The organism is Paenibacillus glycinis, assembly GCF_009909185.1.
In the GTDB taxonomy this organism is placed as follows: domain Bacteria; phylum Bacillota; class Bacilli; order Paenibacillales; family Paenibacillaceae; genus Paenibacillus_Z; species Paenibacillus_Z glycinis.
On record NZ_JAAAMV010000023.1, the window covers coordinates 1 to 57,671 of the forward strand.

The 57,671-nt window shown below is 55.4% G+C and carries 44 protein-coding genes and 1 rRNA gene (1 of these 45 running past the window's edge); 2 read left to right on the forward strand and 43 right to left on the reverse strand.

Annotated features, from left to right (window positions below):
- The 8 genes from GT019_RS22530 to GT019_RS22565 all read right to left on the reverse strand — a co-directional run.
- Positions 1 to 72: ribosomal RNA gene (locus GT019_RS22530) — 16S ribosomal RNA — on the reverse strand; the annotation flags it as partial.
- A gap of 362 nt (positions 73 to 434) precedes the next feature.
- Positions 435 to 2,480 (reverse strand): NAD-dependent DNA ligase LigA, encoded by a 2,046-nt coding sequence (gene ligA, locus GT019_RS22535; protein ID WP_235949021.1) that lies wholly within the window; start codon positions 2,478 to 2,480, stop codon positions 435 to 437.
- A gap of 47 nt (positions 2,481 to 2,527) precedes the next feature.
- Positions 2,528 to 4,894 (reverse strand): DNA helicase PcrA, encoded by a 2,367-nt coding sequence (pcrA, locus tag GT019_RS22540; RefSeq protein WP_161745671.1) that lies wholly within the window; start codon positions 4,892 to 4,894, stop codon positions 2,528 to 2,530.
- A 312-nt stretch (positions 4,895 to 5,206) separates the two neighbouring features.
- Positions 5,207 to 5,920 carry a heptaprenylglyceryl phosphate synthase gene (gene pcrB, locus GT019_RS22545; RefSeq protein ID WP_161745673.1) on the reverse strand — a complete coding sequence of 238 codons (714 nt, stop codon included), beginning with the start codon at positions 5,918 to 5,920 and terminating at the stop codon, positions 5,207 to 5,209.
- A gap of 33 nt (positions 5,921 to 5,953) precedes the next feature.
- Positions 5,954 to 6,322 (reverse strand): STAS domain-containing protein, encoded by a 369-nt coding sequence (locus tag GT019_RS22550; protein WP_328804024.1) that lies wholly within the window; start codon positions 6,320 to 6,322, stop codon positions 5,954 to 5,956.
- 16 nt (positions 6,323 to 6,338) lie between these two features.
- Entirely contained in the window at positions 6,339 to 8,498 is a 2,160-nt protein-coding gene (locus tag GT019_RS32055; protein ID WP_161745675.1) for an ATP-binding SpoIIE family protein phosphatase, read from the reverse strand.
- The gene (locus tag GT019_RS22560; RefSeq protein ID WP_161745677.1) at positions 8,495 to 10,252 is read right to left on the reverse strand and encodes an AfsR/SARP family transcriptional regulator; all 1,758 of its coding nucleotides are present in this window, start codon (positions 10,250 to 10,252) and stop codon (positions 8,495 to 8,497) included. Before GT019_RS22560 ends, GT019_RS32055 begins: the two co-directional genes overlap by 4 nt.
- A 213-nt stretch (positions 10,253 to 10,465) precedes the next feature.
- Entirely contained in the window at positions 10,466 to 12,985 is a 2,520-nt protein-coding gene (locus GT019_RS22565; protein ID WP_161745679.1) for a U32 family peptidase, read from the reverse strand.
- Positions 12,986 to 13,285: 300 nt separating this feature from the next.
- Between GT019_RS22565 and GT019_RS22570 the strand changes: the two genes are divergently transcribed.
- Entirely contained in the window at positions 13,286 to 14,254 is a 969-nt protein-coding gene (locus GT019_RS22570) for a sugar phosphate isomerase/epimerase family protein (protein WP_161745680.1), read from the forward strand.
- A gap of 184 nt (positions 14,255 to 14,438) precedes the next feature.
- Here GT019_RS22570 and GT019_RS22575 read toward each other — a convergent pair whose 3' ends face one another.
- From GT019_RS22575 to ftsE, 8 genes are all read right to left on the reverse strand, one after another.
- Complete coding sequence (locus GT019_RS22575; RefSeq protein ID WP_161745682.1) at positions 14,439 to 14,651, reverse strand: hypothetical protein; 213 nt, start codon at positions 14,649 to 14,651, stop codon at positions 14,439 to 14,441.
- Between the two features lie 378 nt (positions 14,652 to 15,029).
- Positions 15,030 to 17,915, reverse strand: coding sequence for an excinuclease ABC subunit UvrA (gene uvrA, locus GT019_RS22580; RefSeq protein WP_161745684.1), 2,886 nt, complete (start codon positions 17,913 to 17,915; stop codon positions 15,030 to 15,032).
- Between the two features lie 21 nt (positions 17,916 to 17,936).
- A complete protein-coding gene (gene uvrB / locus GT019_RS22585) occupies positions 17,937 to 19,940 on the reverse strand; it encodes an excinuclease ABC subunit UvrB (protein WP_161745686.1) in 2,004 nt (667 codons plus the stop codon).
- Positions 19,941 to 20,262: 322 nt separating this feature from the next.
- Positions 20,263 to 21,555: a PDZ domain-containing protein gene (locus GT019_RS22590; protein WP_161745688.1), complete on the reverse strand. Its 1,293-nt coding sequence runs from the start codon at positions 21,553 to 21,555 to the stop codon at positions 20,263 to 20,265.
- 129 nt (positions 21,556 to 21,684) lie between these two features.
- Positions 21,685 to 23,154, reverse strand: coding sequence for a S41 family peptidase (locus GT019_RS22595; RefSeq protein ID WP_161745690.1), 1,470 nt, complete (start codon positions 23,152 to 23,154; stop codon positions 21,685 to 21,687).
- 143 nt (positions 23,155 to 23,297) lie between these two features.
- Positions 23,298 to 24,473: a murein hydrolase activator EnvC family protein gene (locus GT019_RS22600; RefSeq protein ID WP_161745692.1), complete on the reverse strand. Its 1,176-nt coding sequence runs from the start codon at positions 24,471 to 24,473 to the stop codon at positions 23,298 to 23,300.
- A gap of 12 nt (positions 24,474 to 24,485) precedes the next feature.
- Positions 24,486 to 25,403 (reverse strand): permease-like cell division protein FtsX, encoded by a 918-nt coding sequence (gene ftsX / locus GT019_RS22605; RefSeq protein ID WP_161745694.1) that lies wholly within the window; start codon positions 25,401 to 25,403, stop codon positions 24,486 to 24,488.
- Positions 25,393 to 26,079 (reverse strand): cell division ATP-binding protein FtsE, encoded by a 687-nt coding sequence (ftsE, locus tag GT019_RS22610; RefSeq protein ID WP_161745696.1) that lies wholly within the window; start codon positions 26,077 to 26,079, stop codon positions 25,393 to 25,395. Before ftsE ends, ftsX begins: the two co-directional genes overlap by 11 nt.
- 235 nt (positions 26,080 to 26,314) lie before the next feature.
- Here ftsE and GT019_RS22615 point away from each other — a divergent pair, with 235 nt between their 5' ends.
- Positions 26,315 to 27,799, forward strand: a complete 1,485-nt coding sequence (locus GT019_RS22615; RefSeq protein ID WP_161745698.1) for a VanW family protein — start codon at positions 26,315 to 26,317, stop codon at positions 27,797 to 27,799.
- A gap of 243 nt (positions 27,800 to 28,042) precedes the next feature.
- Here GT019_RS22615 and argH read toward each other — a convergent pair whose 3' ends face one another.
- From argH to GT019_RS22750, 27 genes are all read right to left on the reverse strand, one after another.
- On the reverse strand, positions 28,043 to 29,458 hold the full coding sequence (gene argH, locus GT019_RS22620; RefSeq protein WP_161745700.1) for an argininosuccinate lyase: 1,416 nt from the start codon (positions 29,456 to 29,458) through the stop codon (positions 28,043 to 28,045).
- A gap of 118 nt (positions 29,459 to 29,576) precedes the next feature.
- Positions 29,577 to 30,815: an argininosuccinate synthase gene (locus GT019_RS22625; RefSeq protein WP_161745702.1), complete on the reverse strand. Its 1,239-nt coding sequence runs from the start codon at positions 30,813 to 30,815 to the stop codon at positions 29,577 to 29,579.
- Positions 30,816 to 31,145: 330 nt separating this feature from the next.
- Positions 31,146 to 32,105: an ornithine carbamoyltransferase gene (gene argF, locus GT019_RS22630; protein ID WP_161745704.1), complete on the reverse strand. Its 960-nt coding sequence runs from the start codon at positions 32,103 to 32,105 to the stop codon at positions 31,146 to 31,148.
- 17 nt (positions 32,106 to 32,122) lie between these two features.
- Positions 32,123 to 33,337 (reverse strand): acetylornithine transaminase, encoded by a 1,215-nt coding sequence (locus GT019_RS22635; RefSeq protein WP_161745705.1) that lies wholly within the window; start codon positions 33,335 to 33,337, stop codon positions 32,123 to 32,125.
- Between the two features lie 33 nt (positions 33,338 to 33,370).
- Complete coding sequence (gene argB / locus GT019_RS22640; protein ID WP_161745706.1) at positions 33,371 to 34,159, reverse strand: acetylglutamate kinase; 789 nt, start codon at positions 34,157 to 34,159, stop codon at positions 33,371 to 33,373.
- A gap of 128 nt (positions 34,160 to 34,287) precedes the next feature.
- A complete protein-coding gene (argJ, locus tag GT019_RS22645; RefSeq protein ID WP_161745707.1) occupies positions 34,288 to 35,529 on the reverse strand; it encodes a bifunctional ornithine acetyltransferase/N-acetylglutamate synthase in 1,242 nt (413 codons plus the stop codon).
- Between the two features lie 40 nt (positions 35,530 to 35,569).
- Positions 35,570 to 36,619, reverse strand: coding sequence for an N-acetyl-gamma-glutamyl-phosphate reductase (gene argC / locus GT019_RS22650; RefSeq protein ID WP_161745708.1), 1,050 nt, complete (start codon positions 36,617 to 36,619; stop codon positions 35,570 to 35,572).
- Between the two features lie 131 nt (positions 36,620 to 36,750).
- Entirely contained in the window at positions 36,751 to 37,590 is an 840-nt protein-coding gene (locus tag GT019_RS22655; RefSeq protein WP_235949081.1) for a YitT family protein, read from the reverse strand.
- A gap of 219 nt (positions 37,591 to 37,809) precedes the next feature.
- Positions 37,810 to 38,923 (reverse strand): peptide chain release factor 2 gene (prfB, locus tag GT019_RS22660; protein WP_161745710.1). Its coding sequence is split into 2 segments (ribosomal slippage): positions 37,810 to 38,850 and positions 38,852 to 38,923, totalling 1,113 coding nucleotides; the frame shifts between segments, so codons are not numbered across the junction.
- A gap of 58 nt (positions 38,924 to 38,981) precedes the next feature.
- Entirely contained in the window at positions 38,982 to 41,489 is a 2,508-nt protein-coding gene (gene secA, locus GT019_RS22665; protein WP_161745711.1) for a preprotein translocase subunit SecA, read from the reverse strand.
- A 150-nt stretch (positions 41,490 to 41,639) separates the two neighbouring features.
- Positions 41,640 to 42,185, reverse strand: a complete 546-nt coding sequence (hpf, locus tag GT019_RS22670) for a ribosome hibernation-promoting factor, HPF/YfiA family (protein WP_161745712.1) — start codon at positions 42,183 to 42,185, stop codon at positions 41,640 to 41,642.
- A gap of 463 nt (positions 42,186 to 42,648) precedes the next feature.
- The gene (locus tag GT019_RS22675) at positions 42,649 to 42,846 is read right to left on the reverse strand and encodes a cold-shock protein (protein WP_161745713.1); all 198 of its coding nucleotides are present in this window, start codon (positions 42,844 to 42,846) and stop codon (positions 42,649 to 42,651) included.
- A 167-nt stretch (positions 42,847 to 43,013) separates the two neighbouring features.
- Positions 43,014 to 44,030: a dTDP-glucose 4,6-dehydratase gene (gene rfbB / locus GT019_RS22680; RefSeq protein ID WP_161745714.1), complete on the reverse strand. Its 1,017-nt coding sequence runs from the start codon at positions 44,028 to 44,030 to the stop codon at positions 43,014 to 43,016.
- An 8-nt stretch (positions 44,031 to 44,038) separates the two neighbouring features.
- Positions 44,039 to 44,596: a dTDP-4-dehydrorhamnose 3,5-epimerase gene (gene rfbC / locus GT019_RS22685; protein WP_161745715.1), complete on the reverse strand. Its 558-nt coding sequence runs from the start codon at positions 44,594 to 44,596 to the stop codon at positions 44,039 to 44,041.
- A gap of 25 nt (positions 44,597 to 44,621) precedes the next feature.
- Complete coding sequence (locus tag GT019_RS22690) at positions 44,622 to 45,365, reverse strand: sugar phosphate nucleotidyltransferase (protein WP_161745716.1); 744 nt, start codon at positions 45,363 to 45,365, stop codon at positions 44,622 to 44,624.
- Positions 45,366 to 45,375: 10 nt separating this feature from the next.
- Positions 45,376 to 45,735, reverse strand: a complete 360-nt coding sequence (locus GT019_RS32710; RefSeq protein WP_161745859.1) for a DUF1919 domain-containing protein — start codon at positions 45,733 to 45,735, stop codon at positions 45,376 to 45,378.
- Positions 45,736 to 45,862: 127 nt separating this feature from the next.
- Positions 45,863 to 46,798, reverse strand: a complete 936-nt coding sequence (locus GT019_RS22700) for a methionyl-tRNA formyltransferase (RefSeq protein ID WP_161745717.1) — start codon at positions 46,796 to 46,798, stop codon at positions 45,863 to 45,865.
- A 52-nt stretch (positions 46,799 to 46,850) separates the two neighbouring features.
- The gene (gene rffA / locus GT019_RS22705) at positions 46,851 to 47,981 is read right to left on the reverse strand and encodes a dTDP-4-amino-4,6-dideoxygalactose transaminase (protein WP_161745718.1); all 1,131 of its coding nucleotides are present in this window, start codon (positions 47,979 to 47,981) and stop codon (positions 46,851 to 46,853) included.
- Positions 47,982 to 48,261: 280 nt separating this feature from the next.
- Positions 48,262 to 50,166: a glycosyltransferase family protein gene (locus tag GT019_RS22710; protein WP_161745719.1), complete on the reverse strand. Its 1,905-nt coding sequence runs from the start codon at positions 50,164 to 50,166 to the stop codon at positions 48,262 to 48,264.
- Between the two features lie 12 nt (positions 50,167 to 50,178).
- A complete protein-coding gene (wecB, locus tag GT019_RS22715) occupies positions 50,179 to 51,303 on the reverse strand; it encodes a non-hydrolyzing UDP-N-acetylglucosamine 2-epimerase (RefSeq protein ID WP_161745720.1) in 1,125 nt (374 codons plus the stop codon).
- 21 nt (positions 51,304 to 51,324) lie between these two features.
- Positions 51,325 to 52,161 (reverse strand): sugar nucleotide-binding protein, encoded by an 837-nt coding sequence (locus GT019_RS22720; protein WP_161745721.1) that lies wholly within the window; start codon positions 52,159 to 52,161, stop codon positions 51,325 to 51,327.
- The gene (locus GT019_RS22725; protein WP_201755536.1) at positions 52,158 to 52,595 is read right to left on the reverse strand and encodes a dTDP-4-dehydrorhamnose 3,5-epimerase family protein; all 438 of its coding nucleotides are present in this window, start codon (positions 52,593 to 52,595) and stop codon (positions 52,158 to 52,160) included. Before GT019_RS22725 ends, GT019_RS22720 begins: the two co-directional genes overlap by 4 nt.
- Complete coding sequence (locus GT019_RS22730; protein WP_161745723.1) at positions 52,588 to 53,544, reverse strand: NAD-dependent epimerase/dehydratase family protein; 957 nt, start codon at positions 53,542 to 53,544, stop codon at positions 52,588 to 52,590. Before GT019_RS22730 ends, GT019_RS22725 begins: the two co-directional genes overlap by 8 nt.
- A gap of 243 nt (positions 53,545 to 53,787) precedes the next feature.
- Positions 53,788 to 54,999 (reverse strand): class I SAM-dependent methyltransferase, encoded by a 1,212-nt coding sequence (locus GT019_RS31625; RefSeq protein ID WP_201755537.1) that lies wholly within the window; start codon positions 54,997 to 54,999, stop codon positions 53,788 to 53,790.
- Between the two features lie 68 nt (positions 55,000 to 55,067).
- Positions 55,068 to 56,324 (reverse strand): glycosyltransferase, encoded by a 1,257-nt coding sequence (locus GT019_RS22740; RefSeq protein ID WP_161745724.1) that lies wholly within the window; start codon positions 56,322 to 56,324, stop codon positions 55,068 to 55,070.
- Positions 56,321 to 57,547: a glycosyltransferase family 2 protein gene (locus GT019_RS22745; RefSeq protein ID WP_161745725.1), complete on the reverse strand. Its 1,227-nt coding sequence runs from the start codon at positions 57,545 to 57,547 to the stop codon at positions 56,321 to 56,323. Before GT019_RS22745 ends, GT019_RS22740 begins: the two co-directional genes overlap by 4 nt.
- Positions 57,548 to 57,587: 40 nt before the next feature.
- Positions 57,588 to 57,671, reverse strand: the final stretch of a protein-coding gene (locus GT019_RS22750) for a rhamnan synthesis F family protein (RefSeq protein WP_161745726.1). Its footprint extends 2,007 nt past the window's final position; the window shows 84 of its 2,091 coding nt (coding positions 2,008-2,091); the start codon falls outside the window, past its right edge; its stop codon occupies positions 57,588 to 57,590.

Genomic DNA, 57,671 nt, shown 5'->3' on the forward strand with positions numbered 1-57,671 from the left:
ACTCCGCTCGACTTGCATGTATTAGGCACGCCGCCAGCGTTCGTCCTGAGCCAGGATCAAACTCTCCATAAAAGTGGTCCGAAAACCAATGTATAGAATAAGCTTGTTAGCTCATTACTTGCTAGCTTGTACAAATTGGCCGAAGCCAACCGTATAAAGCAATTGTTGAATCTGACGTGATCCATATGTTCAGTTTTCAAAGAACTTGTTTTACTCGCAATCACTTTCGTGGTCACAAGAAAGTATATTATCAGCAATTTCTTCGTTCGTCAACATCTTTTTTACTTTCTTGTCGAAAGTTGCTAATCGATGTTGTCGTTCGCCTCAAAAGCGACAAGAAGTAATTTACCACAATCGAAAACCAATTACAACTTGTAAAATATGACAAGACCGCGACTGCACCTTTCATGGTTCAATCGCGGTCTCTTCAACCTTTATTCGCCCAGCAATCTCAGGAATTCCTGCTCGTCTTCAATGACCGCGACACCGAGGTCCCGCGCTTTGGTCAGCTTGCTGCCGGCGCTTTCCCCAGCAATCACGTAATCGGTCTTCTTCGACACGCTGCCGCTGATCTTGGCGCCGAGCGCCTCCAGTTTCTTGGCCGCTTCATCGCGCGTCATTAAAGACAAGGTCCCTGTCAGCACGACGGTTTTGCCGCTGAACACGCTGTCGGTTCTCGCAGGCGCGCCACGCTCGCCCTCTGCCTTGATGCCGAGCGCGAGCATGCGATCGAGGCTCTCCGCGATCACCGGATCCCGGAAATAGGAATAGATGCTCTCGGCCACGATTCCGCCGACGTCCGGCAGCCCGATCAACTCCTCGACTTCGGCAGCGCGAATGTCGGCCAGATTGCCGAAATGATCGGCCAGCATTTTGGTTGTCGCTTTGCCCGTGTTGGGGATGCCGAGCGCAAACAAGAAGGCGGCCAGATCCCGGTCCTTGGATTTCTCCAATGCTTCGAGCAGTTTCCGGGCCTTTCGGTCGCCAAACCGTTCCAAGCCGATCAAGTTGTCGTAGGTGAGCTCATAGAGGTCCGCCGGATCGCGCACGCCGCACTCGTCGAACAACTGCTCCGCCGTCATGATGCTGAACGACTCGATATCCATCGCATCCCGCGAGGAGAAATGCGTAATGCGACCGATCGTCTGCGGTCTGCAGCCGAGCTTGTTGTTGCAAAAAAGATGCGCTCCGCGGAGCTCAAGCGGCGTTCCGCAGGAAGGGCATTCCGTCGGCACGACGATTTCCTGGCCGGGCTCGTCGTCCGCTTTGCCCAGAATCTCCGGGATGACGTCATTCGAACGGCGGATGAACACGGGCGTGCCCAGCGCGAACTTCAGGTTCTTGCGTTCGATGTCGCCGACGTTGTTGAGGGTGCAGTTCTGCACGGTGACGCCCGCGAGATCGACCGCTTCAACGCGCGCGACCGGCGTGATCTTGCCCGTGCGTCCGACTTCCCAAGAGACGGATTCCAGAATCGTCGTCGTCTCTTCGGCCTCGAATTTGAAGGCTACCGCCCAGCGGGGGAATTTATCCGTATAGCCGAGCACCTCGCGCGTGCGCATGTCGGTTAGTTTCACGACTGCTCCGTCGATGAGGAAATCGTGCTCGTGACGGCCGGCGGCGACGCGCTCCAGCTCCGCCTGCACCTCTTCGATCGTGGACCAGTAGGTCGTGTAGCCGTTCACTTTGAATCGATTGTCGCGGAGAAACCGAATCATCTCTTGATGGGTAGAGAAAGACACGCCCTCCGCGTATCCGACATTGTAAAAAAACGCGTTCAGCCTGCGCTCCGCCGTGATCCGGGGGTTCTGATTGCGCAGCGCCCCTGCTGCCGCATTGCGGGCGTTCTTGAGCGGTTCCGCGGCCGTCAGGTTGTAGGCTTCCAGCACGGACAGGTTCATGATGCCTTCGCCTTGCACTTCAATCAGTCCGTCCGTGAACGGAATGGTGAGCGGGATGGAACGGATCGTCTTGACCTGCGCCAAAATGCCTTCTCCGACGACGCCGTTGCCGCGCGTGGAAGCTTGGACGAGATTTCCGCCGTCATACGTCAAATTCAGCGTCAGCCCGTCGAATTTGAGCTCGATGACGTAGCCTGGGTCGGGCAAGGGCTGCGCCTCGGGATTCTTGGCGTTGTAATCCGCGACTGCTTTGCGCATGCGCGCGTTCCAGGCGAGCAGATCCTCGGCGTCCTGCGCTTTGTCGAGGCTCCATAACCGCGCAAGGTGCCGGTGCGGCTCGAAGCCCTTCAAAATATCGCCGCCGACCCGCTGGGTCGGGGAATCCGCGAGCGCGCTTCCGGTTTGCTGCTCCAGTGCCGCGAGCTCATCGTAGAGCTCGTCGTATTGCTTGTCGCTGATCGTCGGCTGATCGAGCGTGTAGTAATTATGGCTGTGAAGCGTAAGCAGATCGACCAGCTCGCGCATGCGCATCAGCTTCGCCGGGTCGGCGTTCTGTCCCGGTTCCATCGCAGTCGTCATTGACGTCCTCCCTTTCATGCTCATCAAATTTATATTTAATAGTCTTGCTAAGTCGTCACTTTCGTAATCGGCGCGAAGCTTGAAAGCAGCTTCTTCAGGCCGACAGGCGCCGGGAAGGCGATTTGAAGCTCTTTGTCGTTGCCGACTCCGCGAACGGAGACGACCGTGCCGATGCCCCATTTGCCATGGGAAACCTTATCGCCCGCCGCAAAGTCGCCGCCGCCCTGGGCGGCCGCTGCCGCGCCGGCGGCCGAACGCGCGCCGTCCATCGGGGTCGTCACGCGCACGCCGCTGCTGCCGCCGCCGGGCGCGGACGGGCGCTGCTGCCCCTGACCCGGGCGCGGCGGCGTCGCGGCATTGCCTACAAAGCCAAAGCCGCCGCCGGGCGATCCCGCAGCGCCCGTTCGGCTGCCTCCGGCAAAGCCGATTCCGCCGCCCGCGGGCCGGCCGCGGCCGACGGCGGAGGCGTCCGTCTTCAGCTCGTCGGGCACCTCGCGCAGGAAGCGCGAAGGCATGTTGGCATTCGTCCGGCCAAAGAGCGTGCGCATCCGCGCGCTGGTCAGGAACAGCTGCTTCTCCGCGCGCGTGATCCCGACGTACGCGAGCCGGCGCTCTTCCTCCAGCTCGTCGTTGTCGTTCAGCGCCCTGCTGTGAGGGAATACGCCTTCCTCCATCCCGATGATGAAGACGATCGGAAACTCCAATCCTTTGGCGCTGTGCATCGTCATCAGCACGACCGCGTCCTTGACGCCGTTCTCCGGCTCCGCGTCCATCGTATCGATGTCGGCGATAAGGGCCAAATCCGTCAGGAACGCCACGAGCGACTTGTCCTCGTTGCGCTTCTCGAAATCCTGCGTCACCGACAAGAACTCGTCGATGTTCTCGAGGCGCGCTTTCGATTCCAGCGTATTCTCGCGCTGCAGCTCCTCGCGATAGCCGCTCAGCTCCAGGATCTTCTCCGTCAATTCCGTCACGGACAGGTATTCCACCATTCGCGTGAGATTGAGGATGATCTCCCGGAATTCCCGCAGCGCGGTTCGCGCGCGTCCCGTCAGCTCGAGCCAATCCAATTGCTCCAGCAGATTGAAGACGGAGACGCCGCGGAGGCCCGCTTCGTCGAACAGCTTCGCGACCGTCGTGTCCCCGATCCCCCGCTTCGGCACGTTGACGATCCGCTGGAAGCAGACGTCGTCGTCGGGATTCGAGATCAGCCGCAGGTAAGCGAGCAGGTCCTTGATCTCCTTGCGATCGTAGAACTTCACGCCGCCGACGATCTGGTACGGAATATCGGATTTGATGAGCGTTTCCTCGATGACCCGCGACTGCGCGTTCGTCCGGTAAAGAATCGCATGATCGGCATAATGGCGTCCTTTGTTCACCTGCTGGCGAATTTGTCCCGTGACGAAATAGCCCTCGTCGTGCTCCGTATCGGCCTGGTACACCGTGATGGCTTCGCCTTCGCCCTGATCCGTCCACAGCTTCTTGTCCTTGCGGCTGCTGTTGAGCTTGATGACGGCGTTCGCCGCGTTCAGTATGTTGGACGTCGAACGGTAATTCTGCTCCAGCAGGATCGCTTTGGCCTCGGGATAGTCTTCCTCGAAGTTCAAAATATTCGAAATGTCCGCGCCCCGCCAGCGGTAAATCGATTGGTCGCTGTCGCCGACCACGCAGATGTTGTGATGCTTGGAGGCCAGCATTTTGCACAACATATATTGCGCGCGGTTCGTGTCTTGATACTCGTCGACGTGAATATAACGGAATTTATTTTGGTAGAAGGCCAGCACGTCCGGCTCTTCCTTGAAAAGCTGGATCGTCTTCATGATCAAATCGTCGAAATCGAGGGAATTATTGCTCTTGAGCTTCTTCTGATAGAGCGTGTATACCTTCGCCACGATGCCGTCGAAATAATCGCCGATCTTCAGCTCGAACTGCTCGGGCGATATCAATTCGTTCTTTGCGCCGCCGAGCGCCGCCTGCACGCTCTTCGGTTCGAATTTCTTCGTGTCGATGTTCAATTCCTTCATGCAGTTGCGGATGACCGACAGCTGATCGGCGGAATCCAAGATGGAAAAGCTGTTCGTGAATCCGATCCGGCCGATGTCCCGGCGCAAGATCCTCACACACATGGAGTGGAAGGTGGACACCCATATGTCCTGCGCGGACGCGCCGACGAGCGCCCCGACCCGCTGCTGCATCTCCCGCGCCGCTTTATTGGTAAAGGTAATCGCCAGGATGCTCCAGGGCGCTACGCGTCTCTTCTCCATCAAATAAGCAATGCGGTGCGTCAGCACGCGCGTCTTGCCGCTTCCCGCTCCCGCCATAATGAGCAGCGGCCCTTCTGTCGCTTGAACGGCCGCGCGCTGCGGCGGGTTCAGCTTGCTGACAGCTTGATCGATGCTAAATTCATTCAACATAGTGAACGTTAACTCCTTTGTTCGCATTTGTTCGCCTATCTTCAGTCTAGACAACCGCCCGGGATGTGTCAATTAGAATTGGCTGGGCAGGATTGCGTCTGCCGCCCGCCGGTCGGACCTGAATCCGTATATCCCGAAGAGGGAGAAACGGAGCTGCTGTCCGTCGATTGCTTTCCACGGAAGCCGCTGTCTCCTGCTTTTGTCCAATGATGCGTGCTTCCCTAGAACGCGGCGTCAAAAACAAAACGGCCATGAAACGAAGGACCGCGTCGCTTATGCCCGATTCGTTATCACAGCCGTGTTGGTCGTGCTTTATCTGCCGAACGGCACCTCCACAACCGCGGCGACCGTCGATAACGCCGCCTCCAGGTCGTCGTAGATCGCATTGCCGACGATGACGGTATGCGCCGCCTCCGCCGCCTGCCTCGCTTTGTCCGCATTGTCGATGCCGCCGCCATAGAATACTCTCGCACCCGATACGAGTCTCGACGCGCGCTTGACGAGCGCCATGTCTCCGAATATCCCGCTGTACTCCATGTACACGATCGGCAGCCTCATCAGCTTGTCCGCCAAATAAATATGCGCCGTGACGGTCTCCGCGTCCAGCGATGCCCGCGCTCCGGTCAACTTGGCTGCCTCGGCTTCCCCGTTCAGGATCAGGTAGCCCTCCGCCGAAGTGATCTCCCACGGAATGAACGCGCCGAACTTGCGCAGCGCTCCGATCTGCCTGCCCGCCATCCATTCCGCGCGGTCAGTGTTCAGCACGAGCGGAACGAAATAATGATCGAAGCCGGGAACTGCCGCCTCCTCGCTGGACACCTCCAGCGCGCACGGCACTTCGTAGCGCCGGATGCGCGACATGAGATCGACCGTGTTGTCGAACGTGACGCCCGTCGTGCCGCCCACGATCACGGCATCCGTTCCGGACATGCAAACCGCGTCCAGCCGCTCGTCGCTGATCTCGCGTTCGGGGTCCAGCTTGAACGCGTGCCGCCAATGTTCGTATATCGCCGATTGCAGCTCCATGATTACCCTCCACTACCCAGTTGCTTCGCGCCGTTAAAGATTAAGCGCCTCAATCCGCTGCATCACCGCGAACTCGTTCGGATAAATCATCAAATACTCCGTCAGCCCGACCATGCGGAAGAGCTTCTCGTAATGGGACGTGACGCCCCAAGAAAACGTATGGGCGCCCACTTTGCCGCTCATCCGGGCAAGCCGGATGAGCACGGCCATCCCTCCGCTGTTGATATAATCCACCTTCGTCAAATCAAGCGCCAAGAACCGGATGCCGCGGCCAAGCTCCGCTTCCTGTTCCAAGCCCGCGATCAGCTTCGCCTCCGCCGACTTGGTCAAATCGCCGCTCAGTTCGAGCACCATGCCGCCCGGAAATTTTCGCGCATGCATCGAAAACGGTTGTTCTGCCACTTCGTCTACTTCCTTTCTATGTAGGCTGCCCGTTCGGAGCCTGGGTCGATTTGCGCATAAAGTACAGCTCGGTATAAAAGCCGCGCTCGTCCCGTCCCGTCGTCCAATAGTCCGCCAGCGAATCGATCATGACGAGCCCCCATCCGCGAGGATCCTCGGACTCCAGCTTTTTGCGCATCTCTCCTTCGTCTCTGGAAAGATGCGGGAAGTAACCCCCACCCTCGTCATAAATCCGGCATACCGCCAGCATGCTCCCAACCTGGGCAATGACCGTCACGTATTTATTCGGCTGCAGCTTGTTGCCATGTTCAATGGCATTAATCATCGCTTCGCACAGGGCGCTCTGCACATCCTCGCGAATGTCGCTCTCCGGCCACCGCTCTTCCATCCAGTCGCCGAGCTTCATGGAAATCAGCCGTTCGTCGCCAAGCTTGCTGCGCAGCGACCATTCCCGCGACATGAACGGATTGTCGAACGCGCCGACCGCCGCTCCGCGCTCTTCCGGAGACAGATTCAGCTTCGAAAGCACGCTCCGGTATTCGCCGGCCAATTCCAGCACGACGACGGTCCGGTCGTCTTGGCCGGGGCCGCACTCCTGGTCGACGCGGGCCAGCCAATCGTCGATGACGACGGCCAGATCCATGGCGGGCTCCCATGTCGCCAGCTCCGCTTCCAGGCCTTCAAAGCTGTACATCTCCCCGCTTTGATTAACGGCCTCGATCAGGCCGTCGGTATACAGCAGGAACCGGTCGCCGTCCTCCAGCTGCAGGCTGAACTCCTCATAAACGGCTTCGGGATCGATGCCGATCGGAAGCGAGCTGCAGTCGACCGCATGGAAATGCCCGTCCTTCGCGATGACGTAAGGCGACAGATGCCCTGCGCTCGCATACTGCACCTGATTGTTCGTCAAGTCGATGACGCCAACGCCGATCGTCACGGAGCCTTCCTCGCCCATCGCTTCGCAGAGCTGACGGTTCATGCGCGCAAGCACCTCGGAGGGGCTGCCGTTTCGGCGAATCTCGGACCGAAAGACGAGCAGCTGGGCGGACATGAGGAGCGCGGCGGGCATGCCTTTGCCGGACACGTCGCCGATCATGATCGCGAAGCGGCTCGGTCCGAGGGACACCACGTCGAAGAAATCCCCGCCTACTTCGCTGTAGGACTGACAGCGCGCCGTAATCCGGTAAGCGCCGATGGTCAAGTCGCCGGGAGGAAGGAGCTTTTGCTGGACGTTATAGGCCAGCTTCAGTTCGCGTTCGAGCGATTCGTATTCCCGGTTGATCCGGTTTTGAAGCTCGTTGTAGGCGATGGCCAGCTCCCCCGCCTCGTCGTGCACGACCGCCGCCGCCTCGTTTCTCGGCAGCTCGTGGCCGCCGACCAATCCCCGGATGCCGCGGATCAGCCCCCGCAGCTCCTGCCTGAATTGCATGGTCACGTAGCTAAACAAGCTTAGTCCCATTATAAAATAAAACAGCGCGATGATGCCAAATTTGTAAGGATCGAGCGCGCTGTGCGGCCTCGCCGTGACGATCGCCAGCTGAATCAGGCTGAGGATCGTGACCACGAACGTGCAGGTATAGGTGATGACGAGCGGCTGCGCAACGGATGCGCGTCCGTCGAATCCGCCGGGCAGCGGCTGCAGCCGCATCAGCACCGGCCTCAGAATGCGCCGCACGGACGTAAACAAAACGATGGCGATGAAGATGAACAAGCTTTGCTCGCCCACGATGGTCCCCAGCAGCCGCAGCCCGTCCAATTCCGCTCTGGCGAGGTTCCGCAAGATGTCAAAGCCGTGAAACACGATCGAAAACGACAGCCCGACGATCATGATCCCCCCGAGCAGCTCGTAGGGCAGCCGGTACAGCCGGCGCAGCGCCATGTTCGTTTGGCGTTCCGCGTTCGCGTCGGCATCCTGGCCGAGATTGGCTTGCAGCAGTCCGAAGACCGGCTTCAGCCGAAGAGCCGAGACGCAAAGGAGCGCAAACGCGAGCATGAGCGCGCCCAGGCTTACGATGATTAGTGGGAACGGAAACATCTTCTCGAAGTGGGAAGCCAATATCGTGTCGCCCCGCAAAATGACGACGCCGGCCAGCATCGTGATCAGATAAACGGCGAGCAGGCGGTTGAGCAGGGTTCCGTTATGGTAGGCGGCTTGATGCTGCCGTTCGTTCGTCACGGCCATAGCAATCGCCTAACCTCTTCCAGCGGCTCCGTGCCCAGCTCTTCCATGCATATACGCTCCAGGCGACGATACCAGCCAATCGCCTCCACGCGCCGGCCGCTCCGCAAGCAAAGCCTGATCATGGCTTCGTACGCCTCCTCCTGATCGGGGCGCAGCGCGATCCAATCCGACAGCTGCTGCTCCTCGCGCGCTTCGTCGTTCTGCTCGCCGTAGAACGCCGCCAGCCGCTTGATCATCGTCGTCTGCCGATCCCTCAATTGTTCTCTTGCGCGGTCCAGCCAATCCGCGTGGGGGAGCTCCGTGCCGAGCATGCCGTACAGCGGCAATGCTTTGTCATATAGCCGGCTGGCCGCTTCCCGGTCGTCCATCCATAACTGATCTCCGACGCGAGACAGCGTCATGAACGTCTCGACGTCGACGGATTCGATGATGGGCTCCGTAATGCCGATTACGCCGCGCTTGGCATACACGGTCTCTTCGTGCAAGCCGATCTCTTTGAGCGCGGAACGCAGGTCATGCAGCGTAACGTAAAGCTGGTTGGAGCGCTTCGCGGGGTCGCCTTCGCCGAACACCCGCTCGATGACATGCTCCCGGTTGCTTTTGTATCCTGTCTGCAGCAGCAAGTAGACGAACAATTCGCCGGCTTTCCGGCGTTTCCATACCGGTTCGGCCATCGGTCCGTCATCGGAGCTGAAGCCGATCCCGTCGAATAGTTTGATGTTCCATTTCGAGCCTATCTCGGTTGCATGCCGAGGGGCGCCGGCGCCTTCGCGATCCGGCTCCGGGCGTAACGGCCGTGACCGAGCGGTCTCCGAAGCCGCCGTCACCCGCTTCCGCATTTCTTCGACCAGCCGTTCGATAGCCGGGGTCGACACGGTCCCTCGCAGCCGGTCAAGCGTTCCGAGCATCTCCGCCGCCGCCGCCTGCCGGCCTTCCGCAAGCTGCCTTACGACCGCCGCCGCCGCCGCGTAAATGCTGCTCTCGATATCGTCGTTCAGCGCCGCGGGCAGCTGCTCCTCCGCTCGATTCAGCAGCACCGCTTTGCTCAAGTACGCATAGCGTGCCGGCAGCTCCTCGCACAATGCCCCGTCCGGCTTCTCGCTCGCAAGCAGCCGCACAACCGATCCCGCGCCCGGATGCTCCGCCGCGTGCCGTTTCAACCAGTTCATCCAGAACGGCCAGTCCGGCCGGGACTGCTCCTGCGGGTCGAACAGCATGCAGTCGAGCAGCACGAAGCTCGTCCAAAGCGGCCTGCCCTCTTCCCGGAAACGATCCGCGGCGGCAAACAGCAGCTTGCGCGCTTCCTCGAACCGGGATGGCCGTTCGGCGGCGCTCGCCGACGCGCGGGCCAACGCCCAGGGGACGAAGCCGCTGCAATTCTCGGGATTGCGGTCCCACTCCTGCGCCAGCAGCGACATGAACGGTTTCGCTTCGTGCAGGTCCCCGACCTGCACGTACAATAAGCCGAGCATCGCCATCATGGCCAGCATCGCGGACTCGTCCGCTTGAGCGGCGAAGCCGCGCAGCGCCGCTTCCAGGCGCTGTTTCGTCTCCATGAGACGCCCGTTCAACAATCCGTTCTCGCATTCCGCGCGAAGGAGAAGCGGCGATTTCATTCTTATGTCGGCCGGAATAGACAACAGCTGCCCGATGGGCGGCATCTGCCCGTCCAGAATCGTCTGTTCGATTTTCATGACTTGACCTAGCCATTGATCCTGCTGCGAGACATGATTGCTATTCTGATTCATTTGGCATCCTCACCGCGCTTCGATTATTGACATCCGGCCTTACGAAATAGCAATCCTCCGTTTGGCCCATTCATGGTGCTAATAGTTGCTACTATTCGCTTCCGCCGTCCCAAAATCCTTTCGGTTTTGTCGAAGTTGAAAGAATAATGCGAGAATATCGCGCCTCCAAGCGAAAAGAGAGACCCGATTGCAGGTCTCTCCTCTACGATGCCTTTATTTCACCAATTGGCCTCTCGTCACGCCAAGCTGGTTAATCGCTTTGAGGCTGCGCCATACCTGCGTGCCGCCGATGCGTCCGGCAAGCGCGTCGCTGTACAAATCGATGACTTCTTCCACTTTGTCGGCCGTTTCTTCCAAAAACTCGATGCGGAACGATCGGACGCCCAAATCCCGGAACTGCGCCATATATTCCGCTCCGGACTGCTCGATGGCGTTATATACGGTGTTCCGGCAGCCTTCGTCCACCCGGACGGGATGGGACATGCCGATCCGGTCCTGGAGCGAAGCCCTGTGCTCTTCGCACGGTCGGCCGCAGTTCGTATAATCCGTCCCCTCGCTCATGAACGTGCAGTAGACGCAGTGCTCCGTATGGAACATCGGCAGATGCTGATGAATGACGACCTCGGTGCGCGACGTGTCGCTGCTGCGCAGCAGGTCGAGCATCTGCTGCACGTTCAGGTCGTACGAAGGCGTAATGAAATCGCAGCCTGCGTCCAAGAACAGGTCCGATGCCTTATGATTCGCCACGTTGAGCGAGAAATCCCCGATCAACCGCGGAAACGGCTCGAGCGGATTGGCCGCCTTGGCGCGGAGATAATAGTACAAGGCGCCCGTATTGCGCACCAGCACCGCATCCGGTTTCAGCTTGAGGATGTTGGCATGGTAGCCGTTTTCGCCCGGCATATGGATCCGCGGCGTCGCCAGCGCGATCGGTTTGCCGGCGCTCCGCGCAAGCTCCATCGCGGCGGGAAACTGTTTGATGAACTCGAAATCGGCGTACACCATGCCGACCTTGTCGGATCGCACCGCCGCTTCCAGCTGCTGCAAGCTCCGGCAGAGCACCGTCAGCTTGGGATCCTGGCCTGCCTCGACGGATGTCGAAGTCCCGCCGCGGCGCACGTCCGCATACGCGTCGATGCTGCGCTTCACGTAAACGGGCGGTTTCGGCCGTTCGCCCGCGAGCGCTTCGGCGGCTTCGCGCCGCATTCGGTTCAGCTCGCGCATCGGCACGATCAGATCGCCCTGCAGCCGGGCATCCATCGCCTCCAGCTGATACACCGTACCGCCGAGACGGCCGAATTGCTCGCGCAACAGCGCCTCGTCCATCGGGCGCTTCTCCGCATGCTCGAGCGGCAGTTCCGAGACGATCTCGACGGTGTTCCCTTTCTCGACGTCGGTCCACCGCGTGCGAAGCGGCTGTCCTAGTTCTCCCTCCACGACGACATGCAGCGGGAATACGCGATAAGGCTTCTCCGTCTCGAAGGTGGCGCGCAGCCGTCTATCCAAAGCCGGATCGCTTGTCTTCCAGATCCGGTCGCCTACGTGGACGCGGCGCAGGTCGATATCGTTGCGGCCGGGGACCAGCTCGAGTACCGTGCCTTCCTGCGCTTCGCCCTCCAGCTTGACGCCTTGCCTGCGCAGATCGTAGACGCGGCCGCCCTCTTCCTTCTTCGTCGGGTCGCCAGCGTCGAACACGATGCCGTCCCCGCGCTTCAGCGGCGCGTCGATGCGGCATACGACGGCATCGCGCAAAATGCGCTCGACGCGACCGAGGTACACGCCGCGGCTCTTAGGAAACGTGCCTTCTACCAATTTCTTGTTGTTCGTGCCTTCCAGAAAACCGGACGTGAAGCCGCGGGAGAAGCTTTGCTGCAGCTCGCGGATCTCTTCCTTGGACGGCGCCGAACGATCGCCGTCGAAATATTTGTCGATCGCCCGGCGGTATTTGCTCACGACGTTGGCGACATACTCGGGGCTTTTCAAGCGCCCTTCGATCTTAAAGGACGTCACGCCCGCTTCGATCAGTTCCGGCACGAGTTCGACCGCCGCGAGATCCTTGGGCGACAGCAGGTAAGCCACGTCGCCCATCGGCTTCTGCACGCCGTCCACCATCAAGTCGTACGGCAGGCGGCAGGCTTGCGCGCATTCCCCGCGGTTGGCGGAGCGTCCGCCCCACATCTCGGAGGTCAGACATTGCCCGGAGTAGGACACGCACAGTGCACCGTGCACGAATACTTCCATCGGCAGCTTCGCCTGTTCGCCGATCGTCTTGATTTGCTTCAGGTTGTTCTCGCGTCCGAGCACGACTCGCTCGATGTCGAACGGCTTCGTGAATTCCACCGCTTCCGGGGACGTGATGGTCATTTGCGTGGAGCCGTGAATCGGGAAATCCGGCGACAGTTCGCGGATCAGCTTCACCAGCCCGAGATCCTGCACGATTGCGGCGTCCACGCCCGCATCGATGCACGCATCCATCAGCCGTTTCGCGTCTTCCAATTCGTTTTCGAATACCAGTATATTAAACGTCAGGAACCCTTTCACGCCGTAACTGTGCAGGAACGCCATGATTTCCGGGAGCTCGTCCGTCTGAAAATTGTTCGCCCGCGCCCGCGCATTAAACTTCTCTACGCCGAAAAATACGGCATCGGCCCCGTTCGCCACGGCCGCCCGCATGCAATCCCAGTCGCCGGCCGGAGCCAACAGCTCGACGTCTTGCCGGTTTATCGTATTCATATCGCTAATCTCATCCCTATCTATTAAACCCTTATTTGTTTTCAGTGTACCAGAGCGGGCCGTTAAACAAAAGCCGCCATAGTGGAGGGAACGGCTGGGGCCATCACCTTGCAACGCCGCACGCTGCCAGAAAACGATAGAAACGCCGCCCTCCAGCCATAATGTTGATCGGATGATTTTTGCTCATTATATATGCTTTTTTGTCATTGACCCCTCGGAATCTTACCCTTGGAAATTGCCCATGCTATAATGGATTGCAGACCTGCAGTACATATCCATTTGGGAGGTAACTATACACGTATGAAACTCGGAGTATTTGCCGTTTTATTCGCGCAAAAGTCGTTTGAAGACGCTTTGGACTACATTGCCGCCAAAGGCTTGGATGCCATCGAGATCGGCACGGGCGGCTACCCCGGCAACGCGCACTGCGATCCGGACGTACTGCTCGCCGACGAAAGCAAGCTGAAAGCGTTTAAGGATGCGGTCGATTCCCGCGGCCTCACGATCAGCGCGCTGAGCTGCCACGCCAACCCGCTGCATCCGCAGAAAGCGATTTCGAGCGAGCATGATGCCGTCATCCGTAAAACGATTGCTTTGGCTTCCAAACTCGGCGTTCCGGTCGTCAACACGTTCTCCGGTTGCCCCGGCGACCATGAGGATGCCAAATATCCGAACTGGCCGGTTGCGCCATGGCCGAACGACTATCAGGAAATCCTGGATTGGCAGTGGGAAAACAAAGTTATCCCTTACTGGACGGAAATCGGCAAGCTGGCCACCGAAAGCAACGTCAAAATCGGCCTTGAGCTGCATGGCGGATTCTCCGTGCACACGCCAGCTACGCTCCTTCGCCTGCGCGAAGCGGCCGGCGACGCGATCGGCGCCAATCTTGACCCAAGCCATATGTGGTGGCAGGGCATCGATCCGGTACAAGCGATCCACATTCTCGGACGCGCCGGCGCGATTCATCATTTCCATGCCAAAGACACGTCGATCGACCCGATCAACGTCAACCGTCACGGCGTAACGGACATGCAGTCTTACACGCTTATGCTGGACCGCGCTTGGCAGTTCCGCACCGTCGGTTACGGCCACGACATGAAAGTCTGGTCCGACATCATCAGCGCGCTTCGTCTCGTCGGCTACGACTACGTCGTCAGCATCGAGCACGAAGACGGCCTGATGTCCGTTGACGAAGGCTTCTCGAAAGCCGTGCAAAACCTGCAATCCATCCTGATCCGCGAGCCGCTTGGCGAAATGTGGTGGGTATAATCCCGCGCTAAGCATCCTAACGGCATACGCAAAGAAGCTCCGGCCATTTGGCCGGAGCTTCTTGTATAGCAGGCGCTTACCTCCATGGCTGCTCCCGAACGAAAAAAGCCGCTGAAATCTTGGCTTCAAGATCCCATCGGCTTGATCGGTCGAGCAATCCGTCCTTATGCGTGCTGCAGTTGTATTACGAGATCCACACTTTGAAGATCATCACGTAGTTCGCGAAAGCAAACACGAGAAACGATACGGTCGCCCATCCGATGGCGAACTTATTTTTCTTCGGGCTCATGACCAACCGAACCAATCCGATGAAGATGACGATCGTAAACAGCAGCATCATAATATCCATGGGATCGAATTTCGCGAGCGCCGTTGATGCAGTCTCTGCAAGATACATGGGGTAGATCCTCCTTATTTTCGCACGTAGCCTATACTACTTATGTTAGCCTCATCACGAGCTCGTTGCAAGCCACAAACGACAATCGTAACAAGTTTGTCACCATTTTTTGCATGTTTTTTTATTATGAACAACTCGGCTGATTTATATAAAGATCTCCCGTAAAGTTAAAGTGTCCATCTCGTCCAGGAACTAAACAATGCGGGATTGAGCACATAGAAAAAACGCCCATGCCGAGTTTCTAGGAAAGAGCGGTTCTTCGCTTCTATATCTAATGATCTTCCGACGCCGCGGATCGAGTAACGTCGCTCGCCTCATGTCGATCTTCCCAAAACAAAAAGTGACTGCCCCGCCGCATCGACGGAACAGCCCTATTGTTTATTGCTCGGCTCCTGCAGCTACGCTTTGAACCTCGCGATGCTGGGCGATCGTACGCTCGCGATCGCGCTCCAGAATCGGCTTCAAATAGCGGCCCGTATAAGAACCTTCGACTTTCACCACTTCTTCCGGCGTACCGGTGGCCACGATCGTGCCGCCGCCTTTTCCGCCTTCCGGTCCAAGATCCAAGAGGTAGTCCGCGGTCTTGATAACGTCCAGGTTATGTTCGATAACCAGGACCGACTCGCCTGAATCCACCAAACGATGGAGCACGACGAGCAGACGATCGATATCATCGACATGGAGACCCGTCGTCGGTTCATCGAGAATATACAGCATCTTGCCGGTGCTGCGGCGATACAGCTCCGCCGCCAGCTTCACGCGCTGCGCTTCGCCGCCCGAAAGCGTCGTCGCCGGCTGGCCAAGGTTCATGTAACCGAGTCCGACATCGAGCAGCGTCTGCAGCTTCCGGTGAATACGAGGCACGTTGCGGAAGAACTCGCAGGAGTCCTCGATGGTCATTTCGAGCAAATCCGCGATGCTTTTGCCTTTGTACTTCACGTCGAGCGTCTCGCGGTTATAGCGCTTGCCCTTGCAGATCTCGCAAGGGACATATACGTCCGGAAGGAAGTGCATCTCGATCTTGATGATGCCGTCGCCGCGGCAAGATTCGCAGCGGCCGCCTTTTACGTTAAAGCTGAAACGGCCCTTCTTATAGCCCCGCACCTTCGCTTCGTTCGTCGACGCGTACAGATCGCGAATATCGTCGAATACGCCCGTATAGGTCGCCGGGTTGGAGCGCGGCGTCCGGCCGATCGGCGATTGATCGATGTCGATGACCTTCTCGACATGCTCCAAGCCGCGGATTTCTTTGTATTCGCCGGGGCGAACCTTCGCTTTGTTGAGATCGCGCGCCAGCGTCTTATACAGGATCTCGTTAACCAGCGTCGATTTTCCGGAGCCGGATACGCCGGTGACCGCCGTGAACACCCCTAACGGGAACTTGGCGTTGACGCCTCGCAAATTGTTCTCTTTGGCTCCGCGGACTTCCAGCCACTTGCCGTTCGTCTCCCGCCGCTTCAGCGGCACGGGGATAAACTTGCGGCCGCTTAGATAAGCGCCAGTCAACGAATTCTCGTCCGCCATGACTTCCTTCGGCGTCCCCATGGATACGACCTGACCGCCGTGGATGCCTGCGCCCGGACCGATATCGATGACGTAATCGCTCGCCAGCATCGTATCTTCGTCATGCTCGACGACGATAAGCGTGTTGCCAAGGTCGCGCATGTGCAGAAGCGTCTGAATGAGCTTGTCATTATCGCGTTGATGCAAGCCGATGCTCGGTTCGTCGAGAATATAGAGAACGCCCATAAGGCTCGAACCGATCTGGGTTGCCAGCCGAATCCGCTGCGCTTCTCCGCCGGAGAGCGTGCCCGCGGCCCGGTTCAGCGACAGGTATTCCAGACCGACGTTCACGAGGAAGCCGAGCCGGCTGTTGATTTCCTTGAGGATGAGATGCGCGATCAGCATCTCCTTCTCCGTCAGATCAAGGCCGTTAAAGAAACGTTCCGCTTCCCCGATCGAAAGCGAAGTCACGAACGAGATGTTTTGGCTGCCGATGGTAACGGCCAAGCTTTCCTTCCGCAACCGGTGGCCCTTGCAGCCGGAGCATGGTTTGGCGCTCATGTACTGTTCGATATGCTCGCGGATGCCTTCCGATCCCGTCTCCCGGTAACGGCGCTCAAGGTTGTTGACGATGCCTTCGAACGGCACGAGCGCTTCCTTGGCATGGCCGAAATCGTTGGTGTACCGGAAGCGAACGCGCTCGCCCCCGGTCCCGTTCAGCAGCTTTTTCATTTGTTCCGGCGTCAGCTCGCCGACCGGCACGTTGCGCGGGATATCGTAATGCTTGCACACCGCATCCAGAAACTGCGGATAGTAGTTCGACGTGCTGCCGGCCCATGCCTCGAATGCGCCCTCGGCAATCGACTTGGTCGAATCCGGCACGAGCAAATCGGGATCGACGATCATTTTGGCGCCCAAGCCGTCGCAGTCCGGGCAAGCGCCGTAAGGGCTGTTGAACGAGAACATGCGCGGCGCCAGCTCATCGATGCTGAACCCGCAGATCGGACAAGCCAGGTTCGAGCTGAACAACAGCTCTTCCTTCTCCATGACGTCGACGATCACCTGGCCGCCGGACAGCTTCAGCGCCGTCTCGAGCGAATCCGCCAACCGGCTGTGAACGTCGTCCTTCACCACGATCCGGTCGACGACGACCTCGATGTTATGCTTCTTGTTCTTCTCCAGCTCGATGGTCTCGCCCAGCTCGCGCAGCTCGCCGTTCACGCGCACCCGCACGAAGCCCTGCTTCTGCACGTCGGCAAGGAGCTTGGAATGCTCGCCCTTGCGTCCAGAGACGATCGGCGCCAGAATCTGCAGCCGCGTCCGCTCGGGATATTCCATGATGCGGTCGACCATCTGCTCGACGGTCTGCGACGTGATCTCGATGCCGTGATCCGGACAGTGCGGCTTCCCGACGCGGGCAAACAACAACCGCAGGTAGTCGTAGATTTCCGTAACCGTACCGACCGTCGAACGCGGGTTGCGGCTCGTGGTCTTCTGGTCGATGGAAATCGCCGGCGACAGCCCGTCGATGGAATCGACGTCCGGCTTCTCCATCTGTCCGAGAAACTGACGCGCGTAGGCCGACAACGATTCGACGTACCGGCGCTGCCCCTCCGCGTAAATGGTGTCGAAGGCCAGGGAAGACTTGCCGGAACCGCTGAGTCCGGTCAGCACGACGAACTTGTCGCGTGGAATCGTCACGTCGATGTTTTTGAGATTGTGGGCCCTTGCCCCTTTAATTACGATCGAATCGCTAGCCACTTTCTTACCTCTCCTCCCGGCCTACAGGCCCAATTCCGCTTTGAGTTCAAGCAGCGCGTCGCGAAGCTCCGCCGCACGTTCGAACTGCAGGCTCTTGGCCGCTTCCTTCATCTCCGCTTCCAGTCGCTGCAGCAGCGACTGGCGTTCTTTCTTCGACATCTTGTCGACGCCGACGCCCGTCAGATAGTCGCTCTTCTGTTCGGCCGCCTTCGTCGCTTCGATGACGTCGTGCACTTTCTTGCGGATCGTCTGAGGCGTAATGCCATGCGCCTCGTTATATGCTTCCTGGATGGCGCGGCGACGCTCCGTCTCGCCGATGGCGGTATTCATGGAATCCGTGTAGCGGTCCGCGTACATGATAACCCGGCCCTCCGAGTTACGCGCCGCGCGGCCCATCGTTTGAATCAAGGACCGCTCGGAACGCAGGAAGCCTTCTTTGTCGGCGTCCAAGATCGCGACCAGCGATACCTCCGGCAAGTCCAGGCCTTCCCGTAGCAAGTTGATCCCGACGAGCACGTGGAACGTCCCCATCCGCAAATCGCGCAAGATCGCCAAACGCTCCAGCGTCTTGATATCGGAATGCAGGTACCGCACCTTGATGCCGACATCCTTCAAATAATCCGTCAAATCCTCCGACATCTTCTTCGTCAGCGTCGTCACCAGGACGCGTTCGTCCTTGGCGATCCGGTCGCGGATCTCGACGAGCAAATCGTCGATTTGCCCCTTCGTCTTCCGCACTTCGACGATCGGATCGAGCAAGCCGGTCGGACGGATGATCTGTTGGATCATGTCCGGGCAATGTTCCAACTCGTAAGGGCCCGGCGTCGCCGATACGTAAATGGCCTGCTTCACTTTCTTCTCGAATTCTTCGAAGCGAAGCGGACGGTTATCCATGGCGGAAGGCAGCCGGAATCCGTGCTCCACGAGCACTTCTTTCCGCGCCCGGTCGCCGTTGTACATGGCCCGGATTTGCGGAATGGTGACGTGGGATTCGTCGATGACGATCAGCATGTCGTCCGGAAAATAATCCATCAGCGTATACGGCGTCGCGCCGCGCTCGCGGAACGTCAGCGGTCCCGAATAGTTCTCGATCCCGCTGCAGAAACCCATCTCCTGCATCATCTCGAGGTCGTACCGCGTCCGCTGCTCCAGCCGCTGCAGCTCCAAAAGCTTCCCTTGCTCGCGCAGCTCCGCCAGCCGCTCTTCCAATTCGCGTTCGATATTCTTGATCGCGACCTTCATCGTATCCTCGTGCGTGACGAAGTGAGACGCCGGGAAGATTGCGACGTGATCGCGCTCGCCGACGATCTCGCCGGTCAGCACGTCGATCTCGGTGATGCGCTCGATCTCGTCGCCGAACAGCTCGACGCGGATCGCGCGCTCGTTGTTCGCGACCGGAAAAATCTCGACAATATCGCCGCGGACGCGGAACGTGCCGCGAATGAAGTTAATGTCGTTGCGCTGATATTGAATGTCGACGAGCTTATGAAGAATCGTGTCGCGCGGCTTCTCCATGCCTACCCGGAGGCTCAGCACCAGCTTCCCGTATTCGATCGGGGAACCGAGACCGTAGATGCAGGATACGCTCGCGACGATGATGACGTCGCGCCGCTCGAACAAGGAACTGGTCGCGGAGTGGCGCAGCTTGTCGATCTCGTCGTTGATGCTGGAATCCTTCTCGATGAACGTATCGGAGGACGGGATGTAGGCTTCCGGTTGATAGTAATCGTAATAACTGACGAAATAGGAAACCGCATTATCGGGGAAAAACTCCTTGAACTCGCTGCACAGCTGCGCCGCGAGCGTTTTGTTGTGCGCGATGACGAGCGTCGGCCGGTTCAGCTTCGCGATGGTATTCGCGATCGTGTACGTCTTCCCCGTCCCCGTCGCGCCGAGCAGCGTCTGATGCATCGTTCCGGCCTCGACCCCCGCCGTGAGGTGCCGGATCGCTTCCGGCTGGTCGCCCTGCGGCGTATATTCCGATTTGAGCGAGAAGAGCCTGCCTTGCTCCTGCTGTTCAACCATAAGTTTGCTACACCCCGATCCTATGTCTTCTATGAAAAGGCCTATTAATTTGTATGCCCAATAATGCTGGAAAAATAGACGGCAATCGTAAATTAAACGGGAATAGGATTCCGCAAACAAGCTCCCGACGGAGAAATCCGTCGGCATAGCGAAATCTTGCATAAGAATATGTGTTCCCATTCTTACCTATTATACCGTTTTACCCCTTGCGATGCAATGCGCGGTTCATCTTTCCATAAGCGGCAATTGCCTCCTCGAGGCCTATGAAAAAAGCCCCGGCTTGCCGCGATATGCGACAGGGACCGGGGCTTGCATGCTGCCGTTACAACGAAGCCGACGACGAACGGTTCCGGCTCTTCGCCGTGCGCTTGCGCAGCAAATCGAACAGCGAAGCCGGCGAAGCCGCGGCGTAGAATCCCGCTTGATCGTCCGGCGCGAGCACGACGCCGAGCTGGTGATGCTCGCCCGCGAAACGCGCGCGCTGCGCGAATTTGACATGGCCCTCCAAATTGACCGCCTCGAGCTTGCAGAACGCGGAGTTGATGTGCAGCGCGGCATGCAGGTCTTCCTTCGACCGGACGGGCACGCCGTTCACCTTCTGGATGATTTCTCCCGCTTGCAGGCCCATGGCCTCCGCCGGCGTGCCCGGAATGACGGCCAAGATGCGCAATCCGCGATCATCGTTTACGTACAGCGGCATGTTCGCGTCTTCTTTGTAATAGCTGACGGCGACCAGCGCTTCATGCAGCAGCAGCGCGCACAATGCGGCCGCCAGCATGAACGGCGACCAGAAGGAGGCCGTCACGGCCGCGGCGCCGAGAATAATGCCGTAGACCAGCAGCGCCTTCGAGGAGCTTCGCGCTTTCGCGCCCGGAAGCATGGTCCGCGTCAGCTCCGTGAACCCGATCATCATCGGAAACCCGATCATCGTCACCCCGTGGCTCCACGCCGCGCCTCCATCCAACAGCAGCGACCACGGCAAGGTCACGTCCCCGCTCCCGGCCGCGGCCGGCACGAGCAACAGCATCGGCACCGGCCAATAACCCTGCAGCATGTAACCGCCGACAAGCTTGCCCCGCTTGCCCTCGAGGAAGAGCGGGCTCGCGAAGCGCGCCCCCTGCCAACGGACCAGCAGTCCTTCCGCAATATGCATCAGCGCCACTAGCACCAGCAGCCCCGGTATGTCGAGTCCGCCGACGGACCGCGCAGCCGATCCGATCCAATCGCCTCGCGCGTCGAGCGAGGACCAGGCCAGTCCCCATTGAAGCAAGCCCAGCATTCCGGCGCTGTACGCGAAGCAAAGATAACGGACGCGCACGATCAAGAGCACGATGGCCGTTCCCCACAGCCAAAGCACCGCTTCCCCGTCGACGGTCACGCCGAGAAACAAACCCGCGCAGGAGAGCAGCACGCCGACGATCAGACCCGCGAGCATCGTTCGCGCCAGTTGGTTCGGCCATGCATGAAGCCGCACATGAAACAGCTTGCGTTCAAGCCGCGTTTGCCGAAAGTATTGCAGCATGATGAGAAGCACGCCAATATAGTAAAACGGAGACAGCAGCAATCCGAGAGCCGCCGATCCAGCCAGCCGAAGCACATCCATAGCCGCTTCCAATCCCTTCACTCCCCGAATGTTCGTTCCCTGTTCCGACGCGATCGCAAATAAAAAAGAAGGCGGGTCCCGCATGCGGCGGAACTCCAACCTTCTTCTTATTCGACGCCGGCGCCGCGATCTCCTGCCGGATTAATTTGCCACGCCGAGCTTGCCTTTAAGCACGCTGACGGCCTTCTGCAGCTGAGTGTCGCTGTTCTCGTCGCGAATCTTCGCGATGAGCTGTTCCTCCACCTTCTCGGCCGTCGCTTTATCCGCGCTGCCCGTTACCGGAAGTCCGGCTTTCAGCTGGAACGCCTTGACGCTGCTGGCCGTCGCCGCGCTGTAATAGCCGTCCTTGCGGTCGACTTTGTATCCGAGCCCCGCCAGCATGATCTGGAGGCTCTTCGTGTTCTCGTCGATCGTGTTCGGCACGAGCGTCTTTTCCTTGGACATGCGCGCCGCGGTATAGTAATCCGGCGGCTGCACGGCTACGTCCGGCTTCAGGCCCTTCTCGTGCACCCAGTTGCCGAGCGGCGTCAGCCATTTCGCGATCGTCATCTTGATCAGGCTGCCGTCGGCCAGCTGTTTGTCGTAGCTGACCTGCACCGTGCCTTTGCCGAAGGACGTCTCGCCGACAAGCACGGCATGCGCTTCTTCCTTGAGCGCGCCGGCCAACACTTCGGAGGCGCTCGCGCTGCCTTTGTTCATGAGCACGGCGACGGGATAGGTCTTGCCGGTGCCGCTCGACACCGTTTTCTCCCGATGGCCGCTCTTATCCTCCACCTGGACGATCGGCTGCCCTTTCGGCACGAACGGCTGCGCGACGGACACGACGACCGGCAGCACGCCGCCGGGGTTGCCCCGCACGTCGATGATGAGCGCCTTCATATGCTGCTTCTCCAGCTTGTCCAGCTCTTCGGCGAACCGGTCTCCCGTATTCAACGAAAATTGGCGAATCTCGATGACGCCGATGCCGTCTTCGCGCAAATGGGCGTACACGGTCTCGTAATCGATGTCGTCGCGCACGATCGTCAGCTGCAGCGGCTGGCTCAGGCCCGCGCGCTGAATGACGAGCTTGACCTTGGAGCCCTTCGGCCCGCGAATCTTCGCCACGGCGTCATTGAGCGACAGGCCTGCAAGCTTCTCCCCGTTGACCGACACGAGAACATCGTTCGGCTGCACGCCCGCCCGCTCCGCCGGCGAGCCTTTGATCGCCGATTCCACGGTGATTTTGCCTTCTTTGATCTGAACGCCCGCTCCGATGCCCGTGAACGAGCCTTCGATCGTCTCGGAAAACTGCTTGGCCACCGTCTTCTGCATATACACCGAATACGGATCGCCGAGCGCTTCCATCATCCCGTTGATCGCGCCGTCCATCACCTTCGTCCGGTCCACGTCGCGAAAATATTTCGTCTCGATCAAGCCGAGCACGGTATTCAGTTTGCGGAGCTCCTTCTCGTTGAGCCCGTATTGTCCGGACGATTCCGATGACGCCGCCCTTGCCGCCGTCCCTTCGCTTCCGATCGCGACAAAGCGGTCCGCAACCGTCAGCGTGACCAGCACGGAAGCCGCCATCGTAAGCAAAATAAACGCCGCCACTGTTCGTCCTTTAAACTGCACGTCAACACCCCTTCATGAGCCGGCCCGTTCGGCCCGCAGCAATATTCCCAACTTTCCTAGTATATGACAAGCCGCACCCAATTATTTGCTCTCGGGTGCGGCGTTGTCGTTCGGCATGGAGCCAATCGGCTCGGGCCCGTTATTTATTTCAAGTACGGCGCGGGATTGACGGCCTTCTGGTTCAAACGCACTTCGAAGTGGAGATGGTTCCCCGTCGACATGCCCGTGCTGCCGACTTCGGCGATTTTCTGGCCGCGCTTCACCTGCTGGCCCTTCTCGACCTTGATGCCGCCGTCGCGAATATGGCCGTATACGGTCCACAAACCGCCGCCGTGATCGATGATGACGCAATTGCCGTAGTCGCTCCACCACTGGGCGACGATGACGACGCCGGATTCGGCCGCGTAGATCGGCGTGCCCTTCGGCACCGCCATATCCATGCCCGTATGCAGCTTCTTCGCGCCGGTAATCGGATGAATGCGGTAGCCGAACGGCGAGCTCAGGTGCCAGCTGGCCTTGAGCGGCATGCCGAGCTTGCCGCCGGGGTTGTAATAGACTTTGAGCGTGTTCTTCTTCGCCTCGAGGTCGGATACTTTCTTCGCCAGCTGGATCAGCAGATCTTCCTGATCCTCGCTGATCTCGTCAAGGTCGTCCGCTTGGCTCTTGTATTTCAGCACCATGACTTCCTTCTGCTTCTCCTTGTCCTTCAGGAGATCATGGTAATCCGCAAGCTTGCCGTACATGGTCTTCACTTCGGCCAGCGATTTCTCGACCTCGAGCTTCTTCGCTTCCACGAGCGCCTTGTCCTGCTTGCGGCTGGCGAGAATGTCGCGGTCCTGACCCAGGATGGACGACAGCGAATCCATCCGATCGATGAAATCGCTGAAGCTCGTCGCGCTCAGCAGCACGTCCAGGTAGGATACGACGCCGTTCGTGTACATGAGGCGAACCCGCGATTGCAGCAGCTTGTCCTGCGAGGCGAGCCGCGCTTCCGCGGCTTCGAGATCCGCCCCCGTCTGCTTGACCTGCGCTTCCTTCTCGTCGATCTGCGTCTGAACGCCGTTCAGCTGCCCGCCGACCTCGTTGATCTGGGCGACGATTTCGTTGACGGACTTCGCCGTCTTGTCCTTCATCTGGAGGATGTATTCCTTGTCCTTGTCCGCCTGGTTGCGGTTATGCGTCGCCGCGCTCATCTCCTTGCGGACCTGCGCGAGCTCTTGATTGATTTTATCCAGCTGCGAGGAAGCCTCGCCCTTCGTCGGTTGAAAGATGTATCCCGCCAAAACGATGATCGCGAGAACCAGCAAACCCTTCTTCACGTTCACAGTCACCTACACTTTCAAATATTTCCGTACGGATAAGGTACTGCCCCAGATGCCGATCAGCATGCCGAGTCCGAGCGTGATCGCCGAGACGGTAAGGCCGGCGTCCTTCAGCGTCACCAGCTTGATCATCATCAGACCCAGATCGAACTGCGATGCTTCGACCAGCTGCGAGTAGCCGAACAGCAGGGCGGCGATCGTAATCCCGGAGCCCAGTATGCCGATCAGCGCGCCTTCGATAAAGAACGGCCAGCGGATGAAATTGTTGGTCGCGCCCACGAGCTTCATGATGCCGATCTCGCGGCGGCGCGCCAGAATCGTCATCTTGATCGTGTTGGAAATGAGGAACATCGCGGTCAAGCCGAGACCGGCGACGATGACAAGGCCGATGTTGCGGACGGCGTTCGTGATTTTGAACAGCGTCTCGACCGTTCCTTTCCCGTACTTCACGCTCGAAAACGGCTTCGTCCCGTCGGCGCTGCCGATCGCGTCGATCTTCTTCGCGGCATAGGCGATGTTCTGCGGATCGAAGACGTCGACCGTGAAGGAATCCGGCAGCGGATTATTGGTCTTGTCGTAGCCTTCGAGCAGCTCCGTGCCGTCGGCGCCGATGCTTTTGCGCAGCTCCTCGAGCCCTTGCTCCTTGGAGACGAACGTCACTTTCTTCACTTCGGCGATATTGCCGATCGCGGTCTTGAGCTCGTCGATCTTGGCTGCCGGCGTGTTCAGCTGCAGATAGACCCGGATCTGGACCTGGCTTTCGATCTGGTCGGCCAGCTTGTTGACGTTCATCGCGAGCAGCAGGAAGACGCCGAGAATGAACAGCGAAATCACGATGGAGCTGACAGAGGCGAAGGTCATCCACCCGTTACGCACCACGTTCTTGAGGCCTTCCCGAAAATGGCGGAAGAGGGTGCTAAGCTTCATAGCCGTACTCTCCTCTCACTTCGTCGCGCACGATCGTGCCGTTCTCGATCGCGATGACGCGTTTGCGGAGCGTATTGACGATTTCTTTGTTGTGCGTGGCCATGACGATGGTGGTGCCGCGGAAATTGATCTCTTCGAGCAGGTTCATGATGCCCCACGAGGTCTCGGGATCCAGGTTCCCCGTCGGCTCGTCCGCCACGATGACGGACGGATTGTTCACGATGGCGCGCGCGATGGCGACGCGCTGCTGCTCGCCCCCGGACAGCTGCTGCGGCAGGCTGCCGTGCTTCCCACGCAGGCCGACGAGCTCGAGCACCTCCATCGTTCTTTTCTTGATGATGCGCTTGGGCGCTTCGATGACTTCCATGGCGAAGGCGATATTTTCAAAGACCGTCAGCTTCGGCAGCAGCCGGTAATCCTGGAAGATGACGCCGATGTTGCGGCGCACGAACGGGATTTTGCGCGGCTTGAGCTTGCCGATATTGAATCCGTTGACGGAGATTTGCCCTTTGGTCGGAATTTCCTCGCGGTAGATCAGTTTCATGAAGGTCGATTTTCCAGCCCCGGAAGGCCCTACCAGGTAAACGAATTCATTGCGTTCTATGAGAACGGAGACGCCGCGAAGCGCATGAGTGCCGTCCGCGTACGTTTTCCAAATGTCTTGAAGCTCGATCACGGTATCACATCCTGTAGATAGTCAGCTTAATCCTATTCGACAGAAGGATGCTAAATCCTCTACGAAAGTCCCACATTCTGCATTTTTTTAATTTTTCTCATGTTGGAATCGGGGGTTTGAGGGGGTCGCGGACGTAGATTTTTCGACAAACGTTCGGAAATAGAAACCCATTGGCAAAAAACGGCTTGGACGTGCATATACATGAACGAAGCACCGCCCAAGGAGATGACGCGTATTGAAAACCAAACGGCTCCATCTGATCTGGACGCTGATCGTGCTTGGCTTGCTGCTGTTCTCCGCCGGCTGGGGCGGCATATGGGTGTATGCCTCGCAGCAGGCCCTGCCTAGGGAGCTTGCCCTCCGAATAGACGGCACGGGCGCCGGAAAAGGCCTCACCCCGCTAAAAGGTGGAGCGGCTGTCGATCTCGGCAGCCTGAACATAGCCGCCGCCAGGCAGAAGCTGAGCGAACGCAAAGCCGCGCTTGAGAAGCTCCGCTTGACCGTGAACGCCGGCCCCCCGGACGTCCGGCAAAGGTCCTGGACGCTGGCCGAGCTAGGCCTTACCGTCGATACGAAGGCGGCGGAGGCGGCGATCGCCAAGCTGGAGAACGGCAGCGTCATGGAGCGCGCGAAGGCCCGCTGGCATTTCCCCGGGCAGCTCGTCATCGGCGTCGGCTGGGATCAGGCGAAATTCAAGAAGCAGATGAACAGCGAGTGGGGATATCTGAACGCCGGGGAGCCCAAGAACGCGAATCGAACGATTACGGCCGACGATAAAGTGGTCTACACGCCGCACAAAGACGCCCGCCGTCTCGACGCGGACGCCATGTACAAGCAAGCCGTGAAGGCGGTGGAACAAACGCTGGGACAAGATTGGAGCGCGGCCTTGAAGCCGATCTCCATGCCCGTCGCGCTCAAGGTCATCCACCCGGGCGTGACGCTCGACCGCTTGAAAGCCGAGGGCGTCGATCGGATGATCGCCTCCTTCGCGACGACCTACAGGACGAGCGGAGCCGGACGCGCCTACAACGTCGGCGTGACCGCGCGCACGCTGAACGATTGGGTGCTGGCGCCGGGCGAAGTGTTCGACTACAGCAAGGTCGTGGCGGCCACGAACCAGCGATACGGCTACCGCGCGGCGCCGGTCATCCTGAACGGCGAATTCGTGCAGGGCGTCGGCGGCGGCATCTGCCAAGTCTCCAGCACGCTGTACAACGCGGTGCTGCGGGCCGGGCTCGAACTGGTCGAGCGGCGCAACCATTCGCTGCCCGTCGCCTATCTCCCCCTTGGCCAGGATGCGACCTTCGCGGAGGGCGCCATTAACTTCCGGTTCAAGAACACGACCGGCAAGACGCTCGTCATCCGCACCGAGGTGGCGGACCGGCAGGTGACCGTGAAGCTGTTCGGCACCATGCCGCAAAACGTCAAATACGCCATCTCGTCCAAAACCATCCGCACGATCCCGCCGACGATCAAGGAAGTCGCGAGGGCCTCCCTGCATCCGGGCTCCCGCCTGCTGCTGTCTTCCGGCAAAGCCGGCTACGTCGTCGAGACCTACCGCTCCAAGCTCGTGAACGGCAAAGTCGTCGCGACCGACCGCGTCTCGCGGGATACCTACAAGGCGCAGCCGTCGGTGTACGCGATCGCGCCCGAACAATCTTCGCCGGGCGGCCAGCTGGACCATCAGAAGCCGCTGCTGGAAGACGGCGTGTCGGAGTAGGCGACGGGAGCGCTAGTCGTTGCAGCTGATGCTTGTTCGTTGTCGCTTCAATCGATGCGATGCCGCTGTCGAGGCGATGCCGCTGTCGAGGCCATGCCGCGATTCGAGCCACGGTGCACGGCACCGGCTTATGCTGCCGCCAGCGATCGTCAGCCATCGTCAATCGAACAACAAAAAGCCCCGCCATGGGCTGACTTGTCAAAGTCAGCACCATGCGGGGCTTTATTCCATCCGCGCTGCCCGTTAGCGGCTGCGCTCCGCGTATTCCGCGACCCATGCCGCGGTTCCCGCCAGCTCTGCCTCCGCGCGGGCGATCGCTTCCGCGACCTGCGTCGTCGCCGTGCCGCCGTAGACGTTGCGGGCGTTCACGACGTTTTCCGGCTGCAGCACCGCGTAGATCCGGTCGTCGAATAACGAGGAGAACTGCTTGAATTCGTCCAGCTTCAGGTCGAGCAAGTACTTGCCCTGCTGAATGCAATACAGCACCGTTTTGCCGATGACCTCATGCGCTTGGCGGAACGGCAGGCCTTTGCCCACGAGGAAATCGGCGATGTCCGTCGCGTTGGAGAAATCCTGGTTGACGGCTTGCCGCATCCGGTCCTTGTTGACCTTCATCGTCGCGATCATCGGCGCGAACAGCTGAAGCGCGCCTTGCAGCGTGCGTACCGTATCGAACATGCCTTCCTTGTCTTCCTGCATGTCCTTGTTGTACGCGAGCGGAAGCGACTTGAGCACCGTCAGCAAGCCGACGAGATTGCCGTAGACGCGGCCCGTCTTGCCGCGGACAAGCTCCGGCACGTCCGGGTTCTTCTTCTGCGGCATGATGCTGCTGCCCGTGCAGAACGCGTCGTCCAGCTCCACGAAATGGAACTCCGTGCTCGACCACAGAATGAGTTCTTCGCTCAGGCGCGACAGATGCATCATGATGATCGACGCCTGCGACAAGAATTCGAGGATGAAGTCGCGGTCGCTTACCGCGTCGAGGCTATTCTCGTACACGCGGTCGAATTTCAACTGGCTCGCCACGAGATGGCGGTCGATCGGGAACGTCGTGCCCGCCAGCGCGCCGGCGCCGAGCGGCAGCATGTTCACGCGTTTGTAGCTGTCCTGCAGCCGTTCGATGTCGCGGCCGAACATGCTGACGTACGCCATCATATGGTGCGCGAACAGGATCGGCTGCGCGCGCTGCAGATGCGTATAGCCCGGCAGGATCGTATCGAGGTTCGCTTTCGCCTGCGCGACGAGCGCCTCCTGGAGCTTCTGCAGCATGTCGACGAACTCGACGACGCGCTTGCGCAGGTACAAATGCATATCCGTCGCGACCTGGTCGTTGCGGCTGCGGCCCGTGTGCAGCTTGCCGCCGACCGGACCGACGTCGTCGATCAGCGTCTTCTCGATGTTCATGTGAATGTCTTCGTCGGCGACGGAGAATTCGAGGTCGTTGCGCTTGATGCGCTGCAGGACGCGGTGCAGGCCGTCCTTGATCGTCTCCACGTCCGCGGCCGGCAGGATGCCCTGCTTGCCCAGCATGGTCACGTGCGCCACGCTGCCTTGAATATCTTCTTCCGCCAATTCCTTGTCGAACGTGATCGATGCCGTATATTCTTCAACCAGCTGGTCGGTTTTCTTCGTAAACCGGCCGCCCCATAATTTACTCACAAGCGGTGCACTCCTTTGTCGTTTCGTGCCGTACTGCCGTCAGCTCGAAGGTTCGCGCGGACCTCGGCCGTCCGGCTATACGAATCATGGCCCGACTGTCGCGGACCCCTTCAATCCCTTATTGCTGCTTGCTTTGCTCGACGCCGGAGGATACTTTCAGGCGAAGCGCGTTCAGGCGGATGAATCCGGTCGCGTCGCCTTGGTCGTACGCCTTCGACGGATCGGCCTCCATCGTCGCGATGTCCGGGTTGTACAGGCTGACGGGGCTCTTCACGCCCGCGCCGATGACGTTGCCTTTGTACAGCTTCAGGCGCACGACGCCGGTGACGTTCTTCTGGCTCTCGAGCACGAGCGCTTGCAGCGCAAGCCGCTCGGGCGCGAACCAGAAGCCGTTGTAGACGAGCGAAGCGTATTTGGAGATCAGGGAATCGCGCAGATGCATGACGTCGCGGTCCATCGTGAGCGATTCCATCTTGCGGTGCGCGGCGAACAGGATCGTGCCGCCCGGCGTCTCGTACACACCGCGGCTCTTCATGCCGACGAACCGGTTCTCGACCATGTCGACGCGTCCGATGCCGTGCTTGCCGCCCAGCTCGTTCAGCTTCTCCATGACCGCAAGCGGGCTCAGCTGCTCGCCGTTCACGGCGATGCAATTGCCGGCTTCGAACGTGAGCTCGACGTATTCGGATTGATCCGGCGCATCCTCGGGCGCTACGGACAAGACGAACATGCCCTTGTTCTCGTCGCTGCTCGGATCGAACCACGGATCCTCCAGCACGCCGCTCTCGAAGCTGATATGGAGCAGGTTGCGGTCCATGGAGTACGGCTTCGCCGCGGACGCTTGAACCGGGATGTTGTGCTTCTCGGCGTACGCGATCATCTCGGCGCGGCCCGGAAACTGCTCGCGGAACGCTTCGACGCGCCATGGCGCGATAACGGCGATGTCCGGCGCCAATGCGGCGGCCGTCAGCTCGAAGCGCACTTGGTCGTTGCCTTTGCCCGTCGCGCCGTGCGCGATGGCCGTCGCGCCCTCCGCGCGCGCGATGTCCACCATGCGCTTGGCGATCAGCGGACGCGCGATCGACGTGCCGAGCAGGTATTGGCCTTCATACAGCGCGCCGGATTGGAACATCGGGTAGATGAAGTCTTGCGCGAATTCGTCGCGCAGGTCGTCGATGTAGACTTTGGAGGCGCCGGTCGCGAGCGCTTTCGCTTCCAGGCCGTCGAGCTCGTCCTTCTGTCCGATGTCGGCCGTGAAGGCGATGATTTCCGCGTCGTAGGTTTCTTTGAGCCATTTTAGGATGACCGACGTGTCGAGACCGCCGGAATAGGCCAGAACGATTTTTTCCTTTGCCATAAATACGCTCCTTAAAGAATGATAATTTCGGGAAATGCAAGAGGCATGCCCTACGGGCGTGGTGGGTTCCAATCGCTGTTGTAGTCGGATTTATTTGATCACCTAAGTTATTAATCAGGTAAAATCCGACTACAAAGGCGACCGTTAACACTTTTCCACCTCACCTCGCCCTCCGGGCACTTCTTTAACACATTTCCCGGAGGGAGCTGGGGCAGAAAACAGAGCTAATGGCCAGCCAGCGCAGAGCCATCGGCTTGAATGAAGGCTAAAGACAGGTTCAGCTGGCGATAATCCTTGAACCTGAGCACCTAAAAGTAAATATTAACGCCGTTAACCCATGATCGCGGCCATGATGGCCTTTTGGGCATGCAGGCGGTTCTCCGCTTGGTCGAACACGATCGAGTGCTTGCCGTCGATGACGCCTTCGCTGACTTCTTCGCCGCGGTGCGCGGGCAGGCAGTGCATGAAGATGAAATCGCTCTTGGCGTGGCTCACGAGCGCTTCGTTGACTTGGTAGTTCGCGAACGCGAGCTCGCGCTCCTTTTGCTCCGCTTCGAAGCCCATGCTCGCCCACACGTCCGTGTACACGACGTCCGCGCCTTCGATCGCTTCGCGCGGATCGCGGCAGACGTGGATGCGCGAGCCGGTCTCGGCCGCGTATTCCTTGACCATCCGGACGACGTCCGCGTCCGGCTCGTAGCCTTCCGGCGTCGCGACCGACATGTGCATGCCGAGCTTCGCCGCGCCGATGAGCAGCGAGTGCACCATGTTGTTGCCGTCGCCGATGTAGGCGATCTTGAGCCCTTCCAGACGGCCTTTATGCTCCAGCACGGCTTGATAATCGGCCAGCACCTGGCACGGATGCGCCAGATCCGTAAGGCCGTTAATGACCGGCACGGTCGCGGCGCGCGCCAGCTCGATGACCGTGCGGTGCGCGAACGTGCGGATCATCATGCCGTCCAGGTAGCGCGACAGCGTCTGCGCGGTATCGGACACCGTCTCGCCGCGGCCGATCTGCAGGTCGTTGCGGCTCAGGAACAGCGCCTGGCCGCCGAGTTGGTACATGCCGACCTCGAACGAGACGCGCGTGCGCGTGGACGACTTTTCGAAAATCATCCCGAGCGTCTTGCCTTTGAGCGGATGATGCGTTTCGCCCGCTCTCAGCTTGCGCTTCAGCTCGATCGCGAGATCGATCAGGTACCGGATTTCATCCGGCGTGTAATCGGTCAATTCTATAAAATCGCGGCCTTTCAAACTCACCGCGAGTTCTTCTTTCAAGAGTTGAGACATGGATGCCTCTCCTTTCATCACAACTGCGCCGCAGCCGTTTGGTCCGCAAAAATCGAAGCCAGAATGCTCACCGCTTGGTCGACTTCCTCGCGCGACACGAGCAGGCTCGGCAGCAGGCGCACCACGTCGGGACCGGCCGTGATGACCAGCAGCCCGCGTTTTTGGCCTTCCGCGACGATCGGCGCCACGGGGCCGTTGCAGCCAATGCCGACGAGCAAGCCTTTGCCGCGCACTTCCTTCACGAACGGATTGCCGGCCAGCTTGTCGCGCAGCTCGTTCATCAGATACTCGCCCGTCTCCGCCGCGCGGCCCGCCGCGTTCTCGCTCAGCAGCGTCTCGATCGTCGCCTTGACGACGGCCGTCGCGATCGGCGTGCCGCCGAACGTCGAGCCGTGGCTGCCCGCCGAGAACGCCTCGGCCAGCTCGCCCTTCGCCAGCATCGCGCCGACCGGGAAGCCGCTTCCGAGCCCCTTCGCCAGCGTGAAAATATCCGGCTCGATGCCGTAGTGCTCGAACGAGAACAGCTTGCCCGTGCGTCCCATGCCCGTCTGAATCTCGTCGAAGATCAGCAGGACGCCGCGCTCCTTGCACAGCTTCGACAGATGCTGCAGGTATGCCGGATCGACCGGCACGACGCCGCCTTCCGCTTGAATCGTCTCGATCATGACCGCCGCCGTCTTGTCCGTGATCGCAGCTTCGAGCGCGTCGACGTCGTGCAGCGGGATGTAGCGGAAGCCTTCCGGCAGCGGCAGGAAGCCTTCCTTGACTTTCTCTTGGCCGGTCGCCGTCAGCGTCGCGAGCGTCCGTCCGTGGAACGATTGGGCGAACGTAAGAATCTCGTAGCGTCCGTTGCCCTTCACCTTCTGCTGGTACCGGCGCGCCAGCTTGATCGCCGCTTCGTTCGCTTCCGCGCCGGTGCTGCAGAAGAACACCGCGTCCGCGTGGCTGTTGTCCGTGAGCAGCTTCGCGGCCGCTTCTTGGTTCGGAATGTGGAACAAGTTCGAGACATGCCACAGCTCATCGAGCTGCTTCACGAGCGCGTCCTTCACCGGCTTCGGCGCATGGCCGAGGTTCGTCACCGCGATACCGCACATGAAATCCAAGTATTTGTTCCCTTGGTCGTCCCACAGCCAGCTGCCCTCGCCTTTCACCAAAGCGATCGGATATCTGGCATACGTCGGGAACAGCGAGCTTCCCCCGTTTGCCGCCGCGCCATTGTTCAATTCGCTCATCTTACGTTCACCCTCTCATGAGAAATAGAATGATTATTGCCGCACGATCCGCGTGCCGATGCCGCCTTCGAGCACCGCTTTGCCGAGCACGCCCGGCATGTCGCCGTTCACGATCACGACTTCCTTCACGTCCCCTTGGATGCACGCGATCGCCGCGCGAACCTTGGGGATCATGCCGCCGTAGATGTCGCCGCTCGCGATCATCGCTTCGATCTCCTCCACGGTCACGGACGGAAGAACCCGCTTCTCCCCGTCCACCGTCTTCAGGATGCCCGGCACGTCGGTCACGACGATCATCCGCTCCACGCCCAGATGCGACGCGACTGCGCCTGCCGCCGTATCGGCGTTGATGTTGTACCGCTGCGCCGCCGCGTCGATGCCGATCGGCGCGATGACCGGGATGTAGCCCATGCTCATGACGCCTTCGATGATCGCCGCGTTCACGTCCGTCACGTCGCCGACGAATCCGATCTCGGCCGCGTTCGCCACCGGCTTCGCCTGGATAAGCTCCCCGTCCACGCCGGAAAGACCGAGCGCTTTCGCGCCGCTCTGCTGGATGCGGCGGACGATTTCCTTATTGATGCGTCCCGCCAGGACCATCTCCACGACGTCCAGCACCTCGTTGCTCGTCTTGCGCAGACCGCCGACGAACTCGCTCTCGATGCCGAGCTTGCCGAGCGTCTCGGAGATCGCCGGTCCGCCGCCGTGCACGATGACCGCTTTCACGCCCCGCGCCTGCAGATCCCGCAACTCCTCGAAAAAGGAGGCCGGCAGCGCCGCCAGCGTGCTGCCTCCGCATTTCATGACAAACCGCGTATCCATGGTTGCTTCCGTTCCCTTCGTACCGAAAAATTCATTGCGCATCCGTCTACGGAACCTCTAGTTTCAAAAGCGATTGGAGCGGGGCGTCAGCGTAACTCTTGCCCTTGCATCGCTGTCTATCTATCGCATTACGTCCGATACGCCGCGTTGATGCGCACGTAATCATAAGTCAAATCGCAGCCCCATGCCGTCGCATGACCTTCGCCCATATGCAGATCGACGTAAATGACCACCGTATCGCCTTTCAGGTACGCCAGCGCCGCTTCTTCGTCGAAGGCTACGGGACGGGATTGCGCGAGCGTCACGATGTCGCCGAGCGCGATGTCGACCGTCTCCGGGTTGACCGGCACGCCTGCGCGGCCGACGGCCGCGATAATCCGGCCCCAATTGGCGTCCGCGCCGAACACGGCCGACTTCACGAGCGACGAACCGATGACCGTCTTCGCGATCGCCTGCGCGGACGCATTGTTCTCCGCCCCGCGCACCTGCACCTCTACCAGCTTCGTCGCGCCTTCGCCGTCGCGCGCGATCGCCTTGGCCAGCACCTCGCATACGTAACGAAGTCCTTCCGCGAACGCGGCGAGATCCGGATGGCTCTCCGTCAGCTCGTCGTTGCCGGCAAACCCGCTCGCCATCGCGACCAGCATGTCGTTCGTGCTCGTATCGCCGTCCACCGTGATCATGTTGAACGTCAGGTCCGTTGCTTGGCGGAGCAGCTTGTGCAGCGTCTCGCTGCCGATCGCCGCATCCGTCGTCACGAAGCCGAGCATCGTCGCCATGTTAGGGTGGATCATGCCGCTGCCCTTGGAAGCGCCGGCGATATGTACGGTCCGGCCGTCTACGGTGACGGCGACGCATACTTCCTTCTTGACGAGGTCCGTCGTCAGAATCGCCTGGCAGAAGTCGTCCGCCGCTTCGTAGGAATCGCTCAATCGGGCCGGAAGCTCCGCGATGCCGCCGCGCACGCGGTCCATCTTCAGCAGCTCGCCGATGACGCCCGTGGAAGCGACCGCCACTTGGTCCGCCGGCACGCCGATCGCGTCCGCGAACGCGCTGCGCATCTCGTACGCGTCGGCATCGCCCTGCTTGCCGGTGCAAGCATTGGCGTTGCCGCTGTTGACGATGACGGCGCGCAGCTTGCCGCCCGCGCCGATGCTCTCGCGCGTGACGGCGATGGGCGCCGCCTGGAACACGTTCGTCGTGTACACGCCGGCCGCCGCCGCGGGTACGTCGCAGACGATGGCGCCGAGGTCGTGGCGCGTCGTTTTCTTCAAGCCGCAATGCAGGCCGGCGGCTTTAAAGCCTTTTGGGGTCGTGACCGAGCCGTTCGGCACGACCGCGTATGATGCGGATGTGTTCCCCTGTCCCATTGTTCAATCGCTTCTCCTTTTGCGCGGTAGTGGTGCTAGGTTAAGGATATACCGGTACGAATCGAAGTCCGAGCGTCTCGTCCCAGCCCATCATCAGGTTGAGGTTTTGGATGGCCTGCCCGGCGGCGCCCTTCACGAGGTTGTCGATGACCGATACGATCGTGACGCGGCCCGTGCGCGCATCGACGGCGAAGCCGATGTCGCAGTAGTTGGAGCCCGATACTTCCTTGGTCGCCGGCCAGGTGCCGTCCTGACGGATCCGCACGAAATGGCGGCCTTCATAGTAATTGCGATAAAGCGAAATGAAATCTTCGTTGGTATAAGTGCCGGTCATGCCGGCATACATCGTGCTCATGATCCCACGCGTGATCGGGATCAGCTGCGTCGAGAAGGTCGTCACGATCTTGCGGCCCGCCGCGTCCGTCAGCACCTGCTCGATTTCCGGGATATGCTGATGCTGGTTGAGCTTATACGCTTTGAAATTCTCGTTGATTTCCGCGAAATGATGCCCCAGGTTCACGCCGCGGCCCGCTCCGGAAACGCCGGATTTGGCATCGATGATGATCGAAGCCGGATCGATGAAGCCCGCCTTCACCGCAGGCACGAGACCGAGCAGCGTCGCCGTCGGATAACAGCCCGGATTGGACACGAAGTCCGCTCCGCGCACGGACTCGCCGTATACTTCGGACAGCCCGAATACCGCCTTGTCCAAGTACTCCTGATCGGCCGGCTGCTTCTTGTACCACGTCTCGTATTCCCCGCGCTCCTTCAGCCGGTGATCGCCGGACAAATCGATGACCTTCAGCCCTTCAGCCAGCAGCGAGGGGGCCAGTTTGGCCGCGATGCCCGAAGGAGTCGCGATGAACACGACATCCGCCTTGCTCTTGATCAGCGCCGGATCGACGTCGTCCAGCAGGTCGGTGCGAATTTCGGTTAAATGCGGATATCCTTCCGCGATCGGAGCGCCTGCGCTCGAGGAGGATACGACCGACGTGACTTCCACTTGCGGATGACCCGCCAGAAGCCGGATCAGCTCTACGCCGCCGTAGCCGGTCGATCCGATAATCGCTGCTTTTACCACTGTGTTCATGTCCGTTCTCTCCCATCCTAATCCTTCCTAGTTCTTCATTGTACACAAAGGGAAGGATCGTGGAAATAGCTTTTACTTTGTATTATTATACATACGTATTCATATAAATACAACGAAAAATTCGGTCGTTTTCATGGCAAATTGAAGCCTTCGCCGAGCACTTCCGCCGTGTCGCTGATGATCACGAACGCGCTCGGATCCGTCGCCCTGACGAGGCTTTTCAGCTTCGAGATCTCCCCTCTGCCGACCACGACCATCAGCACCGTCCGCGCTTCTCCCGTATACCCGCCGTGCCCGTCCAGCTTCGTCAGCCCGCGGTCCAAATCATGCAGCACGACCTGCGTAATCTGGTCCGGCCGCGCGGAAATGATAAAGGCCACCTTCGATATCGCGAGTCCCGTCTGCACGAAGTCGATCGTTTTGCTCGTCGCGAACAAGCCCACGAGCGCATACAGCGCATTCTCCGGCGCGATCAGGATGCCTGCGGCCGCGATCACCAAGCCGTCGAAAACCGGAACGGCCAGCGCCAGGCGTATGCCCGTGAACCGGTGAAGCAGCTGCGCCGCCAGATCCAGGCCGCCCGTGGACGCTTTGCCGCGAAACACGAGCCCCAGCCCTATCCCGACGCCGATGCCGCCGTAGATGGAAGCCAGCATCGCGTTGTCCGTCAGCGGCTTCCAATGCGACGTGAACAGCACGAATAGCGGCAGCACGAACGAGCCGAGCGCCGTCTTGAGCGCGAATCGCTTGCCGAGCAGCCAGAGGCCGAGCAAAAACAGGGGCACGTTCAGCGCCCACTGCGTATACGCCGGCGGGAAGCCCGTCTCGTAATTCACGAGTATCGATATCCCCGAGACGCCGCCGGCCGCGATGCCGAGCGGGACGAGGAAGACATTGAAACTGACGGCAATCAGAAACGAGCCCGCGAGCAAATACAGCACGCTTAGCATGGCTTCCGTTCTGGCGTTCATGACGCGCGATTTTCGTGTACGGATCCGCTCGGCGCGAATGAGCTGTTTCGCGGCTGCGTCGAGCCGTCCCTTCCCCTGTTGCTTCGATTGCTGCCCTTCATCCGCATGATTGGCCATGACCATCTTCCGCTCCTTTACTGTCGCCGTTCATATTAAAAAAGAGTTCCAACACTTATCAGTGTCGGAACTCTTTGTCACGCCTATGCATGCCGCCCGAGCCTAATTCTCGTCGTGGCGGATCTTGCTGCGCAGGTAACCGTCGATGAAGATATCCAAATCGCCGTCCATGACCGCGCCGACGTTGCCGGTCTCCACCGAGGTCCGGTGGTCCTTCACCATGCTGTACGGATGGAACACGTAGGAGCGGATCTGGCTGCCCCATGCGATATCCGACTGTTCGCCGCGGATTTCCGCGAGCTGCTTCTGCTGCTCTTCGATCTTGCGCTCGTACAGCTTGGAACGGAGCATCTGCATCGCGCGCTCCCGGTTCTGGATTTGCGAACGCTGCGTTTGGCAGGACACCACGATGCCGGACGGGACATGCGTAATCCGTATGGCCGACTCCGTCTTGTTGATGTGCTGTCCGCCCGCGCCGCTCGCCCGGTACGTATCCACCTTCAAATCCTCGCTGCGAATCTCGATCTCGATGTCGTCGTCGATCTCCGGCATGATGTCGCAGGATACGAAGGACGTATGCCGGCGTCCCGAAGCGTCGAACGGGGATATCCGCACGAGCCGGTGCACGCCTTTCTCCGCCTTCAGGTATCCGTACGCATTGTGGCCTTTGACGGAAATCGTGACGCTCTTGATGCCCGCCTCGTCCCCGGCCAAGTAATCGAGAAGCTCCACTTTGAAGCCGTGCTTCTCCGCCCAACGCGTATACATCCGGTACAGCATCTGACCCCAGTCCTGCGACTCCGTGCCGCCGGCGCCGGGATGCAATTCGAGAATGGCGTTCAGCTTATCGTACGGTTCGTTCAGCAGCAGCTGCAGCTCGAACTCGCCTACTTTGGCCACGAGGTCCGAGACGCTCTTCTTCAGCTCCGCGTCCATGTCCTCGTCGTTTTCCTCTTCCGCCAGCTCCAGCATCGTCTGCAGGTCTTCGTGCTCGGCGTTCATCCGCTCGTACTGGTCCACGACGGACTTGACGGCATTTAGCTCGGCGATGGTGCTTTGCGCGCGCTCGTTGTCGTCCCAGAAATCGGGGGCGCTCATTTTCTCCTCGAAATTCAAGATCATCTCCTGCTTAATATCTAAGTCAAAGAGACCCCCTGAGTTCTTGGAGACGCTTCGCCATTTCACGCAGATCTTGTTTCACCGTGATATCTATCATGACTATCGCTTCACCTCAACATTCGGTTCATTGCCCTTACTTTATGCGAAAGCCGGGCTTATTGTCCGTGGCATTGCTTGTATTTCTTGCCGCTGCCGCAAGGGCACGGGTCGTTGCGCTTCACGCGCTCATCCTTGCGGACCGGGCGCTTCTGCGCGTTCTCGCTGCTGCCGCCGGATTCCGTTTGGCCTTTGGCGACCTCTTGACGCTCCAGATTGTTCTCGACATGCGCCTTCATGATGTATTTCGTGACTTCCTCTTGAATGTTCTCGATCATTTCCTTGAACATCTCGAAGCCCTCGAATTGATATTCGCGCAGCGGATCCGTGCCGCCGTAGGCGCGAAGGTGAATCCCTTGACGCAATTGATCCATCGCGTCGATATGATCCATCCACTTGCTGTCTACCGCGCGCAACACGACGACCTTCTCGAATTCGCGCATCGTTTCGGTGCCGATTTCCACTTCGCGCTGATCGTACAGACCGATGACCTTCTCGTAGAGGAAATCGATGATTTCCTGCGGTTCCTTGCCCCACAGATCATCCTTCGTGATCATGTCCTCGTTCAGGAAGTTGCCTTCGGCGTAATCGACGATCTCCTGCAGCTCCCAGTTTTCCGGAATGTCGTCGGACGGGCAGTGCGCTTCCACGATCTTCGTGATGATCGGCTTGATCATCTCGAGCACGATCTCGCGGATGTTCTCGGAGAACAAGACTTCGCGGCGCTGCTTGTAAATGATCTCGCGCTGCTGGTTCATGACGTCGTCGTACTGCAGGACGATTTTACGCTGATCGAAGTTGTTGCCCTCGACCCGCTTCTGCGCCGATTCGATGGCTCGGGAGATCAGACGGCTCTCGATCGGCTGGTCTTCCTCGAAGCCGAGGCGTTCCATCATGCCCATGATGTTCTCCGAGCCGAAGCGGCGCATGAGATCATCCTCCAGGGACAAGTAGAACTGCGACGAGCCCGGGTCGCCTTGACGTCCGGCGCGACCGCGGAGCTGGTTGTCGATCCGGCGGCTCTCATGGCGCTCCGTACCGATAATATGCAAACCGCCGATTCCGTCGACGCCGCTCTCGAGCAAAATATCCGTACCCCGGCCGGCCATGTTCGTCGCGATCGTCACCGAATTCGATTGACCGGCGCGCGAGATGATTTCCGCTTCCTCGGCATGGTATTTCGCATTCAGCACCTTATGCTCGATGCCGCGTTTCTTCAGCATCTCGGACAGTTTCTCGGAGTTCTCGATGGACACCGTACCGACCAGCACCGGCTGCCTGTTCGCATGGCGCTTGACGATCTCCTCGACGACCGCCTTGAACTTGCCGTTCTCCGTCTTGTAGACGACGTCCGCGATATCGTCCCGGATGTTCTTCCGGTTCGTCGGCACTTGGATGACTTCCAGGCCGTAAATTTTCTTGAATTCTTCTTCCTCCGTCTTCGCCGTACCGGTCATGCCGGCCAGCTTGCGGTACATCCGGAAGTAGTTCTGGAACGTGATCGTCGCGAGCGTCATGCTCTCGTTCTGCACCTTGATCTGCTCTTTCGCCTCGATCGCTTGGTGCAGCCCGTCGCTGTAACGGCGGCCCGCCATCAGACGGCCCGTGAATTCGTCGACGATCACGACCTCGTCTTCCTGCACGACATAGTCTACGTCGCGCTTCATGATGACATGCGCCTTCAGCGCTTGTTGGATATGATGATTGATCAGCACGTTCGCATGATCGTACAAGTTCTCGATGCCGAACGCTTTCTCGGCTTTCTCTACGCCCGCTTCCGTCATCGTGACCGTGCGCAGCTTGATGTCCACCGTGAAATCTTCTTCTACCTTCAATCGCTGCACGAAACGGTCCGCCGCAAAGTACATCTCGGTCGATTTCGCCGCTTGGCCGGAAATAATCAGCGGCGTACGCGCTTCATCGACCAGAATGGAGTCCACTTCGTCAATGATCGCGAAATAAAGCGGGCGCTGTACCATTTGTTCCTTATATAGCACCATGTTGTCGCGCAGGTAGTCGAAGCCGAATTCATTGTTCGTGCCATATGTGATGTCGCATGCGTACGCCGCCTGCTTCTCGTCATGCGAGAGGCCGTGCAGGTTGCAGCCGACGGTCATGCCTAGAAACGTATAGACTTGGCCCATTTGTTCGCTGTCGCGCATCGCGAGGTAATCGTTGACGGTGACGACATGGACGCCTTTGCCGAGCAGCGCGTTCAAATACACCGCGAGCGTTCCGACGAGCGTTTTGCCTTCGCCGGTCTTCATCTCGGCGATTTGCCCTTCGTGCAGCACCATACCGCCGATCAGCTGCACGTCATAGTGCCGCTTGTCCAGCACGCGTTTGGATGCTTCTCTTACAACGGCGAACGCCTCCGGGAGCAGCGCGTCGATATCCTCTCCTTGTTCCAGACGGGCTCTGAATTCCACCGTCTTCTCTCGAAGAGCCTCGTCCGAAAGCTGAGCGATCTGCGCCTCCAAGCCATTGATTTCCTCTACCGTACGCATAAGACGCTTAATCTCACGTTCGTTGGCGTCTCCGAATAATTTCTTTACAAGTCCGAGCATGGTCTTCCCCTTTCGATGTTACGCCTGTTTGCATAAATTGTAACAGTTTGCGGCTGTTCTCGCAATGTTGGCGGCCTTAGGTATAAGATGGTTAAAGCTTCAACGACAAGCAAAGAGCCCTGGTTGCCCAGGGCCCGCCCGCGGTTGCTTTCAATCGGCTTCCAACAAGCCGTAACGCCCGTCGCTGCGCCGATAAACGACGTTCACTTCCTTGGTATCGGAATTGGCGAACATATAGAAGGAATGGCCGACCATGTTCATTTGCAAAATCGCCTCTTCGACGTCCATCGGTTTCAGCAGGAACCGCTTCGTGCGGACCAGTTCGTAATCGTCCACTTCATCCATGACGCGCACGGCCGCGCCTTCGTCCTTGAACATCGCCCTTATGCCGCTTTCTTTTCGAAACTTGCTATTTATTTTCGTTTTATGTTTGCGAATTTGCCGTTCCAGTTTGTCCACTACCAGATCGGTCGAAGCATACATGTCCTCGCTTTTCTCTTCGGCTCTCAGCATCACGCTCGTTAACGGGATCGTCACTTCGATCGCATGTCTTCCTTTGGTAACGGACAGGGTTACGTTTGTTTCGGAGACAGAAGGCTCTTCAAAATACTTTTCCAGGCGGCTCAATTTCTTCTCGACATAGTCGCGCAAGGCGTCTGTCACCAAGATGTGTTGACCTCGAATGTTGTATTTCATGCGGCATTCCTCCCTTTTACATGATCTTATTATAACATCTTATTCGGGCGTTCTCAAAGATATTTTCAGTATTTTTTGAATTGTCTAAAATATTTAAACCAGTATTGGGATGCTAGAAACGGTAGGGTTTGGCGGTTCGAACAACGCTTGTCTTGGCAACGCCTTGTGCCGCGGGCAGGCGCCTGGTGCGGCTCGATTATTTGTCTGACGCTTCGGTCTCATGACGGCTCTAGATTAGCGACGGGCTCGGACGAGCCGCTTGCCGGCGAGGTGAATTCCCGCCTGAAAACCGCAGATCGTCGAGTGTGGACAACTTCCTTGCCGGCTTAGACCGCCTCGCCGATTTATCGGGCCTCGGTGCATGCGAGCACAACAAAAAGCCCCGGTTGCCCGGGGCTGTTGCTTATCACATTCGGTTAAGCGCGCATACCATGTATGATGTGGCCGCTTAACAGCGGGATAATTACAGTTTTTGAACGTTAGCCGCTTGAGGACCGCGTGCGCCTTCGACGATATCGAATTCTACCGATTGGCCTTCTTCAAGCGTCTTGAAACCTTCGGATTGGATCGCGGAGAAGTGAACAAATACGTCGCCGCCTTGTTCTGTCTCGATGAAGCCATAACCTTTTTCAGCGTTGAACCATTTTACTTTACCTTGCATTCAGAACATTCCCTTCATCTTCAAATAGCTGCGAGATCACTAAGCGTGGCCCACAAATCGAATATACCAGAGGCTTCACAAATTTGTCAATAAGTTTTTGTAAGCGAATACATTGCGCTTCTCGACGGCTTATTTCCGTTTGGTTATTATCGTCTCGTAGTTTTTCGTTAGCTTCCTAACCGTTCTCCGTACTGCATCTCATAATAATCCCGATAACCGCCGGACTTCACTTGTTCCATCCACGCTTGATTGCTCAAATACCAACGGATAGTCTCGACAATGCCTGATTCATAGTTGTACTTCGGCTGCCAGCCAAGCTGCGTGCGAATTTTGGATGCATCAATCGCATAACGACGGTCATGACCCGGGCGATCCGTCACGTACGTGATGAGCGACTCCGGCTTACCTAGTTCTTGCAGAATCGTCCTTACCACTTGCAGGTTATTCCGCTCGTTGTTGCCGCCGACGTTGTATACCTCACCAGTTGCGCCTTCGCGAATCACGAGATCGATCGCCTTGCAGTGATCCTCGACATAGAGCCAGTCGCGGACGTTCAGCCCATCACCGTATACCGGCAGTTGCTTATCCGCAAGCGCGTTCTGAATCATTAACGGGATCAATTTTTCCGGGAATTGATAAGGACCGTAATTATTCGAGCAGCGCGTAATGTTCACCGGCAATCCGAACGTCTCATGGTAAGCGCGCACGAGCAGATCGGCTCCCGCCTTGCTGGCGGAATATGGGCTGTTCGCGGCAAGCGGCGTCGTTTCGCTGAACAGTCCCGTATCGCCGAGCGTACCGTACACTTCGTCCGTCGATACTTGTACAAACTTGCGAACCTTAAACTCCTTAGCCAAATCGAGCAAAGTCTGCGTCCCCAAAATATTCGTGCGCACGAATACGTCCGGTTCCAAAATGCTGCGATCCACGTGCGACTCCGCCGCGAAATTCACGACTACATCAATCTCCTGCTCAAACAGAGGACGAAGCGCTTCGCGATCCGTAATGTCGACGCGAACAAATTGATAGTTCGGCTCTTGTTCGACGGCGCGTAAATTTTCGAGATTTCCTGCATATGTCAACGAATCCGCATTGATAATGATATCTTCCGGATGCTCTCTCAGCATGTAATGCACAAAGTTGCTTCCGATAAATCCGGCCCCGCCGGTAACAAGCATACGCATAGCCAGACTCACCCTTCGAATGTATAATTATGCTCGGCTTGCGCGAGCGTCAGATGCTTCTCATCCTTGCCCGACAGAATCGGCGTGACGGTCGGCCAGTCTATCGCCAACGCCGGATCGTTCCATGCAATGCCGCGATCATGTTCGGGTGCGTAATAATCATCAACCTTGTACAGGAATTCCGTATTCGGCTCAAGCGTGCAGTAGCCATGCGCGAACCCCTTCGGAACGAGCAGCTGGCGCTTGTTCTCCGCCGATAGCGTAAACCCTTCCCACTGCCCGTAAGTCGGCGAACCGCGACGCAGATCGACGATGACATCGTAGACCGCGCCAGCCGTAACGCGTACGAGCTTAGTTTGCGCCTTAGGGCTTAGTTGGTAATGCAGCCCTCTAAGCACACCGGCCTCCGCGGACAAGGCATGATTATCTTGCACGAACGCGTGGGTTAGTCCATGCTCGGCGAAGCGCTGCGCATTGTACGACTCCATGAAGAATCCCCGCTGGTCGCCGAAGACTGCGGGTTCGATCAACTTTGCGCCTATGAGCTTCGTGTCGATGATTTTCATCTTTTGAAAAGCACCCTTTCCTTACCTACAGCTTCAGTTTGCCGAACTCCTCGCCGAACAGTAGATCCTGCGCCAGCTCATTGGCTTTCGCCAGCGACGCATGCGTGCCTGCATCCGTCCACCAGCCCTTGAGTATATCGTATTTAAGCTCTCCGCGAGAAATATACGTATTATTCACGTCCGTAATTTCCAGTTCGCCTCGTGCCGAGGGATTGAGCGTCTTCACAATGTTGAAAACCTGCGAATCGAACATATAAATGCCTGTCACGGCATAGCTGCTCTTAGGAACAAGCGGTTTTTCTTCAATAGAGACGATTTGATCGCCATTAAGCTCCGGCACACCGTAGCGCTTCGGATCATGCACTTCTTGGATAAGGAGTTTTGCACCTTTGCCTTGTTTGCGAAATCCTTGCACGTACGGAGCAATGCTGTCCGAAAAAACATTGTCGCCCAGGATTACGACCATTGAGTCATCTCTTACAAAATGTTCAGCGAGCCCTAGCGCCTGTGCGATTCCGCCTGCTTCGTCTTGCACCTTGTAGGTGAAGGACACGCCCATCTCTGCACCGCTGCCGAGCAGATTGACCACATCGCCCATATGGTCTTTGCCTGTTACGATTAGGATATCGGTTATCTCAGCTTCCTTCAACTTCGCGACCGAATGGAAAATCATCGGGTACTTTCCGACAGGGAGCAGGTGCTTATTCGTTACTTTCGTCAACGGGTATAATCGTGAGCCAGTGCCGCCCGCTAAAATGATGCCCTTCATGTAGAGCCCCCTAGTGTCGAAATTCGATCCGTTCGTGATTTAAGCTGCCTTGCAATAATTCGAGCACGTTATAATACTTGTAAGTACCTTGTGCTAAGCCGTTTACAATAGCCCAGAACGGCACATTGCTCATCTCGTCGATCCTGCTATAAGGAATCGGCAATAATGATGGCTCGGACGTTTCAAAGGGAACAAAGCAAACTTTATTCGCATAGTGCAAGTCAATGAATTGGCTCGCTTCCCCATAATCTTCTGTATACATCATAACAAACAGGTTATCCCAGTTCACTTTTGTGACACGGCTATTCCATTTATTAATTGCCTCTTCAAAAGAGAAATAATGATTGAAATGCAGTTCTGCATCATCGATTCAGCCTATCGGATATTCGCGCTTAATATTAAGCAGACATCTCAGCGCTCCTTTTACCCTTTCTTGAGATAATCGATATTTTGCACCGATAGCGCATAGCAAGCTGGTAACCGATTTGCCGTGAGTTTCACTTCAATCTTACTCGCAACTTGTTAAAAATCACTTTTTCTCCATTTTCATATACAGCATCTGTAATTTCCAACATTCCATTGCCGCAAATGACAACAGGTATCCCATTTTGTATCAACCATATTTTCCCGAAGTCTCGAATTGCAAATATTATATCCTTATCCAACACTTCAGCTCTATTAATAATGATTTTTTTATTTTCGTAGAATGTATAGGCTCCCGGGTAGGGGGAACTAACTGCGCGAACTAAGATATGAATCATACGGGCACTAAGAGACCAGTCAACACGGCAATCTTCCAAGGATCTCCACACGCTGTAAGTTGCCAAGGCATGATCTTGGGGATACGTTAGTAGGTTCCCTTTCCTCAACCTATCGATGATTTCGACAAAGGATTCCGCATAAATCATGGATTGCTTTTCAATAACATCCTTGATGTAATCCTCATTCGATATGTCCACTTGTTTCTGTAAGATGATATCGCCGCTATCCACTTGCTCGGATGCTTTGATAACCGAAACTCCCGTCATCCGATCTCCACAAAGCATCGCTGTCACTGTCGGTGTAAATCCCCTGTAGCGGGGCAGAAGAGAATCATGAAATATGATTAGATCGTCTTGTAAGAGTGTATTAATCGATAGATCAATTAAATATTGCCACGATATTGCTACAGCGCTTGTTATATTGTGATTGACGATGAGCTTGGTCAGATGATCCTTAACCTCGAACCAAACGAAATGCGGAATTCCATGTTCCTCGCACAGTGCAAAGATTCTCTGCGAATCATCAGTCTTCATGTTTTTATCGTTGTAAGACACGACGCAGCCGATATTTTCTCTGTACCCTCTATTTATAGCATAATCCAAAGATGACAGACCTTTATCCGTCATGAGGAAACACAGCAATTTCTTGTCTGTAAGCAGGCCGTTTCTCATCCTTCATGTTCCTCACTTACTGGATTGAGATATGTAGTAACAAAATAGCTTCTTATTGCTTAAAGTAATTAAAAACACCCATTACGACTGCCTCGACTTCCTGCACGGATAACGAATAAAACATCGGAAGCCGAATCAATCGCGAGCTTTCATTCGTCGTAAATCTGTCTTCACCATGAAATCTTCCGAGCTTCCGCCCTGCATCCGAACTATGCAGCGGTACGTAGTGAAACACTGCAGTAATGCCCATTTTCTTTAGATGATTAATCAACCCGGACTGAACACTCTCATTTGCCACCTTCAAGTAGAACATGTGAGCGTTGTGTATACAGTCCATGGGGATATATGGAAGCTCAATAAGCCCATCATGTTCTAGCGGTAAAAGCGCTTCGTAATATTGCCGCCATCTTGCTAATCGAACATGATTGATCTCATCTGCTACTTCTAATTGCGACCACAAATAAGCCGCATTCATCTCGCTAGGTAAATAAGATGAACCCCAATCTACCCATGAATACTTATCGATTTCTCCGCGAAAGAAACGGCTACGGTTTGTCCCTTTCTCACGAATAATCTCTGCTTTCTGGATAGCAGACGGGTCACGGATGAGCAGCGCCCCGCCCTCGCCCATACTATAATTTTTCGTTTCATGGAAACTATAGCAGCCATAATCACCAATTGTACCTAAAGACCTGCCTTTATAGGTTGACATCACACCTTGAGCTGCGTCTTCGACCACAAGCAACCTATATCGTCGCGCGATGTCTGTAATTGTATCCATTTCACAGGATACCCCGGCATAGTGCATCGGTACGATGACCTTGGTACGTTCCGTTATCGCCTCTTCGATCAGCGTCTCATCGATGTTCATCGTATCGGGACGGATATCAACGAACACAATCTTCGCCCCACGCCCCGCAAAGGCATTGGCCGTCGAAGAGAATGTATACGAGGCCATAATCACTTCATCCCCAGGCTGCACCTTGCAAAGATGCGCCGACATATCCAAGGCATGACTGCCTGAAGTCGTCAAGAGTACGCGGGAGGCATCAAATCGAGATTCCATCCACGATGAGCACCGGGCCGTAAAAAGACCATCGCCGGAGAGCCGCCCGTTCAGCACTTGGTTCAGATAGAGCATAGATGTCTCAATAACAGGAGATTTATTAAAAGGAATGGACATCGATCGTCATACTCCCCTCCGAAGGTAACAAAAATTCGTTCGTTCCAGTCTGTTCAATGCCAGGTGATAGTTTTTCTCCGGGGGAATAATTTCTCTACGCTCATTGATGCCATGAGAGCTCTCGTCGCCAGCAAGCGACTATTACTACTCCCTTAGCCCCAACATAGTAAAATAAGTAAATATCGTACAGCGCGAATCGCATCATACACTTCAGGTGCAACCCGGTATCGTACTAAACTTCCGGTTCGCATAAAACAGAAGTTTCTCAATAACAACATGCTTACATTGCTTCGAATTCTTCGGCTATCTCGACCATACCTTCAATTAATGCATCCACAAATCGCTCTATGCTCCACTCAGCAGCCTTCCGACGCATTATCGCTTGATTATTCGATAGCAAGCCCGGGCTATTCGCCAAATCCATCACATACGAAACTAGTTCCTTTTCGTCCTGTACCGCCAATTCTTCTCCTGCATACATCATCGCTGCGTCGGCTCCTAGCGGAGATGCCAACGCTAGCCCCTGCTGCATCGCCCACGCTATGCTTAACCCGCCACCGAATCGTTGTGGATTGAGATAAATATCACACATACCATACAATGCCGGCAAGTCATCTTCATAGCCCCACAAATAAATTTGCTTCCCGATGAGACTGGAGTATCTCTCAACCATATAGCGATGTTCATCTGGACCGACGCAAATCCACTTCACCTTAGGATTGGCACACATCGCCGTGCAGAATTTGTCTACTAACTCTGGATTAATATCAACATTTAGACGGTGGCCTACCGTCACCACAAGAATATCATCGCTCAAAAATCCGTACTCATTACGTTTAAACTCTCGCTTAGGAGATACATATTCGACAAGGAATGGGGCAGGCAACACTTGATCTTCTCGAATTGGTGCTTGGACATCAATCGGAAGATTACTTGGAATTACGAACCGATGGAAGAAAGAACTCGACTCTCGCACTTTGCGGACCGGTAAATGAATTGTTGGGTAATCCTGGTAGTAGTAGGATGAGATAAACCCCAGCTCGTCTGATAAATCCAAAATACCAAAAGGATTTATGCTGCTAATCAAATCCAATATTTCTTGTTGCCGATCCCTCATTGTAACTGAATTCGGATAATGCAGATGAATCGGTTCGGGATAATAAGTTTGGATTCGGTCGTATTGATCCGGGCTAATACCAGACAATAAAAGAGGATACTTCGGCTGCAAAAAGTTAGCACCGGAATCGTTACGAAATGGAAGCAGATCAATAACGTGAACTTGATAATTTCTTCTTAGTAATTCCTTCGTGATAGGTGAAGTAAACTTTATAGGTGAATCAAAATCAAAACCAACCGTAAGAACGCATAGCGTTCGATTACTCCCATTACGATACGGAGAGGGATTCCACGACAAGGCAAGTTCTTCAGCGTAGTCTTTCATTACACGCTGCTTATCAAGCCAAAAATCCTCATATAATATGTCAGCATAATGCATCCAAATTGAAGACACATCATTAATCAGCCAATACTTCTGCGCAGAATTATGACGTAACTCCCCGATATACTTCACGAACAATCGCATCATTCGCTTGTCGAAACAATCTGCTTCGAGCAGTAATCGCAGCAATACTAAACGCATCTCCGTTGAAATCAACTCATTTTCAATAAGTTGGATGGCTCGATGCTGCACGACACTCTTTTGCGTCTTGTCATATTGACAACTTCCCTTCATCTCTTGTATCAGTGACTCGAAGTAATAGATCTGCCCTTCTGACCTAGCGAAATAGCTCAACATTTCGTTCTTAACACGGCTCGTATCTTCTAACCATTCACGAAGAGTCAACCGAGAGTAGCGACTAATTAAAGGTATCACCGCAGGCGGTTTGTCCACGATCTTATGAAGCGGTACTCCTAGCGTAATAAGAAAGTTTTTGATGCTTTCGATCAGCTCAATACGTTCAATTGCAATCACAACCCAATCGTATTCGTCACTCGAAAGAGTAGCAATTGTCTCGGGGAGATGAACGTTACTTGCATAGGGCATTCGATCGACCCAAAGCACAACTTCGCAGTAACCTGTCGCTTGTAACTGTCTATAGTAGTGTTGCCCTACATCACCTGCAGCATACAGAACGATCCTGCTGCCCGCCTCTATCGAACGATAGGGAAATACAAACTGACTCATACATTCACACCCTTACTTTCTCCATACCATGCGATTAATAACACCAACATAACCTTGAATGATACCTACGACTTTAGCAGATACATTATCATCACTATAGTCCGGTACTCCAGCGCCATTCTCTCCTAATTCGTGCAATCGAACCGTAAGTTGAACTGCTTGGAGCAGGCTTTCCTCCGTTATACCACCGATAATAAAATTCCCTTTATCCACTGCCTCTGGGCGCTCTGTGCTCGTACGGATCGAAACTGCAGGGAATCGAAAGTAACTCGCCTCTTCTGGTAACGTCCCGCTATCAGATACCACACAGTAAGCATTCTTCTGTAATGTCACGTAATCGCTAAAATTAAACGGCTTCATCGCTCGAACATTAGGATGAAATACAAATCCTCTTGCCTTGATGAACTTTTCGCTGCGGGGATGAACAGAGTAAATGACTGGTATCGCGAATTGTTCGGCCAACGCATTTATTGCATTCATTAATGATATGAAATTCGCCTCTATATCGATATTTTCTTCCCGATGTGCCGAGACAAGAAAATATTGCTTTAAATCAAGAGAGAGTCTGCTCAAAACATCGCTTGCTTCTATTGTCTGCCTATTCTTATCTAGCACTTCCTTCATCGGTGAACCGACAACGAACGTGTATTCTTTACGAAGTCCTTCTGCGTACAAATACCGTCGCGCATGTTCGGTATAACATAAATTGACGTCACTCGTATGATCAACAATTCGCCGATTCACTTCCTCAGGCAAATTCTCATCGAAACAACGATTCCCGGCTTCCAAATGGAATATCGGAATCTTCAGCCTTTTAGCTGAAATCACACAAAGTGCAGAATTCGTATCTCCAAGGACCAACAGAGCGTCAGGACGCTCTGTTGCCATTAAATTGTATGATTTCCCCAACACATTTCCCATCGTCTCACCGAGATTGCTTCCTGCAACATTCAGGTAAAAGTCGGGCGCGCGCAAACCAAGATCTTCAAAGAAAGCTTGATTCAGTTCGTAATCATAGTTTTGTCCTGTATGAACCAACACATGCTCAAAGTGAACATCACACCTCTTGATAATCTCACTAAGCTTAATAATATCGGGACGCGTACCAATGATCGTCATAACCTTTAATTTCCTCATATTTCCCCCACCCACATAGAACTAACGTGCTCCTAATTCCGCAATCATTTCGCGCACTGTAGGAATCTCTAGCTTGGCGCATAACGACTTCTCCGAACGAAGTGTACGGTCTACAGAAACCGGCATCTTCTCTTCAATAGTGAGATTGAGGTCGAACGTTTCATTGAAGTAGTTCATCATATCTAACTTGCTGACATCGTCTTTCGCATGTATATGAAACAGTCCCGTTTCGTACCAATCCTCGCTAATGATTCGATCGCAAATCTTCGCATACTGGTTAGTCGTTACACCGTTCCAGAGATGAGTCGAGAAGCCCCCGATCGTCTTCCCCTTCTGATTCTTCGCCCAGGAGATCAGACTTGCAAATTTATGAATCTCCTCACCAATAATACTCGTACGAAGAACCATTGCTCTGCTTGTGCACTCACCTAAAGACTTGCTCTTACCATAATCATCAAACGCATCGTGTAGGTCGTTTTCTAGATATTTACCCTTTGCTCCCGAATAGACACAATCCGTTGTTATGTGCAAAAGTCGGCTGCCATGCTGATGACACCAATCAGCGAGTCTCCAAGGGAGAAGAGAATTAAGAGAAATCGCCGCGATAGGATCTGCTGCCATGAATGGTTTAATCACGCCAATGCAATTAATCATATAATCAATTTTCACTGGGAGCTCATCGAGAGAAGGATTGGCCGCATCGAAATAAATAACATCTTTGATTGACCTATCCAACTCGGGTTTCGCGTCATCTGTACGGTATGTCGCTATTACTTCATACTGAGGTAAGCTGGCAAAATGATTGAGGATAGCATTGCCAAGCATTCCCGTGCTGCCCAACACTAAAATTCGCTTCATCGAAAATCCTCCTGCCAAATGTTCCAAGTGTCGTAGTCCTTACGAATATCATCGTCACGACTATCTTCTAACGTGGACGTCGAGAAGAACAACAACTTCGAATTCGCCGATAAATTCATGAATCCGTTGTAGAAGCCAGGAGGAATCCATAGCACCGCCGGCGACTGATCGGATAACACTACCTTCTTCACAGCGGCCAAATCTCCGACTGAAGCCGTTAATGGAACTGCTCCTACAAGTACCGATCCGGAAACTGCGTAGACATACTTACCTTCACGTTCATGCCCATGCCATGCACGAATGAACCCTTGTCGATGATTCTCTACCTGATAGAAACGTTTTACACCTGCAAATGAAAAATCATTCACGAAGCGCAAACTGCCACGGTCGTCTACCGCCAATCCACCCTTTATCAATTCTATCTGATTACCCACGCACACCGCTCCTCTCCAGTTCACGCATATAAGCGACATTGGAATACACAGGAGCATTCGGGTCTTTTACGCGACTCTCTGAGATCGCCCATGCAATTTCTTCGATTCCTTCTGTCAATGTGAACTTAGGACGCCAGCCAGTCGCTAGAATGCGATTATTATCTACTTTATAATCTCTTAAATCTTCGAACTTAATGTCCTGATGCTTAATGTTCACATTAGGAACAATTTTTACAATTTCTTCTGCCAAGTCTGCAATAACAACGTTCTGTTCCGAAAGGTTATACAGTCCACGTACATTATGCTTTAAGCAATAAGCAACAGCATGCGCCACGTCTTTAACGTGCAGAATCGGTCTCCATTGTTGCCCGCCAAAAACAGACACTTCACCTTTTTGAATTGCATGAAGCGTAAGAACATTAACCACGAGGTCAAAACGAAGGCGAGAGAACAAATCACCAACGCCATAGAGCGTGCCTAATCGGAAGATCAAATAATCTGCTGCATGTTTCACAATATATTGTTCAGCCTCAAGCTTCGTCGAAGCATATGCTGACAATGGATTTGGCGTCGCATCTTCATTAATCAAATCTTTATTCATTCCGTAAACCGAGCAAGTTGACATGAATACGATCGTACCATCGTAATTATCCGTCAACCACTTCGCAGCAGAAGCATTAATCTCTTCCGTTAGCGGTAGATTCACTGCACACGCGCCGTCGCCAACGAGCGCCGCGAGCCAAATGACTATGTCATAATTCGGTAGGATTCTCGCTAATTTCACTCGATCTCGAATATCTCCATAGATAAATTTAACGTTCTTCAAGTAGTAATTTTCAAACAACAAATTATCATACACCGTAATATCGAATTCTGGGCTTTGCTGTAATAGATCGGTCATATAGCCGCCAATATATCCGGCGCCGCCAACAATAAGTGCCTTTTTCATAATCACAAACCCCTTTGAGTAATGAGTCACTTCAGTGAAGTATATTATTAATATCGTAAATTACAGTCATTCTCTAAAGCGATTCGAAATATTTGCATTCATCTATCAAATACAATTTGTGATAAGCATAAAGACACTTTCAGAAGTGTAGTCCACTCCTTCAATATTATCTAAGGCAGATACCCTTTTAGCGCCGCCGTAATAAACAGCTGGATCTCCCCCATTAGAATCGAAGCATAATGTTTATTCCTTCCGAAGCCAAATGCTCCCTCCGTGAAACGATATGTCCAATGGCCATTTTTGTTTGAATATCTCTGAATGCTTCTTCTCCATCATGTTCTGAAAATAAATAATAGAGTAATTAGAATTATTCTGAAGAAATGCCCTTAGTATATATAGCTCATTCCAACACCTTCCATCTAATATCCATTCTTTGGGATATTCAAAAGGATAGAAAATATCATGGAGGTGAATAATAACGCCGGACTTTAAACGCGGTAAAACCTCGAATAGCAAGTAGTTTACATCCGAATCAACCTTCGTAACATGCGTCGAATCAATGAAGAGTACATCGCCACTTTCCAACTGCTCAAACACAACCAGAGATGTGTCTTGCAGCCCCTGTACCAACAGCTCGATGACATCTTCCGTCTTAAGCAAAGACTTTATCAATTGCGGATAGGGTTCAATGAAAGTAAGCTTGATCGAATTATCCAGAAAAAACTCATTCGTATCTAATGTCACAGCCGAAGAATAGCCTGATCCAACCTCGATAAGTCTATTCGGTTTCAGTAATCTAAGCATACAATGCAATCCGATTGCATCTCCGGCGCTCAAGTTGGGGTTTCCATATCTATATCGCAGTGGAGAGACGATATTTGTATTAGAAATAGGCTCCCATCTAGGTATAGAATCATAAAACTGTGTCATTTGGCGTAATACGATTACCTGTTGTTCCTCGTTAAGATCAACATCTACTATTTCTTTATTTTGATTAAATACTCGATCTTCTTTACGCATTACTTCATCAATATCCGGATACAACGAATAGAAATGCCCAATCGGCGGTAAATTCTCAAAAGCATCCGTAATTCTCGACTGGGGAAACAAACGAATAATTTTTATAATCTCTGATGGAATAGTATGCTGAATACCTCGATACTTTAAATTTTCTTCAATGCCGTCGGACTCTGTTGGAGAAATGAATACGGTGACCTTATCTTTATAAGGGACAAGATCTTCTACGGAAATACAAGGCACACCATTAATAAATTGACCTTGTTTATTACGATCGTTATCCACGTAAAAATCCAGATTCACCCCATGATTTTCGAAAATCCGTTGAAGCTGTCGTCCGTTATCTCCAGCGCCGAAAATCGCAAAATAGGATAACGCAGGATTCTCATAACGCCTAGCCATGAACTCAATTAATAATTTCCCAAGTTGCAAATTCATTCCCTACTTCCGCATGGAGGAATCTCATATAGAATTAATCATTCTGTTTTCCTGATTCATTAACAATTTCACAAAGCTGTATAATTCAGGTCTTCTTTGTCATGAAGAGCGGACGACCACTTTAGCGATGAAGTTTTATTGAGCATCGGATCCAGTTCTTGTTTTGTTATTATAAAAGGTATGCCCAGCGATTGTAGTTGTCTAACAATAGGTTCCGGTGTTGCAATAGCAACAATGACTAATGTACGATCCCTTATCTCCATCAACTGACTAGGCGAAACACACACAACACCTTCAATGATCGTCCCCCACTTCTCTGCATCGTTATCGCAGAAGCAGCCAATAGGAATGTTTCGATTTTGAAGCATCTCTTTCAAGTTTCTTCCATATGCACCTGCGCCAAATACGCATATCCGATCTGCAAGACTATTAGAAATGTGTTTCAAATAGTGTTTTAACTCATTAATTTCATCGAATATACTGGTGTCTACTTCTACGCATCGCATCTTTTCATCCGAATAAAGATACGCTGCATGAAGCTTAAAATCCAGAAAAAGCTCGTTCATTTTGCCATAAAACCGATAAGGTGATCCATACATCCCGATCATCTCATGTTCAGTTAACTGCTCCATGAAACGAATATACAACGCATCACGTTCTGATTCATGTTGCGAGATTGTCCGGCTTCCTTGAGCATCATGCAAACGGGAAATTATCAATGCTTCTGGCACATAGATCAAGCTTTGATTGCGGAACATCCGGAACCACAAATCATAATCTTGCGTCGTGATCAAGTTTTCATCAAAGTGACCTACTCTGTCAAAATGAGATTTGTGTATCAACAACGCACAGCCGTTAACCATGCCCTCTAAAACCGGAAATACGGAGTTCTGCAACCTCTCCACGGCGTACTTGCTATTAAGTTTTAATCGTGATGAAATTTTTCCTTGCTCCATGAAATCCACGTCACTCAACACAATAGATCGTTCATCGCCACTGGATTTTAAAGCGGCAACCTGTTTTTCGATCTTCTGCGGGTAGTACAAGTCGTCATGCGACAACCAAGAGAAATATTCTCCCTTCATTTCTTCGATAGCATAATTCAATGCTGTGGCTACTCCGCCGTTAATTTTATACAAATATCGAATACGATCACCATAGGACAGTGCGATTCGCTCCGTCTCCCCGTTATCTGACGAACCATCGTTTACAACCATGACTTCAATATTCTTATACGTCTGCGCCAGTGCACTATCAATCGCCTCGCGCATATAGTTGGCTCCGTTATATACAGGGATAATGATCGATACTAGAGGTTCATTCATAAGTAAATCTCCCTTATTGGATAATACAAATCTGCCAAGTAATCTATTACATCATTGCAAGAAAGCACCTTCGCCCCATTAGCCGATGCGATTCTCTCTACTTCGGCAAAAACGATTGGAGACTTTGGAAAACACAATAAGATATCGCCATTTGTAATTTGCTCTACATTCGGCTTCACGATTTTTGCCCCGTCATAGACTGTGGATTCGTTAGTTGCTGACACGTCCCAGAACACATTCGGTTGCCACTCCGTTCCCTTTAAAAGGGGCAAGAGACCTGCTGCGTTTTTTCCAAGAGACCCAAACGAAATAATACGTCCTGTGATCTCCTTAACTTTCGGTTTTACGTTCAGTAAGGCATTCGTTAAGAACCGAAAAAACACTTCATTTACAGGATCCCATTCCGTTAAGATAGAGGTAACCATATATCGACATCCGATGGATGCAAGACCTTTCAACCTCGCCTTTTCCTTTAAGCTCAGGGTAAGCTGCTCGATCGTCTGTTCATACAACCTCAAGCGATCTCGGTAGTGCTCCGATACTTTCTGTTCAGTCCGTCCACCCGCTAACGCGCTGGAGTAAATATTATAAATATAGAGCACTTTATCGACCGTCATGTGCTTGCCGCCACCTGCGAAAAGCAAAGTGGTTATCTGTGGTTCCTGCGAGAATGCCTTCTCTGAGATCATTCGCATCATTCCACAATGCACGGCATACTCGCGTTTCACAAGATATACACAGATAGAACTGTGCACCCTTTGTAACAGAACTTGTTCGATGGTTGTGCTAGGCGTGATGTCATCCGTGAAGATGACTGGTACCGGTTTTCCTCCTGGTGTGCTTCTTTCTGCCATTTTACAGACTGCAAAATCAAAACTTGGATCTGTCTCGAGTGTTTCTAGCAGTATCGATACATATTCAGCATTAAGTTGATCGTCCGCATCAGGGAAACAAACATATTCTCCAGTCGAGCGCTCCAGTCCCGCAGATACTGCAGCAGCTACACCTGCATTTTCCTGGTTAATGACGATCACTTCATACCCTCTCGATAATAAACGAGGAACCCAATCTTGAATAATTGCTTCTGTTGCATCGGTTGAACCGTCATTCACCAAAATGACCTCGATATTATCCCAAACTTGATTGACAATAGACCGGAGAGTGTCTACGATATATGAAGCCTTGTTATAACAAGCAATGATCATGCTCACCTTTGCATACACATAACTCACCACCCAACGTCAATCTTGCTTGCGTTACCCTCTATAAATAGAATAAATTCCGAAACTCTCTCTCCTCTAACACCGAGATAACTTGCCTAATATGGCTTAAGTTTAGTGCTAGAAT

Bases quoted from the DNA above. Each gene is read 5' to 3' on its own strand.
- ligA (WP_235949021.1), bottom strand. From the start codon at position 2,480: ATGACGACTGCGATGGAACCGGGACAGAACGCCGACCCGGCGAAGCTG.
- pcrA (WP_161745671.1), bottom strand. From the start codon at position 4,894: ATGTTGAATGAATTTAGCATCGATCAAGCTGTCAGCAAGCTGAACCCG.
- pcrB (WP_161745673.1), bottom strand. From the start codon at position 5,920: ATGGAGCTGCAATCGGCGATATACGAACATTGGCGGCACGCGTTCAAG.
- GT019_RS22560 (WP_161745677.1), bottom strand. From the start codon at position 10,252: ATGAATCAGAATAGCAATCATGTCTCGCAGCAGGATCAATGGCTAGGT.
- GT019_RS22565 (WP_161745679.1), bottom strand. From the start codon at position 12,985: ATGAATACGATAAACCGGCAAGACGTCGAGCTGTTGGCTCCGGCCGGC.
- GT019_RS22570 (WP_161745680.1), top strand. From the start codon at position 13,286: ATGAAACTCGGAGTATTTGCCGTTTTATTCGCGCAAAAGTCGTTTGAA.
- GT019_RS22575 (WP_161745682.1), bottom strand. From the start codon at position 14,651: ATGTATCTTGCAGAGACTGCATCAACGGCGCTCGCGAAATTCGATCCC.
- uvrB (WP_161745686.1), bottom strand. From the start codon at position 19,940: ATGGTTGAACAGCAGGAGCAAGGCAGGCTCTTCTCGCTCAAATCGGAA.
- ftsX (WP_161745694.1), bottom strand. From the start codon at position 25,403: ATGAAGCTTAGCACCCTCTTCCGCCATTTTCGGGAAGGCCTCAAGAAC.
- GT019_RS22625 (WP_161745702.1), bottom strand. From the start codon at position 30,815: ATGGCAAAGGAAAAAATCGTTCTGGCCTATTCCGGCGGTCTCGACACG.
- argF (WP_161745704.1), bottom strand. From the start codon at position 32,105: ATGTCTCAACTCTTGAAAGAAGAACTCGCGGTGAGTTTGAAAGGCCGC.
- GT019_RS22635 (WP_161745705.1), bottom strand. From the start codon at position 33,337: ATGAGCGAATTGAACAATGGCGCGGCGGCAAACGGGGGAAGCTCGCTG.
- argB (WP_161745706.1), bottom strand. From the start codon at position 34,159: ATGGATACGCGGTTTGTCATGAAATGCGGAGGCAGCACGCTGGCGGCG.
- argJ (WP_161745707.1), bottom strand. From the start codon at position 35,529: ATGGGACAGGGGAACACATCCGCATCATACGCGGTCGTGCCGAACGGC.
- argC (WP_161745708.1), bottom strand. From the start codon at position 36,619: ATGAACACAGTGGTAAAAGCAGCGATTATCGGATCGACCGGCTACGGC.
- GT019_RS22655 (WP_235949081.1), bottom strand. From the start codon at position 37,590: ATGAACGCCAGAACGGAAGCCATGCTAAGCGTGCTGTATTTGCTCGCG.
- secA (WP_161745711.1), bottom strand. From the start codon at position 41,489: ATGCTCGGACTTGTAAAGAAATTATTCGGAGACGCCAACGAACGTGAG.
- hpf (WP_161745712.1), bottom strand. From the start codon at position 42,185: ATGAAATACAACATTCGAGGTCAACACATCTTGGTGACAGACGCCTTG.
- GT019_RS22675 (WP_161745713.1), bottom strand. From the start codon at position 42,846: ATGCAAGGTAAAGTAAAATGGTTCAACGCTGAAAAAGGTTATGGCTTC.
- rfbB (WP_161745714.1), bottom strand. From the start codon at position 44,030: ATGCGTATGCTTGTTACCGGCGGGGCCGGATTTATCGGAAGCAACTTT.
- rfbC (WP_161745715.1), bottom strand. From the start codon at position 44,596: ATGAAAATCATCGACACGAAGCTCATAGGCGCAAAGTTGATCGAACCC.
- GT019_RS22690 (WP_161745716.1), bottom strand. From the start codon at position 45,365: ATGAAGGGCATCATTTTAGCGGGCGGCACTGGCTCACGATTATACCCG.
- GT019_RS22700 (WP_161745717.1), bottom strand. From the start codon at position 46,798: ATGAGAAACGGCCTGCTTACAGACAAGAAATTGCTGTGTTTCCTCATG.
- rffA (WP_161745718.1), bottom strand. From the start codon at position 47,981: ATGTCCATTCCTTTTAATAAATCTCCTGTTATTGAGACATCTATGCTC.
- GT019_RS22710 (WP_161745719.1), bottom strand. From the start codon at position 50,166: ATGAGTCAGTTTGTATTTCCCTATCGTTCGATAGAGGCGGGCAGCAGG.
- wecB (WP_161745720.1), bottom strand. From the start codon at position 51,303: ATGAGGAAATTAAAGGTTATGACGATCATTGGTACGCGTCCCGATATT.
- GT019_RS22720 (WP_161745721.1), bottom strand. From the start codon at position 52,161: ATGAAGCGAATTTTAGTGTTGGGCAGCACGGGAATGCTTGGCAATGCT.
- GT019_RS22730 (WP_161745723.1), bottom strand. From the start codon at position 53,544: ATGAAAAAGGCACTTATTGTTGGCGGCGCCGGATATATTGGCGGCTAT.
- GT019_RS31625 (WP_201755537.1), bottom strand. From the start codon at position 54,999: ATGAATTTGCAACTTGGGAAATTATTAATTGAGTTCATGGCTAGGCGT.
- GT019_RS22740 (WP_161745724.1), bottom strand. From the start codon at position 56,324: ATGAATGAACCTCTAGTATCGATCATTATCCCTGTATATAACGGAGCC.